Origin of the sequence: Rossellomorea sp. GCM10028870 (genome assembly GCF_042666755.1) — a bacterium.
Classification (GTDB): domain Bacteria; phylum Bacillota; class Bacilli; order Bacillales; family Bacillaceae_B; genus Rossellomorea.
Genome location: NZ_JBHTGN010000005.1, coordinates 115,343 through 156,285 on the forward strand (window position 1 = coordinate 115,343; position 40,943 = coordinate 156,285).

Sequence of the window (40,943 nt, forward strand, 5' to 3'; positions counted from 1 at the left end):
AACATGAGAACGGGAATCGATTTGAAGCACTGGAATTTCAGTGGAATCGAGGCGGGGAGAATGAATGAACTGGCTAAGACCTTTGATATCCCATCCCATTTAAACGCATCGACTCCCATTGAGCTTCAAGGATTCGAGCGAGACGAAGTAAAACTGATGGTGTTGAACCGGGAGACCGGTAAATGTGATCATACCCAATTCAAGCAGTTACCCGAATTTTTAAATAGGGGGGACGTACTGGTTTTAAACAACAGCCGGACCATTCCTGCCTCTCTCAAAGGGAAGCAAGGAAACAGGCAGTTCGAAGTTCGTTTATCCAGAAAAGTAGATGATAACTGTTGGGATGCGCTTATCATAGGAGACTTCCATCAAGCGGGGGAACCGATTTGTTTTTCAGAGGGAGTCCGGGCAAACATGGTGGGTGAGGGAAGTGAAAAACCACTTGTGCAATTGGAATTTAACAGGAGTGGTGTTGAGCTTTTTGATTTTATTTACAGAAACGGAGAGCCGATCCGTTATGAATATATTGATAGTCCTTGGCCACTTGATTGCTATCAAACCGTATATGGATCAGTCCCTGGATCTGTGGAAATGACATCTGCCGGAAGGGCATTTTCTTGGAAGTTGATACAATCCTTGAAGCAGAAGGGAATTGAGGTCGTGTTCATACAGCTTCACGCAGGCTTGAGCTATTACGGAAATGATCGCTGGCCAACACCAAAAAATCATCCGGAAGAATACCATGTAGGTTCAGGGACAGTGGACCAAATCCTCAAGGCAAAAAAGAGTGGGAAGCGGGTCATTGCAGTGGGCACTACAGTCGTTCGTGCCCTTGAGACCATCATGACGCAATATGGACAGTTAAAGCCTTCTGAAGGGATAACAAACTTATATATATCGGGGGATACCCCCCTTCAACTCGTAGATGGCCTCATCACGGGGCTCCATGAACCGGAAGCGAGTCATCTGGATCTCTTAAAGGCTTTTATTTCAGAGGAAAAATTAATGAACGCCTATCAAACTGCTCTGTTAAAAAACTATAAATGGCATGAGTTTGGCGATATGAATGTAATTTTGTAAGGAGAATCGCTATGAGAATTCATCATATGGGAATGAATGTAAAGAGTTTAGGGCGGTCGAAGGAGTTCTATCAATCTTACTTTGGGTTTGAAGAGGAAACGTATTTCGAATGGGGGTGTGAGAAGATACTATTTATGAAAAAGAACGATTGTCGGTTGGAGCTCATCGAAGAGCTTGGGGAGGATAACGGTTCGAAGCGGACATTTCTTCATTTAGCCTTGGCAGTCATCGATCTGGAAACGGAGATTGCTCTATTAAGGGAGAGCGGGTTAGTACCTGTTGAGGGTCCAGTTGTACTTGAAAATGGCTGGAAAGTGGTCTTTTTCTTTGGACCTGACGGGGAAATTATAGAGCTGGTTGAAGGGTAGAGAATTTTTTTGATGAGCTGCGTTGATTTCATGGATTTTCCACCATGATTTCTATTGTTTTATCAATGAAGAATGAGGATTTAAGTGGTTTTAATGTGTTCTCTGCTTTTTTTCGAGGCGCAGCTTAGTGAATCCAGCCGAAATGGGCGATAATCCAGCCGTTTTTCGTGAAAATCCGGCGGGAATGGTCATAAATCCAGCCGTTTTCAATGAAAATCCGGCCGAAATCACAAATAATCCAGCCGATTAACAAAAAATGTAAAAAAGAACAGGCGCAATACCCTGAATGAATTATCCCCACCAACCCCATAGGTTTTATGAAATTTTTTTGTTTCTTATTCTGTGATACATTTATCCGGGTAATAAATGAAATGACTATGGTGTAGGAAGGGATTTTCATGAATAGAGAATTTGTATTACGTTGGTCGTTCTTCTTTACTGGCCTCCTTGTACTTGCGTTTGGCATAAGCTTGACGATCAAAGGGAAAGACCTTGGGATCGGACCTTGGGATGTGTTTCATTATGGGCTCTTTAAGCAGCTTGGATTGACGATTGGCACATGGTCCATCATTGCAGGATTTTTGATCTTATTCGTGACAGGTGTCGGAACAAAGACATTTCCTAAAGTCGGAGCCTTTATAAATATGTTGTTAATCGGTATTTTCATAGATTTATTTAATTATGTACTTCCTGACCCTCAATCGTTATTGGCACAGTCGATTGTGTTTGCGATTGGGATTGTGGTAATCGGGTACGGTATCGGATTATATGTGTCAGCTGACTTGGGGGCAGGACCCCGTGACAGTCTGATGCTGCTCGTAGTTGAGAAGACGGGCTGGAAAGTTCAGTGGGTACGGAATGGAATGGAGATCATTGTGTTTTTCTTCGGCTGGTTACTGGGTGGTCCTGTCGGGATCGGGACGGTCATTATCGCACTGGGACTCGGTTCCATCGTCGGGTTTTCATTACCTCAAAGCAAAAAGCTTCTTCACTTTTTCCTTATGAGACAACTGACAAAAAGAGACAATCCTTTAGCTAGCTGAGGGTTGTTTTTTTTGTTTAAAAAAGGTTTTTTACCCGATATTAAAGAAGTATGAAGAGAGTTATGCAGACGGGAGATGTTTTGATTGGAGAATATGCTGGATGATCAATTTAGTGGGAAGGAACCTGTTAAGAAATGAAAGAGCTGGTAGACTACTGTTATCTCTGTCAGAAGCCTCTTTATTGTTTAGACGGCTTTTTTAACGGTGTGCAAAAGGAGAATGGAAAAAGCAGTTGTTTTGAATGCGAAGAACAAAATCAAAAAGGGGAGAATAAGGATGGGGCATGAGTATTCAGATAAAATCATCACTCTATTAAAAAAGCATCAAAATAGTGAAAATCGAGAAGCCATGGAAGCGTATATGAGGAATCAATTTCAGTTCTTTGGCATTAGGACCCCGGAGCGAACGGCGTTACTGAGGGATTTTCTAAAGGAGAACGGTAAGCCACCGGTTGAGGAATTACCTGCCATTGTTCGTTCCCTTTGGTCTGAACCGCAAAGGGAGTGTCAGTATATCGGTCTTTCCCTTCTGGACAAACAATCCAGAAATTTAACGAAAGACCACCTGCCATTTTTGGAAGAAATCATCACAGATAAATCCTGGTGGGATACCATCGATCATATTGCTCCCAATCATGTAGGGAAAATCTATCAAACGGAAGAAGATGACGCATACTTAGAGAAATGGATTCATTCCGATAATATGTGGTTGAATCGGATCTCTATTTTGCATCAATTGAAATATAAAGGAAAAACAGATCAGGATCGTTTGTTCAGATACATATTATTGCATAATGAATCAAAAGAATTTTTTATTCAGAAGGCGATTGGCTGGGCGCTCCGGGAGTATTCAAAAACGGACCCGGAAGCGGTACAGCAATTCATTGAATCAGAAAAGCTGGCACCGTTAAGTAAGCGGGAAGGAATGAAGCATATCCACAGAAGGGCCGGGGAAGGGAAAACCGTTGAAAAGTAGTGAGTGTATTAAGCATTTGGACATGACACTCATCTAATGTAAGTAAGGGGGATTCCTATTTTTAAATTAGGTATTCACCCCGTCCTCAATCTGGTATAAAGTAAGGACAGATATATGTGAGAGGGGTATTAGGATATGAATTGGAATGATTGCATCGAGAGAACAAACACTCACTCTGTGAAATGGTCGTTTCCTGCCGAGGATGTAATTCCTATGTGCATTGCAGATATGGACTTTCAAGTGTCGCCTGCCATTGTCGAAGCCATGAATCGCAAGGCTCAGCATGGCATATACGGTTATACGACATTTAGTGATCGATACTTTGAGTCTGTCATTTCATGGTGGAAGAGGCGCTTCCAAATGGATATAGAGAAAGAGTGGATCAGCTTTAGCCCAGGAATCATTCCGGGTATCAATGTATTGTTGTCCGTGTTAACGGAGCCTGGAGACGGTGTAATCATTCAGGATCCCGTTTATTATCCTTTTTACAGTACGATCGAGAACCATGGCTGCTCGGTTATGAAAAATACGTTGCTCTATCGTGATGGAGTATACTCGATCGATTTTGACGACTTGGAAGAAAAGGCGCGTCATCCCAGAACGAAACTTCTTATTCTCTGCAGTCCTCATAATCCTGTTGGACGGGTATGGACGAAAGAGGAATTAATGAAAATTGGTTCGATCGCTAAGCGGCATGACCTATGGATCATTTCAGATGAAATGCATGGGGACCTGGTATACAAAGGATATGAACACGTTCCTCTGTTTAAAGGGGATGAAAGCTTAGTAGAACGCAGTATTCTATGTGCGGCTCCAAGTAAAACCTTTAATATTGCGGGACTTCAAACCTCCATCCTTCTCATACCGAACAAAGACCTGAGAGATAAGTATAATGAAAAGCTTACGGGCTATGGACTGATGAGACCGAATGTGTTTGGGATTGAAGGAACGATTGCGGCTTATGAGGAAGGTGAACCTTGGCTTAATGAGCTATTAATGGTGCTTGAAGAGAATAAACAATACGTGCTGAATTATCTGGATCAGCACCTTCCAGAGCTGAAAGCAATCCTCCCGCAAGCCACTCACCTTATTTGGATTGATTGCACGGAATTAGGAATGACAGGTGAAGGGCTGTGTACGTTTTTCTTAGAAAAAGCGAGGGTGAAGTTTGATGAAGGCTTTAAGTTTGGGCAGAGCGGACACTCGTTTGTCAGAATGAATATTGCCTGTCCGAAAGAGCGGATCGACTTGGCATTAAGGAGAATGCACGAGGCGATACTCGAGTACAGGGTCAACCGAAAGGTCATAAAATAAAGAGAGGATGAACAAATGGATGTCATTTGTTCATCCTTTCTTTTTAAAAGAAATAAAGCACGAGAGCACCGATACTCCCTGACAACAGAACGTATAATAACATCGGAACAACAGTTATCCGGATGATCTGACCTTCTTTTCCACTAAGCTGAACAACAGATGCAGCAGCAACTACATTCAGCACACATACCATATTTCCAGCGTTTGCTCCAAGTACCTGTAAGGATAAAACGGTTTGCGGATCTGCTCCGATTTGATCGGCAACACTAAACTGAAAGAGAGAAAACATCATGTTACTAAACGTTGCGCTTCCAGAGATAAACGAGCCGAGTGCACCGATGAGGGGAGCGACAAAAGGCCATCCTTCCCCCACTAAACCCGACACTAAAGTGGCAAGTTCCATTGGCATACTCACTAAATCACTTTCATTGACACCGGAATTAATGAAAATCCTTACCATGGGAACGGCAGCCATTAATGAGATGATACTTCCTTTAATCGTAAATAAAGATTGTCGGAACGTCTCTTTCATTTGTGGCTTGCTCATTTTATGAATCATGAATGTCAGTGCCATGACCAATACAAAGATTGTACCAGGAAGGTAAAGTGGCTCAAACTGAGTGGAAATGCCTGTTCCTAAAATATTGCTCCATCCTACTTTGACGCTTCTTAGCCACCCTTTAACAGGTAGAAGATCCAATCTTGTTAAAACCAACAGGAAAGCGACAAGCAAGTAGGGAATCCAAGCTAACCATATCGGCATTTTCCTCCCAGGAACGGATCCTGGAACAGGAACTTCTTTAGGGTGCGTTTCAAAGTCCCAAACCTCATCTGGTAATAAGAAGCCCCGCTTCGCTGCAGGAACGACGATCAGCAGGCCGACTAGTCCACCGATAATGGAAGGAAACTCTGGTCCTAAGAAAGTGGCTACCAGTAAAGCCGGTAATGTAAACGATAGACCTGCAAAAAGAGAGAACTTCCACAGAGCAAGCCCATCTTTAAAGGAGCGCTTCGGACCGAAAAAACGGGTCAGCATCACGACAAGCAATAGAGGAATGAAGCTTCCTATGAACAAATCGATACTCACAGCTTGACTGGCTACACCGCTTAAATAATCCATCATAGGTTGAGGTCCCACGGTTTGTTCCACTTGCCCTGCAAGGTTTCCTCCCTGTCTCAATCCTTGATCGATCCCTACCATAACGGGAGTACCCACCGCACCGAACGATACGGCACTGCTATCTGCAATAAGAGCGAGAGAAACGGCTGCGAGGGGCGGAAACCCTAACGCAACAAGCAACGGGGCTGCCAGGGCCGCAGGCGTTCCAAATCCAGCGGCACCTTCAATAAAAGAGCCGAATAACCAAGCGATTATTATGACCTGCACACGGCGGTCCGGGGAGATTATAGAAAATCCATTTCGAATGGTTTCCATGGCTCCGCTGTTTTGCAAGGTATTCAAAAGCAAGATCGCTCCAAAAACGATCCAAAGAATAGTGAAAGCAATGATCATTCCTTCAACCGTGGCAGCACTGATCTGTATCAGTGGGATTTTCCAGAATACAATACTTAAAATGACAGTCAGTAAGAAGCTGACAGGCATCGCAACAGAAGCGGGTAACCGCAGAATAACAAGAAATATGAGAACGGCTAATACTGGGGTCAATGAAGTTATGAGTTCAAAAACAGACATTTCCATCACCTGCTTTAAGATTATATGTTTATTCTATTATAAGTTTGTGAAATTATTCACATAATATGTGGATAGTTTATGACAGATGAAGAAAAGATAGTAGATTATTGTTTTGATTAATTGCATGAAGTAGCATATAGAAACACAAACTAAATCGATAAGATATATTTTGTCCATCACAAAAAAACATGTTAAACTAAGAAGCAGAATAATCATTAGCAATCATAAAGAATCAACTGATAGATTTTGTGTTTTTGGAGTGGACATTTGTTTTTAAAACGCTTACATAACGGGAGGATAAGTACATGACAAGTAAAACATTAGATCATTTTCTACAAGAAAATCTTGAGGATTTAAAATCAAGAGGATTATATAATGAGATCGATCCATTGCAAGGTGCAAACGGACCGATGATTACGATTAATGATAAGAAGCTTGTGAACCTTTCTTCTAATAACTATCTGGGGCTCGCTACTGATGAACGCCTTAAGAAGGTAGCGATCGAAGCGGTGAAAGAATACGGTGTAGGTGCTGGAGCTGTCCGTACAATTAATGGTACCCTTGATCTTCATGTGAAACTGGAAGAAAAGCTCGCGAAGTTTAAAGGAACAGAAGCCGCGATTGCATATCAATCAGGATTCAACTGTAATATGGCTGCCATTTCAGCGGTTATGGATAAGAACGACGCCATCCTTTCTGATGAACTGAACCATGCTTCCATTATTGATGGCTGTCGTCTTTCGAAAGCAAAGATCATCCGTTTTGGTCACTCAGACATGGAGGATCTTCGTGCGAAAGCAAAAGAAGCGAAGGAATCTGGTCAATACAACAAAATCATGATCATCACAGACGGAGTATTTTCAATGGATGGAGATGTATGTAAACTTCCTGAAATCGTTGGAATTGCTGAGGAATTTGATATCATGACGTATGTAGATGACGCTCACGGTTCGGGTGTCCTTGGAAAAGGTGCAGGAACGGTTAAGCACTTTGGCCTTTCAGACAAAGTGGACTTCCAAATGGGTACGTTATCGAAAGCAATCGGTGTAGTTGGTGGATACGTGGCAGGAACTCAGAACCTGATCGACTGGTTAAAGGTCCGCTCACGTCCATTCCTATTTTCTACATCCCTTACGCCGGCGGATGTAACGGCTTGTACAGAAGCACTTGACCTGATCATGAACTCCACAGAGCTTCAAGATAATATGTGGGAAAACAGCCGTTATCTGAAAGAAGAGCTGACGAAACTTGGATTTGACATTGTGAACAGTGAGACGCCTATCACTCCGGTTATCATCGGTGAAGAGCAGGCAACCCAGGACTTCAGTAAACGCCTATATGAAGAGGGTGTATATGCCAAATCCATCGTGTTCCCAACAGTACCAAGAGGAACAGGCCGTGTGAGAAACATGCCTTCAGCAGCACATACGAAAGACATGCTCGATCAAGCGATTAAAGCATATGAAAAAGTCGGTAAAGAAATGGGAATTATCTAATCCCGCTTTATGAATAACGTGATAGGGTATGGCTATAAAAGTCAGCCCTATCTGTATGAATATGAAATCATTCTATCACCATAGGGAAATGCAGGAGGAAATACGATGAAAAAGATTTTATTAACGGGTGCATTAGGACAAATTGGTTCTGAACTTACCAATAGACTACGGGAAGTATATGGTTCAGATAACGTTATTGCAACGGATATTCGTGAGACGGATAGTCCGGTTGTAAAGAATGGGCCATTTGAACAACTGGATGTCACGGATGCTCAAAGAATGTTTGATATCGCAAAATCAAATAATGTAGATACCATTATTCACTTGGCTGCTTTATTATCTGCAACAGCAGAAGCAAAACCTCTCCTTGCTTGGAATTTAAACATGGGTGGACTTGTAAATGCCCTGGAAGCAGCAAGAGAATTAGAATGTCAATTCTTCACACCAAGTTCGATTGGGGCATTCGGTCCAACAACACCAAAAGATTCAACTCCACAAGACACCATCATGCGCCCTACTACCATGTATGGAGTAAATAAAGTGTCTGGAGAACTTCTATCTGATTATTACTTCACTAAATTTGGTGTGGATACAAGAGGCCTGCGTTTCCCGGGACTGATTTCATATGAAACATTGCCAGGTGGTGGAACCACTGATTATGCAGTAGAGATCTATTATGAAGCAATCAAGAACAACCAGTATACCTCATACATCGGGGAAGGAACCTACATGGATATGATGTATATGCCCGATGCCCTTAATGCGATTATCGACCTTATGGAAGCGGATGGCTCAAAGCTTGAGCACCGTAACTCCTTTAATGTGTCAGCCATGAGCGTAGCACCTGAGGATATTGCAAAAGCGATCCGCGTCCACCAACCGGACTTTACGTTGGATTATAAGGTAGATCCTGTTCGCCAAGGCATTGCTGAAAGCTGGCCGAACGCCATCGATTCAAGCGCAGCCATGAACGAATGGGGATTCAAAACAGATTACAACTTAGCCAAAATGACAGCCGATATGTTAGAAAAGTTAAAAACGAAGTAAACAGAATGATTCCTGAGAAGCAATAGTTTCTTAGGGGTCTTTTTTTATTCCTTAAAAAGTATTCAACCTCTATCCAACTTAAAATTCTTAAATACGACAAAATATGACAATTGTTAATAGCAAATTGAAATGGAAATGGTATACTAAAAGGAAGCAACAAATCTCTGTTCCCCTCCCTTTTAGTGGAAAAAAATGGTGAAAACCAATATAAGTTATGCTAAAATTCAGAAGTCTAAGGATTTTACATAAGGGGGATTCAGATGAGAGAAAAGTTAAAAGTATTTGGTATACCTATAGGAATCATGCTCCTATTCATAGCTGCTTTGTTCTTTCACCAACTGCTATTAGTGAAAGAGTTACCTCAGCCCAACTGGAGCCGTTCTCTTCCATTCGATTTCACATCTAAAGAGAGACCACAGATTTTTCAAAACAATGGAAAGCTTTACTTGTCGAGCGAAGGGAAGGTCCACTCGTTTACAATCAATGAGGATATGCAAGTATCTGATGAAAAAGTCATGATGACTAAAATTACTAGAGGTTATCCATTTTGGTCCAATGGGAATGATGTGATTTATTATAAAAATGGAGATCTGGTTCTGACTCAAAACAATGAGGATCAAATCCTCTCAGGAGATATTACAGGATTAGGAGCAGCCTCAAATAACGTTTATTATTGGAAGTACAATCAACTTTATGAATATAACATGCAAGAAGGTTCTTCTAATGAAATCTACACTTTTCAGTCTGAAATTTCTGATATTCATATAGGAGACAATGGAAGTGCCATCATTCAGGTAAAACAAGATGATACTCATGACTTCATCCACTATTTGAATGAAAACCGGGAAGTAAGTGAGAAGCCTTTTCTCCTGGTAAATACGGCACCGAATAAAAAGATGGATGGTTTAACATTTAAAGTAGCAGACGATCGGCTCACCTTGCTATATAATGAGAAATCACGCACTCAGGGCACACTGTCCTACAATGTATACAAGGTTCAGGTTCCATTAGAGGAACTGGGATCATCGATTTTAACCGGAAGTAAGATTGAATTTGAAAATAAAGATACCGGGGAAAAGTTGACGAGTCCTGGCGGGGTACAGTTTGTAAGCGTTGAGGGAGAAGATTCTGTGGTGTTCACTTCAGAAGGACAGCGGATTGGTGATAACAATGCGGTGAGCCTGTATTCGGCCCCTTTTCAAAATCAAGAAATCCTAGAAGGCTCTCCAATAAGCACGACAAAGCATGTCACATATTCTCCAGTGCAATTAACAGACGAGGCACTGGTTTGGTTTAATTATGATGGTGGTACATATGAACTATACGGGGCATCTCAGAACGATCAAGTTGTTTCAGAAAGTACGAACTGGTCAAACAGATCAGTGAAAGAAGCATTGAACAACGGCGTTCTCATGATGTTCAGCAGTCTGGTGACGATATTGACATCCTTTTACTGGGTGCTTCCATCACTCTTTTTATTAATATTATTGTATATATTCAGACCAAATGTGTTTGAAAAAGACGGGATTAGCTGGGCCGAGTATGCATCGATCATTATTTTTATGCTGATGCCGATCAGCTATACAGGCAATGCGATGAACGCTTATTTTTACCAGGTGGCTCCGGAATACTTTGTGTTTCCCGGAAGTGGCTACGTACTATTATTGGTGATTAGTGCGATCACCTGGGTAATCTGGAAATTAGGTCGTGATCCTGATTGGGGATCCTTTGCAGGTGCCTTTTACTTTATGGGAATCTATATATTATTTTATATTACTTCGATCGGTCCATATATATTTAACTTATTTTAACGAACAAAAGTATGAGTGAGACGGGTGACGGGATGAGAGAGAAAGAGAATCGCATAATGACACACACATTCTATAACAAAATAATGATCCTCATGGCTCTATTTGTCTTTCAGCTCACCGTTGTACTCATTCTGGATGAGCCATGGAATGTAATCGCAGCCCTTCTATCAGCCATTGTGGGGGGAACGGTTCTGGCTCTCTTATTAAGAGAAGGGAGATCGTTTCTGGCAGAGCATCAAAAATTACTGGAAGAAGAAAATCAGCTCTCTACTCTTCTTCATTCCCTGCCGGATTTTGTGTGCTTTAAGGATGGAGAAGGCCGTTGGTTAAAGGTCAATCAATTTGGTCGTAGGTTGTATAATCTTGAGGGAATCGATTATGTAGGAAAGACAGACCGTGATCTGGGGAAACTCGTCCCATTCTTTAAAGACGCCTTCGACTATTGTATTGACTCCGATGAACAATCGTGGAAAGCGGAAAAAGTAACGAGATGTGAAGAGGGATTCTACCTTCCGAACGGTGAATTCAAGACTTTTGATGTCATAAAAGTCCCATTATTTCATTCGAATCACACCAGAAAGGGATTAGTCATCATTGGCAGGGATATTTCACAGCAGAAAATAGCAGAAGAAATGCTATTAAGAAAAGAAAAGCTTTCTGTGGTCGGAGAACTTGCGGCAGGAATCGCCCATGAAATCCGAAATCCCCTAACAAGCATCAAAGGCTTCATTCAACTGCTGGAAGAGAATAAGCATGTACCGGACCATTATCTTACCGTCATGTCTTCCGAGATGGATCGAATCAATCAAATCGTCGGTGAGTTACTCATTTTATCCAAACCTCAAATGAGGGAATACCGACTCTTTGATATGAGTGAAGTTCTTCATTATGTGATCAAGGTAATGGGGCATGAAGCGATCCTTAAAGGAATATCATTAAATGTCCAAGTACCGTCATCTCCGATTTATGTATTTGGAGATAAGAATCAATGTGTACAGGTGTTTATTAATATTATTAAAAATGCGATCGAATCGATGGATGAAGGAGAAATCCATGTCGATTGGAACGTTCTGAACGATATGATCACCATTGCTATACAAGACCAAGGGGTTGGGATACCCCCTGATCGTCTAAAGAGACTGGGAGAGCCGTTCTTCACCTTGAAAGAAAAAGGGATGGGGCTCGGGCTGACCATTAGTCAAAGGATCATTGAAGACCATAAAGGGTCTATACTCATTGAATCAGAAATGAATAAAGGAACAAGAGTAGAAGTAACCTTGCCGGTGAAAAATAAGTGAAATCAAAGGCTGCCTCATATTGGTGCAGCCTTTTACTATGCAAACAGGAGGAAACCAAGTGACGAGGACATTGCAAGCTGTCATTTTTGATATGGATGGAGTCATCACAGACACCATGCCTTTTTATTTTCAAGCCAATCAAGAGCTGATGCGTCCCTATGGGATTCAATATACTGAGGAGCAAAATAATAAACTAAAGGGAATAGGTAGAAAAGAAACGTTCCAACATTTGTTGAAGGAAGGAAATGTTCAAGTTTCAGAGAAACAAATCACCGAACTGGCCAATAAGCGTAATGAGATTTATCGATCACTGATTTCAGAACTTACACACCAGCACGTTTTACCCGGTGTAATAGAATTTTTAGAAGAATTGATGAGAGAAAACGTACCTGTCGCACTTGCTTCTTCAAGTCGAAATGGACCCTATGTACTGGAGAAAGTAGGGTTACAGGAGTATTTTCCTGTCGTTATTGACCCGTCTTCTTTAAAAAAAGGAAAACCGGATCCAAAAATTTTCTTGAAGGCGGCATATGCTCTTGGGGTACCGGAAGAAAACTGTGTGGGCATTGAAGATGGCGAAGCAGGGCTGCAGGCTCTTCTGAATACGAAAATGTTTACAGTCGGAGTAGGGGCAGATGACTATATGAAACATGCTCATTGGACTATCTCTTCGACTAGTGAGCTCAGCCTGGAGCAGTTAAGGGAGCGGATGAAAAAGGATTAATGAATAGGAATGTACATGAATAGGATGAAAGGAGCGTTCATACGGGCTTGCTTGATTAGACATAGTTATTGGCTCTTATTCAGAGAAATAAAGGAGATGTGAAGTAATGTCGAAACCAACCGTCCTCCATTCCTTTCATCCATTAGGTCAGCTAGAACAATTCCGGAAGGATCCACTAGTGTTTTTAGAAAAGATGGCAAGGAAACACGAAGAGAAAGTTCAACTCCGTTTTGCCAATCGAACCGTTCATTTACTGATGTGCCCTGCATTGGTGAAAGAGGCACTCGTCACCCAGTCAGACTCCTTTCATAAATCAAAGCAATTCCGAGAACTGTCCCTATTGATTGGAGAAGGACTTGTGACGAGTGAGTCTCCGCTACATACAAAACAGAGAAAAACGATCCAACCTTATTTTACCCCGCGTCATATTCAGCAGTATATGACTGAAATGATCGAGTCTGCTTCTTCCATGATGGAAGGCTGGGAGATAAACTGTTCCCGGGACATCTCCAAGGATATGATGGAGGTTACCCTGGCGGTCATTACGAAAACCATGTTTAATATGGATGTAAAGGAAGGCCATCAGAAAGTTGGTGTGCACCTTGAAACCATTATGGAGACTGCTACAAAACGAATACGATCCTTCCTTAAGCCACCGCTATCTTGGCCGACTGCTGAGGTGAAGCAATATAAGACATCCATTCAAGAATTAAAGCGGGTGGTGGAGGAGATCATCCATCAAAAAGAGTATCATCGAGATGGGAAAAAGGATTTACTTCACGCCTTACTTCATGCCCGGGATGAGGAAGGCAACAGTATGTCCAGAAACCAGCTTATGGACGAAGTAATGACCATCTTTGTGGCTGGCCATGAAACGACAGCGAATCTCCTTTCCTGGTTCTTCCATGCGCTTGAGTGCGATAAGAAGGTGAAAGAACAAGTTTATGAAGAAGTCGATAGAGTGGTAGGAACCGATGAATTAAGTAGTGGGCATCTCTCGCACCTCCATTATACGCGGCAAGCACTTCAGGAAACACTACGCTTGTATCCTCCCGTTTGGATGTTTGGAAGAATCGCGGTTAAAGATGTTATGATTGGTCCTCACCATATCAAAGAAGGTGAGAATGTCCTTGTTTCACCATATCTGATGCATAGGAATGAGAAGTATTTCCCCGATCCTTCAACATTTGATCCTGAGAGATTTCTAGAGGCCAGATTGAAAAAGATTACGCCCTATGCCTACTTTCCTTTTGGGGGAGGACCCAGAGTCTGTATAGGCAATCACTTTGCCTTACAAGAGGCATTGATCATTGCTGCCTTATACGTGCAACGCTTTTCGTTTGAAATGTCCGTCAATCAGAAGGTGGAGTGTCATCCTCTCATTACGTTAAGGCCCAAAGGCGGAATAACTATGAAGATAGGAAAAAGGGTATAACCGCTTGTAAGTAAAGTCTGTTTTGTAAAGGTTTTAGTAATACTTCTATCAATGCATATTAAGAATGTGGAAGCACCGAGTGGATTGTAGCGGAAGGCAATTGACTCCTGCGGGAAATAGAGGAAAGGTCGAGACCCCGCAGGGCAAAGCCCGAGGAGGCTTGACTTCCTCCCCGCGGAAAGGAACGGTCAACGATTTTTTAACACTTACACTCATTTTATGCAAAGCAAATGGGTGAAAACCAGCGGTAAGCGAGTGACTGAAAAGTTTAATAGTAACAAAGGAAATAAAAAACCCAGGTTCAAATCTGAACCTGGGTTTCATTCATCCATCAAAAAATCATATGAGCAATCGCAACAATGACAAGTAAAGTCAAGAATGTACGCTGTAAGAAGATGATCACTAAGTCTTTGAAATCAACCGGAATCTTAGAACCTAGTAATAATCCACCCACTTCAGACATGTAAATCAATTGTGTAACAGATAAACAAGCAATCACAAAGCGTGTTAAATCACTCTCAATTCCAGATCCGAAGATGGCTGGAAGGAACATGTCTGCAAAGCCGACAAGAATCGATTGAGACGCTTCTGCTGCTTCTGGAATTTGTAAAAGCTCCAGTAATGGAATAAGCGGCATACCGATGTATTCAAAGAACTTCGTGTTTTCCGCTACAATAAGCGCCGTTGTACCGATTGCCATAACAATTGGTGCAACACCCATCCACATATCCAACACATTCTTCATGCCGTCAGTGAAAAATTTAGAAGTACTTTTGTTGTTTTTTGCTTGAACAAGGGCTTGCTCGTATCCATAACCAACGCGGCTATAGCCTTCTGGAATGACCTCCATCGTGTTCTTGCCTTCTTGTCCATTATAGTATGTGTCAGGCTTACGGGATAGAGGCGGGATTCGTGGCAGTACAATTGCTGCAATAATTCCTGAAAGAGCTACTGTAAGGTAGAAAGGAATGAAATAATCCCCAAGACCAACCTCTGAAATGACGACTAAACTAAAGGTAATGGATACAACGGAGAAGGTCGTACCAATGATTGCTGCTTCCTTCTTGGTGTAGTACCCTTCCTCATACTGTTTGCTTGTCAGTAGCACCCCGATGGTTCCATCTCCCAACCAGGAAGCTAAACAATCGATGGAGGAACGTCCTGGCAGACCGAATACGGGCCGCATCACTCTCGTTAAGAGAGCACCGAATAATTCAAGTAAACCGAAATTTAATAATAAAGGTAGAAAAAGTCCGGCAAATAAAAATACAGAGAAAAGAATGGTAAGAAGTCCATCCGGGTTTAAAAGGAGTCCACCCGTTGCGTCAGACCATACCCATTCAGGTCCTAATTTGAATAGCGTCATGATTGCAAACACAGCTCCAAGGACTCTGACAAAAACCCATACAGGTCTCACATCGAATAGGCTCGTGAAAAACGGTGATTTTTCAATAAAGGCTGGATGTAAGAGCTTTGTGATCAACGTTCCTAATACGGTAAGGATGATTAGTCCCGTCATGATCGCAGGTATATAACTACCAATCCAGTCCTGTAATAGCCCTGAAAGAACCGCGATTGGTATCGTGATTCCGTCTTCCTGTGGAATCGGCACCATAAAAAGAAAAATTCCCAATAGGGAAGGAATGATAAATCGTAAATGACTTGTTAATGTAAAGCGATGTTGATTCATAAATTCACCTCAGATGTAGTTATAACGGAAAATGAAACATTATTCATTTTAATGCATACATATAAATTTGTCCATAGGAAGTTCTCAGTAGGGAGATTATGCATTACCTAGCTGTTTTTCCCAAAAGGTGTGAATGTGAAACATGAAATGCCGAATGTTCGATCTTGTAAATAATGTATACGAAAAAGAAAGCGCTATCTTTCAGTACCTCTCTATTTTACTAAAATTTTTAAAAATTTCAATTATAAGCTGAAAAACATTTCACTTATTTATTTTCATAGAGTTAAATATAGGATTTTAGAATTAAAATAAATGCTCTTTTCACAATGATTGTTGTTTTTTAACATATTCTCTACTAACCTTAAATAAGGTTGTTTGCTAAAATTCTTGTTTTACTGATTTCCATTAAGGATACATGCTCAGAGAGTTGATTGGAGCGGAAGGAGGCTCGACTCCTGCGGGAATAGCTGGACAGGTGAGACCCCGGAGGCACAGCCGAGGAGGCTCACCGCCAGCCCCGCGGAAAGCGAGCCTCCTGTAGCGGAAATCAACTATTACTTTCTAATCTATAATAGTAAAAAATTATACGAAAAAAGACAAAATAAATAATTAAAAATCTCGATAAAGAGGTTTATATGTTGGTTAAGAGGGTATTAGGAATTCATACCTTTGTTAGTCAGGAGTTGTAATCAATGACATCTTTAACAAAACTTACGGAAGAACAATTGGCTAATGTCTACCAATTAGCACAAGAAGAAGGATTAGAAGAAGAATTTATTGAGATGTTAGAAGGGGAGCTAGAAAGAAGAGAAAATGTTCGATAGAATGGAAGCCAATATAGAACATAATGAACGGTCATAGATAACGGCTGGTCTCTAAGGGGATCAGCTTTTTATTTTCATCAGAAGAAAACACCTTAAACTGTCTCACCAGAGGCGAAACGGTTCAAGGCGCTTTTGACTTTTATATTATAAGAATAATAGTCCCAATGAAATGACGACTCCACTAATGACAAGGATGATAACACAATATCCCATAATATCCTTTGCCTTTAATCCCGCAATTGCCAGAGCAGGCAATGCCCAGAATGGCTGGATCAGATTTGTCCAGGCGTCCCCCCATGCCACTGCCATAGCAGTCTTTGCGACAGAAGCATCAAGGGTTTGAGCGGCATCAAGCATAATGGGAGCCTGGACGGCCCATTGTCCTCCTCCTGAAGGGACAAAGAAGTTCACAATCCCGGCGCTGAGGAAAGCGAAGAAGTAAAAGGTCATATCATTTGAAATCGATACAAAGGCCTCAGACATCACGACAGCAAGACCTGATGCCGTCATCATCCCCATGATTCCCGCGTAGAAAGGGAATTGAATGACAATCCCGCTTGCGCCCTTGATCGCTTCTTGAACAGCCGCAAGGAACCGCTTAGGGGTCCCGTGAAAGAGAATGCCCAGGAATAAGAATAGAAAATTGACAATATCTAAATTAAGGGCGAAACCATTTTGAATAAAGTATGAGAACAGGAATGCAATCCCGAGAACGGCGACAATAATCGATAAAACCATACTGTTTTCCAGACGCTCAGCAGGTGTTAACGCCTCTTTTTCCAGAGTGGCAGCTGTCTCATTAAAGAGCTCGGGATCTACGGTTACGGTCTCTTCTTTTGACGGCATCAGCATTCGGTTGATGATGGGAAGAACAATGAATAGTGTTAAGACAATCAGGACATTGAACGTAGCGAATATCGTCTCACTCGTAGAGATGACACCGATCATATCCTGGAAAGGATGATCTGCAGTCGCGATGGATAACGGAATGGAACCTGAGAAACCTGCATGCCAGACAACAAATCCAGAATAGGCACTGGCAATGAGCAATCGGTAATCGACACCTTTCACCCGTTTGGCAAGCTCTTTCGCAAATAATGCCCCAATGACCAGCCCAAAGCCCCAGTTGATCCAGCTTGCAATCATAGAAACGATGGTAACGATGACAATCGCGGAACCGGGTGACTTCGCAAATGACGCCAGGAAACCAAGGAACCGTTTAAAAAGTGGACTGCTTGCCAGTACATACCCTGTAACAAGCACGAGAACCATCTGCATCGAAAAGGCAAGCAGGCTCCAAAAACCATTGCCCCAATACTGAACCATCTCAAGGCTCGAGCTACCAGTGAAAATAAGACCAAACCCAAATACAACCAATGTTAAAATGACAACAAATAAAAATGGATCAGGCAGATAGCGTTGCATAATCTTGTTCGATAATGATATAAGTGCTTTCATCTCATAATCCCCCTTATTTAATACACACCCTTTCTATTCTTCTATAATTGCGCGTGAAAACCCTTTCAATTAAGTGAATTAACAGAAAATTAACTCGCGTGTATTAATTTTGTTAAGAGTAAGGTACATCAGTACAAGAGGATAAATAATTCATGATACAATGGCTAAATTAAGAATACTCAACCATAGAAAGGTGTCTGCTTATGATTACATGTATTGCAACAGATATGGATGGAACCCTTTTAAATGAAAATCAAGAGATCAGTGAAGCAAACAAACAGGCCATACTGGATGCTCAGCAAAGAGGAGTTGAAGTGATTGTTGCCACAGGAAGATCGTATGAAGAAGCCAGATATGTCATAAAGGAAGCTGGCATCTCATGCGATATTATTTGTGCCAACGGTGCCGAGGTTCGAAATAAAAAAGGTGAAATCGTTTATCAGGCCGGTATTGAATCAGCACGGGCGAAAGAAATCGCCGCTGCACTAAACGAGACGGGCATTTACTTTGAAATATACACTGATCAAGGAACGTATACTGAAAACTATGAAATGGGGATCGAGCTGATTGTCGACATTTTTACAACAGCCAATCCAAATGTGTCGGAAAAACAAGTGAGACAGGCAGCAAAAGAACGATTTGAAAAAGGTCATATTAAATTGGTCGATGATTATGGGATCCTTTTCGAAGATTCTTCTCAACTTGTTTACAAATTTCTTGTTTTCTCTTTTGATGAAAAGCAATTAACAGAAGCGAACGAAAAATTACATGAAATAGCTGGCATCGCGATCAGCTCATCTGGTAAAGAAAATATTGAAGTGAATAGTCTGGAAGCTCAAAAAGGAGTCGCTCTGCAAAAACTTCTGGATGACAAAGGGCTTTCAGTCAAAAATGCAATGGCCATGGGCGATAACCTTAATGATCTATCCATGATGAGAGTAGTTGGAAGACCAGTTGCCATGGGAAATGCCCTTGATCAGGTAAAAGAATTCTGTTCGTTTATCACCGCAACCAACCGTGAGGACGGTGTCGCAAAAGCGATTCAAGAGGCTCTTCAACAGACAGCTAAGTAATGAGAACATCTTACTTTGTCCATAATGGTTAAAAAGTGAATAAGGGAGCTAAAAAATTGAGAAACCAAAAAAATCGCAGTTGGTTCTTATTCGTCATTGGTCTTACCTTACTACTTAATGCCTGCTCAATGGGACAGCCAGATGGACAGCAGGAAAAAAGTGAATCCGTCAGCAAACCGAGTGTCGAAAGCAACGTGATCGCCCAGGACCTCTCCATTCCCTGGTCGATAAATAAGCTCGGTGATGATTTCTACCTCACCCAGAGAACGGGTGATATTGTTGAAATACGTGATGGAAAAAAAACGGTCGTGAAAACCAATCTTTCAAAACCGTTATCGAAGCGACCTGAAGCGGGATTACTGGGATTTGTGCTTCACCCGGACTTCAAGACTAATCAACAGGCTTATGCCTACTACACATACGATGAATCTGGAGACCCTTACAACCGGGTAGTGGTATTGCAACGAACGGAAAACGGGTGGAGCGAGGAAAAAGTGCTACTGGACCGAATTCCAAGCGGTCAATACCACCATGGGGGAAGACTTGAAATCGGTCCGGATAACAAGCTCTACATTACGGCAGGGGATGCCACCCAACAGGATAAGGCCCAGGATCTCTCCTTTCTTGGCGGAAAAATTCTTCGGATGAATTTGGATGGGGGAATACCGGACGACAATCCATTTAAGGATTCATACGTTTACAGTTACGGCCATCGCAATCCTCAGGGACTTGCCTGGAACGAAGCCGGGGAGCTATATGCAACGGAGCACGGACCAAATGGATATGATGAAGTGAATCGTATCGAAGCTGGTAACAACTATGGCTGGCCAAAGATTACAGGGGATGAAAAAGAGGATTCATTGATTTCGCCTCTCGCTCACTCCGGCGAACCTTCATGGGCCCCGTCAGGAGCTGCCTTTTGGAATGAGGATTTAGTGTTTGCATCTCTCGCTGGTCAAAGTGTGAAGAGATTTGACCCCGAAACCCGGAAGGTATCGGACTTGCTTACAGGTTTCGGCAGGATTCGCGATGTATTTGTGGAAGGGGATACCCTTTACTTTGTCTCAAATAACACAGATGGCCGCGGAATTCCCCGTGAAAATGATGATAAATTGTATGAAGTGAATTTGAATTCACTTAAAATTGAGGAATAGAGGTTTGGAACCTTCTTTAGCATTGAGCTGGGGAAGGTTTTTTCCTTTCAAAAAAATAACACGCTCTTCAGCGTGTTTATGAATTCTTATTCTCATCATTGTCTTTAAATTTTAGAATAGCGATCACAAACATCCCAAAGCTGAGCATCAGAGATAAAACTTCAAATGTATTCATGTATACATCGCCTCCTTACTTAAAGGCTTCCCGGACTAAGGATTGTCCTATACGCTTTGAAAAAATAAAAAAACATGAAACCTCTAAGATAAGTGTTTCATGTTTGATAATATACTCAGGATATGACTGATACAGCATCAACGTATAGAAAAAAAGGTTGAGCATCGCGGCTCAACCTTTTACATGTGCTTCATTCACATTAAGCAAGATGATACTTAATGAAAGTAAAATCAACGTTACCCAATAATTGTTATTCATTAATAGGAGAGTAATTCCCGAGCAGCTAAGCAATACAGCGATGGACCCCCAAACAAATTTGATCAATTTACATATCCTCCAGCTTCAACTATTTCTCGTTTTTACTAAACGCTTTAGATAGGGAGTGGATGGCCAATTCCAGCTGCTCCAATTTCTTCTCCAGTTTCACCAATAAAAAGAGTGTGACGGCAATGGGAAATCCGAAATTTCCTAGTAATTGAACAAATACGGAATAATCCATTGTAACTCCTCCTTAGGTGCAAGCCGGCCTAAGCCAGCCTGCGTTTTGTTACGGTTTGAGATTAAGTGCTTTTGCTATTCCAGCTGCAGTGGCATTGGCCAACCCAGTAAGAAAGATTGGATCTTTTAAGAGATTCGTATCATTCACGCTGTCGATAAACAGGTTTTCCAGTAATATCGCGGGCATAGCGGTTTCTCTTAATACCGCGAAATTCGCTTCCTTTTGTCCACGATCTCTTAATCCGTATTTTGAGTAAAAATTCATTAATTCCCCGTGGAGGACATCTTGTCTTCTTCCCGTTTCAGAGGCTGCTGAACCTGGATAAATAAAGCTTTCAAACCCTGTACCACCGCCGGCATTATGGTGAAGGGATACAAAGTAAGAGGCGCCTAATCCATTTGCAAAATCCGCCCGCTCTGATAATCCTGCGTATACATCCGTTTCTCTTGTTAAACGAACATCCACCACAAAGTTGTCTTCTAAAACTTTCTGAACCTTTAATCCGATATCCAGCGTGAGATTTTTCTCCTGCAGTCCGTTTCCAACAGCGCCTGGGTCTGTTCCCCCGTGACCTGGATCAAGTACAATGATTGGCATAATTTTATTTCCTCCCTTCCTTAAGCCCAGTAAAACGATTGAGAACCATAAGGATACTCGATACGGCTATCAACATGAACAAATGTTGTATATTTAATGATCCCGCTAAATCCGCATGTTTTGGCAATTTCAGCTACTTGAGCAGGCGTTTTCCCTGAAGGATCAACATCGGCTGCGATTCCGTAAGTGTGCATACTATTTGAGGCACCGCCGACATTTCGGTTATGAGTGATGCTTCTGAATCCAGAATTGATCACAACAGGCGGATTCCCAAGTTTTTTACGAAGAGCTTCAAGCTTGTACATTAATCGTCGTACATTCTCCTTAACTTGAGTAGAGCCGACATTTCCTCCCGAGAAGCCGCTTCCGTCCTTCGAATAGAATTCACTGAAAGCAAAGTTGACCGTCGAGCCGTCGCTTGCTTCAAGGGCGTTCAATTTGCTATGTGTTTGCGTTCCTGCGATTCCGTCAGCTGAAAGACCGTATGCACTTTGGAATCGTTTAACAGCAGCTTCCGTTCCCGGTCCGAATGCTCCATCCACCGACACATAAGTTTGGGAAGGGGAACCTGCTGCCCATCCTGCAACTCGAATCTGAAGTTCCTTTACATCGCTGCCTGAATCACCTTGTCGTAATGTTCTTGTCCAATTCATTCATCATCGCTCCCTTTGTATGTTTGAGGCAAAAAGGGATGAAGAGAAAGAAAGACCATCCCAATCTCTCTCACTCTGTTTTGTTTGCCTTACACTCTATAAAGAAGAATAGGGGGGCGAAATGACAACCTGCAGCCGGAAGTTTTTGAGGAAACTCGATTCAGCATAGAAAAAGGACAAGCACCCACAGGTTTTGTGAGTGTTTGTCCTTTTTTATTGTTTATTTAAATCAAATAATCCTGGTACATTCTCTAATGAATAATCCCTGACATAACGTATCACTTTGATCTTTAACTCTTGTTCAAGATCGTCTCTATTTTCTACTCTGGTTAAATACAATGATTTCTTTATTTTCGGTTCGAAGGTTTGTATGACGTTCGTTTCATATGCTGTGTTACATTGAGCTTCTTTTACCAGGTCATATAATATTCCCATGCTTTATGATTCTCCTTTTTCTAAAATTGTTTTTAAGGTGCTTAATGCTTTTCGATGAGTTTTTGATACAGCCTGTTGAGATATGCCAAGAATTCGTGATATTTCAGTATCATTGAATTCCTGTACATAAGCTAAGTCGAGAATTAGCTTTTGTTTGTCTGTTAACGCTTCATATGCCTGAAGCAATTCTTCATTCTCAAGGCACTCTGTTAAGGTCGAATAGTTTGCAAAAGGGGGTATTTCTGATGCAGGATCGGGCACAAGATCAATAAAAGATCCGCCTTCATGATCGACTTTGTTATCAAGGGTCAAAGGATGACGTTCACTATATTTCCTAACATGTTTGTCAAAGTTCACACTGTGAAAATAGAGGGATGAACTGACGTATGAGGTAAACCGAATATCAAAGTAATGGGCCTTAAAGGCTTCGTTTAAACGTTCTTCCTTACGCGCGCTCGGGTGACATAAAAAATCTTCTATTAATTTCTGATTTTCCGTTTGACTGATAAAGGAATCAACAGCTTTATTATGTTTGAGATGAGGATAATGACGATAAAATTTCCTAATTAACGAATCCATTTTTTCACCACCAACAGAACGTATGTTCGATTTTGAAGTAAAAAAAAGAGGAGAAAGATCTCTCAGCTTTTACTTTATAAAGAAGCGGTAGGGTTCAATTCCACAACCTTCTTCTCAATTATCGTTCCATAGTACTATTTATTAAACCATAATTTACTGAATGGTGTAAGTGATGAATGCACTAATTTTTACTTTTTATCCACTTATTAACTTACTAAAGGAACACCGTTCGTGCTTGAACGGTGTTCTGTAAGGGTTTATCAACGCATCACGCTTCCTCCTGAAATCTTCACCGACTCTCCAACAATATTCACGGCGGCATCACTTAATAGATACACAATCGTATTCGCGACCTCGGTCGGTGAGGTCAACCGTCCAGAGGGGATACTGTCTTTCGCGATCTCTAATTGCTCCTCATAGCTTCTGCCTTCTCGTTCGCCTTTTGATTTGATGGCGTTTCGTCCCATTTCGGTATCTACATAACCGGGGCAAATGGCATTCACTCGTATATTGTTTTCAATTGCTTCATGGGCAAATGCCTGGGTAAACCCGGTGACCGCAAATTTGGATGCACTATACGCACTATTGCCGTGAGTTCCTCTCAGTCCTGAAAGGGAGGAGATGTTGACGATGGATCCACTCCCTCTATCCTTCATTTGTTTATATACTGCCTGTGAGAGTTGGACCAATGAGAAATAGTTCAACTCCATGATCTCTCGTGCAACTTCTTCTGATAACTTCTCTACCATATCACCGCCGCCTATTCCAGCAGAATTAACGAGACCGGTGATGGGGCCATGTTCTTCAATAGCGGATGATAGCAGCTGTTCCAGGTCCTGAGCGTTTGTAAGGTCTGCCTTATACATGAAGACCCTGTTTGGATCCTGACACTCATCTTTTAGTTGATTCAGCTTTTCTTCATTTCTGCCTGTGATGGTTACCTTGGCTCCGACCTGCACTGCCACTTTCGCCGTTTCGAATCCGATGCCGCCTGTTGCACCAGTGATGAGAATATGTTGTTCTTTCAATGTACTCTCGTGGAAAAGAAAACTCATTTTTCTACCTCCTTGTGCTGATAGTAGGTTTTACCCGTTTAGGTCAGGGGGGAAACGAACGGAGGGGTAAGTCATTCAGGGAGAATTGAAAATAAACTCCTCCAAATAGGTAGGAGACGGCTTAAATTAAGCTTTCGAGTGGCAACTTCAGTTCTGTTTCCGGCTTTCTAAACTAAAAAAGAGCTCCAAATTGAATATTTGGAGCTCTTCCCACACTTTTATCCCTTCCCAATCCCATTCACAATCATCTGCACTGTCATCTCGATTTCCTTCTCATCATCCCAATCTTCTTCGGGAAGGAGGAGATACCGGACCAGGAGCAATCCGAAGATACTGGTGGCTGAAAACCGAACAACCGCCGGAGAAGGCAAGTCTATTATTTGTCCTTTTTCCTTGTAATAATCGACGAGTCGGACGAATTTCCCGAACACTTTTTCAGCGATATGCTCTTTGAATTGTTCTTTTAATTCCGGATGAAAAGGGATTTCCTGTATTAAAATCTTAAAAGCGGTCATGTTCTCTTTTAAAAACTCCTGTCGGTTAAGAATCATGGCTTTAAGGAAATCCTCATACCGATCATACTTCGCATCTAACACTTTATTAATATCCCGGATCACAAACGGAGCAATCAGTTTGGCCATCGTAGGAGATACGATGGAAAGAAGCAGGTCCTTCTTCGTCTTATAATGCCTGAAGATGGTTCCTTCTGCGACGCCGGCTTTTTTGGCGATTTGGCTGGTAGAGGTGGAGGCATAGCCTTTTTCAGCGAACATTTCAATAGCTGCTTCTACTATTTTCTGTTGTTTCTCCGTCAGTGTTTCCTCTTGGTCAAATAGATGCTTGAATAGATTATTATCTTCTAACATGCTTGAACCCCTAACTTGTCGTTTCTCACCCTATATTTTACGGTATTTTCGTAGGGCTGCAACATTAAGAACAATAAAGAGTAAAGAAAATCCAATAAGCACGGATAGGTTAAAGAGCAGGTTTTCAAAGGCAAAACCTCTTATCATCACATCCCTTAATGCATCCGCTGCGTAATAAAGAGGGGTGATCGGTCCAATCCAGCTTAGCCATCCAGAAATCGTATCCAAGTTAAATAATCCTGAAAAGAAAATTTGCGGTAAGACCACTATTGGAATAAACTGCATCATCTGTAATTCATTCTTGGCAAAAGCAGATAACACTATTCCTAATGTAAGAGCTGTAAAAGATAGGGAGACAATGATAATCAACAGATTGAAAAAGCTTCCTTTCATCATCATGTCCAACACATAAATCGAATACCAGGAAATCAATGATGCTTGAAGAAGGGTGACGATGCCGAATCCAATCACGTAGCTTGCGACCATCTCCCAAATCTTGATCGGTGAAGCAAGCAATCTTTCAAGTGTCCCGGTCGTTCTTTCTCTCAAGAATGATACCCCGCTGATTAAAAACACAAAGAAGAAGACGAAAAATCCAAGAAGTACAGGGCCAAAGGAGTCAAACATCTCCATATCCTTGCTTCCGTACACATACTCCATTTGATCTGATAGTTTTTGAGAGTTGGCGGGAAACAAAGTTTGAACTTTCTTCATCACAGCCCCGTTGACAGTGGGGTCACTGCCTTCAATGACGATGGAAGGACTGGTTGGATCATCGAATGAAATATAGCCATCCAACTTGCCATTTTTAATATCTCTTAACGCTTTATCCGTACCTGGATATGTTTCAAAATCACTCGTATCGACCTTTGCTTCAAGCTGTTGTGGCAAATCCACAATCGCCACCTTGGCATCGTAATCATCAGAGTTAAATACGAGGGACAACATACTCAGAATCAATAAAGGAGCTAGAAACATCAAGGCCAATGTTCGTTTGTCCCTGAGCAGCTGTTGAAGAATCCGAATGACAAACCCTCTAATCCTCAATGGTAACACCTCCATTTTTCAAAAATACATCTTCAATCGAAGTCACCCCATAGGTTCCTTTAATGGCATCCGGCGTATCACTTGAAATGATTTCTCCATGCTGTAATAGACCTAACCGGTCGCATCTTTCTGCTTCATCCATCACATGGGTTGTAATGATAAGGGTTCTGCCTTCTTCCTTAAGACGTTGAAAGCTATCCCATATTTCCTTTCTTAAAACGGGATCAATCCCTACGGTCGGTTCATCCAAAAATAAAACCTCGGGATCATGTAAGAGGGCAATGGCAAGGGACAGTCTTCTTTTCATGCCTCCTGAATACTGATGAACAGGTTTATGAAGGTGATCCAGAAGGTCGACGGTCGTCATCACTTTCTCCATTTGTTCGTTTCGTTTCTTTTTCTTTAATCCATAGAGAGAAGCCATGAAAGATAAATTTTCTTTCGCTGTCAGCTCATCATATAGGGCATCTGATTGAGCCATATATCCGATGGTTGGGTACAGCTCTTTTGCTTTCAGCTTGTTCCCTTTGAAGGTTACACTCCCTGTCGATGGGGTTTCGAGTCCGATCATAAGTTTGATCAACGTCGTTTTGCCCGAGCCAGAGGGGCCCAATAATCCATAGATATCTCCTCTTGGGATGTTAAGAGATACATTTCTTAACACTTCTTGAGAGCCGAATGACTTGGACAGCCCGTTCAATTGGATGATGGAATTCAATTGAATCACACCTTTCAGAAGTTAGTGAGTGGTTACTCACTTTTAATATAAGGTATGCAGAGTGACTTGTAAAGTGAGTAATCACTCATTAATTAGTTGTATTTATTGTATTCACCAAATTACCCATTAGAAGAGCACAATAAAAAAAGAGCTCGAGCAAAGCCCAAACTCTTTTCATAATCATTATTCTACTTTGTCATTTCCCCACTGGTAACTCCAAAATCGTTCCACTGTCACCCATTTTAGGGCTTCGGGGTCATTTTGTTGAATGCCTTTTTCCAAATCCTTCAGCATCCACGCTGTTTGAGAAATGTGAGCCTTCATGGCACCGATTTTTTGATCTTTAACAGGTGTGATATCAACAAGGATATCAGGCTGACCTAATTCTACTTCGCAATCCTTTGAGAAAGCAAGGCAGTGAAGCTTCGGTCTTGATTCTTTTGGCAAGCGTCGAACGGCACGGACCACGGCTCTTGCTGTTGCTTCATGATCGGGATGAACAGAGTAGTCCGGGTAGAACGTGATGATGAGTGAAGGGTTTAATTCTTCAATTAACTCTGTCACCATGTTTGAAAGTTTCTCATCATTTTCGAATTCAAGGGTCTTATCCCGGTATCCCATCATGCGTAAATCCTGGATTCCCATCACATCGGCCGCTTTTTGTAATTCTTTTTTACGAATCTGTGGAAGCGATTCTCTTGTTGCGAAAGGTGGGTTTCCTAAGTTTCTTCCCATTTCCCCTAACGTGAGGCAGGCATAGGTGACGGGCGTTCCATTTTTTACGTGAGTGGAAATGGTTCCTGATACACCAAATGCTTCATCATCGGGATGTGGAAAGATGACAAGTACTTGTCTTTCTTTTTCCATGTTGACCTCTCCTTTTATAGTTGGTTCATATCGTTTAGTTAAAAGGTGTCGGGCTGATTTCAAGGGCAACGGCAAGTTTTCCATCGGCACCGTGTCCTGCAAGTAACAGGCGACCCTGTTCATCAAATTCATAATGAGTCAGTCCTTCAGCATAAATCCAGCCGATCTCAATTTTCAATCCGACACGGTAAGGTCCGTCCCCAATGATTTTTCCGTGCTCATAGTTGACTTTCGCGTTTCTTATATAGGCTCCGGCAGAAAAGAAACCTTCATTAAAGTGAGAAGCATAGGCTCCGTTGGTAGTTTCTAAATGTATATAAACGTCCTGACGGGCAAGTTGGGTAATGATCCCGTGCACATCAGCAATCTTGATCGGTTCCATCTTTTTTCCTCCTTAGATACAGAAAAGACTCTTAACCATTATGTACTATCTTACTAAAATTCATGAGTGATTGCGAAAAGTATGATTGAGGAGGAGAGAGTGGAATTCGACAGGAGAGGTCCGTCCCTCAAAAAAAGTGCCAGGCACAAAATGGTTCTTTCGTGCCTGGCACCGGTCCAAGATTATTTTTCGAATCGGTTGTAAGCTCCGTGCATGACAGGACCTACGTATTCGTTCAGTTTGAAACCATGTTTGATGGCTGCTGTAACGAATGTTTTCGCGTTTTGTACCGCTTCTTTCACGTCTTGTCCATTTGCAAGGTTTGACGTGATGGCTGCTGCGAATGTACAGCCAGCACCGTGGTTGTACGTCGTTTCTACTTTTTCTTCTTCTAGCAGAGTGAATTCGTTTCCGTCATAGAATAAATCAAGAGCTTTATCGTGTTGTAATTGCTTTCCACCCTTGATGACAACATTTTTCGCCCCAAGATCGTGGATTTTCTTTGCGGCTTCCTTCATTTCATCAATGGTCTTGATCGGACCAGACCCGGCAAGCTGACCTGCTTCGAATAGGTTAGGAGTTACCACAGTGGCACGCTTGAGCAAATGCTCTCTCATGGCATCCGTTGTTTCAGGGTTTAATACTTCATCTTCACCCTTACATACCATTACTGGGTCGATGACGACTTTATCCAACCCGAATGCATCTATTTTCTTCGCTGCAAGCTCAATGATTTCAACTGTACCGAGCATGCCTGTTTTCATGGCATCGATTCCGACAGAAAGAACCGTTTCCAGTTGTGCTTCCAATGTATCAATGGATAGTGGATGAACCTGGTGATGCCAATGGTTGTTCGGATCCATTGTAACAACCGTTGTAAGAGCAGTCATGCCATACACGCCATGCTCCTGGAATGTTTTAAGATCGGCTTGGATCCCGGCTCCACCGCTTGTATCGGATCCAGCGATCGTAAGGGTTTTTTTTAATGTCATGGTTGCATTCCTCCTAAGAAAGTAACTCGTTATAATTGTAAAAGTAAAAGTCTGACTAAAGAATATAATAACGTGCGGGTAAATACAAATTCTTTTGGCTATTACAAAAAAAGACGCCGGGAATGATTTCCTCGGGCGTCTTTTGGAATTGAATGAATCGTTAATACTTAGAATGGTTTCGCATTATTATTTGTTGCTTCTTTGGAAGCGACGATGACAAGTTTACCTTTATCCAGTTCTTCTTCATAGGCATCCGCTTCTGCCTGGTTCATCCCCACGGACTTCATTTTCGACCGTAATTCATCTCCGCGGCTGTTGAATAGATTACCCATGGACTCAATGATTCCTTGTTCTTTTATACCAGTGGATTCCGTATGGGTTGCCTCGGTGATGTGTTCAGAACGATGTTTGTCGTGTGCAAACACATAGATTTCATCTTTAGAGTAACCTTCACTTGTAAACATTTCTATTTCTCTTTTCGCTTCTACCACATTTTCAGCAGTTTGAACTTTATACATGATCATACCCTCCATTTAATTTTAATGTCTTGTCCCTTCTTTTCCCGGTTGTAGGAAATTAAAACTTCCATAATATAGAAATGGTTTTGGGAGAATAATTGTTTCCAAGATTCTACATTATTTCCTATAATAGAAGAGAGGAAGGTGAAGCATTTGACAAATCAATACAAGAAAATACAAGAAATTGAAGCGATTTTAGCAGATTTGAAAACGAGTGAGAGAGAAACCAGTGCCTCTTTGGCGTATGAGAATAGAAGCAGTAGACGTTTTTCGGCTTGGAAATTAGCAACATCCGTTCTGTCCTTTTGGAAAAATAGAGTGTTGTTGATTCTCCTTCTTTTCATCCTATTAGTAGGAGGAGTATCCATCGGGGTCTATTCATGGCTATCCGGATCCACCTTTACAGAAGAGAAGGGGGCTTTTGTAGAGAGGATTCAAGAAATGAGTTCATTGGCGACGGCTCAAGGATTTGTAAAGGCTGTAATCGAACAGGAGGATAATCAATTATTTGGGAAAGACATCAATACAGATCTACCCGGGACAAAACGGAAGCTTCTGATGGTGGTCCCTGGAACCGTCCTGGCAGGGGTTGATTTACAGGGAATCGATGAAGACAATATAGTAGTTGATGAAGAGAAGAAAGAAATTCAATTAACCCTGCCACGTGCTGAGATTCTGCAGGACCCTTCCATTGATACTGAGAACATTAAGACCTTCTCCGTAGAAGGGATTTTCAGAAATGATGTGGACTGGAACGAAGGGTTTGCCCTTGCGGAAGTGGCCAAGGACCAAATCAGTCAGGAAGCGGTTGAGCAGGGGTTGCTTCAAGCCGCGGAGAAAAATGCTGAGAAATCATTGAAGGGTTTCTTTGAACAATTAGGCTATGACGTTACGATTCAATTTCAGGACTAGAAAGGATGTCTAACAGTGACGACGATTTTTCAAAACGATTGGGCAGACATTCTGGAAGATGAACTTCAGATGGAATATTATCAGACCTTGAGAGAATGGCTTAAAGGGGAATATGAAGCGAACACAACTTATCCTTCTATGCATGATATCTTCAATGCTTTTCATTACACAGCGTACGAAGACGTGAAAGTTGTATTGCTTGGACAAGATCCTTATCATGGACCGGATCAGGCAGAAGGCTTAAGCTTTTCTGTCAAAAAAGGAGTCAAGGTTCCTCCGTCATTACGAAATATGTACAAAGAACTTCAGGATGATATCGGATGCCCGATCCCTGCCCATGGCTCCCTGGTGAAATGGGCAGAGCAAGGCGTCCTGCTGTTAAATACGGTATTAACCGTGCAAGATGGGAAGGCCCACTCCCACCGGGGAAAAGGGTGGGAACAATTCACAGATCATGTCATCTCGATCCTGAATGAACGAGAGAAGCCGATGGTGTTTATTTTATGGGGGAAACCTGCTCAGGCGAAGCAGTCGTTCATTGATTCTTCCAAGCACTATATCGTCACGGCTCCTCATCCGAGCCCGTTATCCGCACACCGGGGTTTCTTTGGAAGTAAACCATATTCAAAAACAAATGAGTTTTTACGGGAACAAGGGATAAAAGAGATTGACTGGTGTATCGAATAACCGGATGTTTCACGTGAAACAATGGATGGCCCCTCGTATATGGAGGGGTTTATTTTGTAGGGGGGCGCCAAATGAAAAACGAGAAGCATATAAATTGCTTTCAATGTCATTATTTCTATACCACCTGGGAGCAGGCTCATCCCCGGGGTTGTAAAGGCTACGGGTTCAAAACGAAATCCATGCCTTCACTGGTGGTTTTTCAATCCTCGGGGAGTCCTTGTCTGAAATTCAGGCCTAAACAGAGATGATGACGAGAAGATATTTGCGAAATCTTTCATTTAGAATTAGGATAATGATGTAGGTCATCTCTAGGAAGTACATACTCTAAGTAAAACGATAAATCATGTACGGGAAGACTTGTGGAAGGAGTCATCAATTGTGAATATCCCGCATCAATCATTAATAAAGAAAATAGAAAACGAACTCGGAAAAGCAAAATCAGCCGAAAAGTCACAGCAAATTCGTGAACATGTGTATTCAATAAAGGCTCTATGCGAGGTTTTGTTGGAGGAAAACCACGGGGCATCTACTGCAGCACCTTCGTTTCAACTTCAACAAACATTGCCATATTTACAGGAATCACAACCGAGTCAGAAGCCTGTCACCATCCAGAAAGAAGAGCCTCTGGAAACGGATGATGGAGCGAATGGAAATTCTTTATTCGATTTTTAATCACTAAGTGAAGAAGGAGCAGGACCATTATGAAAACATTTATTATCATTGGAGCAATCAACGCCTTTTTATCTGTCGCTTTAGGAGCTTTCGGTGCCCACGCCTTGGAAGGGAAGATCTCTCAGAAGTATATCGACACATGGAACACTGGAGTCCTGTATCAAATGTTCCACGCCATCGGAATCATCATCGTCGGGGTCCTCATGGGAAATGTGACACCTACATCCTTACTATCATGGTCCGGATGGCTGATGCTGATTGGAACGATTTTATTCTCAGGAAGCCTTTATGTACTGAGCCTATCTGGAATTAAGGTACTTGGAGCGATCACTCCTCTTGGTGGGGTGAGCTTCCTAGTTGCATGGGTGCTTCTGATTATGTTTGCAGCGAAAACATTATAAAATGAAAATACCCTGTAAGGAAAATGATTTCCTTACAGGGTATTTTTTTATCGTTGGGAATAGCCTTGCATAGAGCCGCCTGCTCCAAACGGATATTCATATTCAATTTCTTCATCAAATGTAATGTAGTCTAGATAAATCATTGGGATGAGGTACCTGGTCCCGGTTTGTGGATCACTCAGGATAAGATGATCACGGCCTGCCGCTTCGATGATTCCCTTGAAAATCTTTGCGTTCCACTCCTTGTTATTTTCAAACGTGGTATATACAGTCGCTACTTTTCCTTTGTTCAACCTGAGAATATTCTCGATATACGACTCTTCAATCGGAAGCATTCCAGGAACATTTTGAGAAGGTGCCGGAGCGCTCGTCGGTGGAGGTATTTGATAACCTCCACCACTTTGCTGCTGAGGAAAATACTGGCCCTGACCTTGCCCTCCACCGTAATACTGACCATATGGATTATATGCTGATTGATTATACCCTTGCATATACGGGTTTGATTGTTGATTCGCCAAACCGAATACCTCCTTTTAATAAAGTTAATATACTTTTGGACAATCGCCTCTGGTGGGTTGATAGAAGCAGTGGGATTTGAATCGTCCTGAGTTTGCCTGGTTATACCATTGACCAGGACAGTCGCCTGCAGGTTTGAAAAACCATAGGGAGAATTGAGCAGGGTGATATCTGCCTCCTTTAATGGTCTTTCTTGCTAAATCGATTTCCTTTTGTCGTGCCCGTTGATAGAAGTAGCCTTTTTGAGTGGCCTCGAATCCACCTGGACTTTGAAACACCATGTCTTGAAGAGAAGCTAATTTCTTGAAGTCAAGGCAATCGGATCGTACTCGGTTCACCCCGACATTCCCTACCATCAGCATGCCAAGCTGTCCTTCTCCTTCGGCTTCAGCCCTCATCAGTCGAGCCAGGAGCTTTACCTCCTTCTCGTTATAAGGAATAACAGCCATATTCCCACCTCGCTTTAGGAGATGCTATATGTCTCACTATTTCATGTCTATGTGGGGGGGGAACAATATATTCGTTTGTTTTTTTGAATGAGGGAGAGGCCATTTTTATTCAGATGAGTGGTTGTGTGAAAAATGGACCGTTCCTGTCCGTTCCAGGCACACTGATTGAAGAGCCCTGGCACAACCAAACTTATTGAACCACAATGTTTCCGAAAAGCGCCTTTTTCATAAAAAAACGACAAGCCGCAAGAGCTTGTCGTTTAGAGTGTATTTAGTTCACGTGAAGGAATTTCGCAATCGCTTCTTCTTTTAATAGATTACCTACGTAGAAGGTACCGAATTCGCCGTAGCGCGCACTTACTTCATCAAAACGCATTTCGTACACAAGCTTTTTGAATTGAAGCACGTCATCAGCAAATAAGGTAACACCCCACTCATAATCATCAAAACCGACAGAACCAGTAATGATCTGTTTTACTTTTCCTGCGTATTGACGACCGATCATGCCATGACTTCTCATCATGTCACGACGCTCTTCCATAGGAAGCATATACCAGTTATCATTCCCCTGGCGACGCTTGTCCATTGGGTAGAAGCAAATATGGTTCGCTTTCGGAAGGATCGGGTAGATACGTTCCTGTACATATGGATTCTCATAAGGATCGCCTTCAGAAGGCATGTAGTTACCAAGTTCCACAACGGAAACATAAGAGAATGTCGGAATCGTAAATTCAGCGATTTTCAGCTTGTTGAATTCATTTTCCAGCTCATTCAGTTCTTCCATCGTAGGACGAAGGATCATGAACATGAAGTCTGCTTTTTGACCAACGATGGTGTAAAGAGCGTGACTTCCTTCTTTTGCATCCTGCGTGCTGTTTAACTTATCTAAGAAACGGTGGAATTCAGCAATCGCTGAGGCTCTTTCTTCACTCGGAAGCATCTTCCAGGTAGTCCAATCCATCGCGCGAAAATCATGCAGGGAATACCAACCATCTAATGTTTGTGCCGGTTCTGCCAACGTAATCACTCCTTAAAGTACTTTTTCCAACTTTACTATATCATAGTTTGACCTTAGAGTAAGAATACAAAACCCAATGTCGATAAAATGGCACAAATAGTGGATAGGCAAGGGATATGTGGAACACACTATCTTAGTGGATTATTACATAGGCTTAGGGGTGTAGAGAAAAGGGTAGAAGGAAATAGGAATTATTAGAAAACAAAGACTTTTCCTATGAAACCGATAACATTTCCCCTTTTCCTTGAATTCCTATATGAGAAGAGTATTCTAAGATTGGATATGTATAAATCAAGGAGGTCCCTCTATTGAGCAACTTATTTACAACACTAACAGATAAAGTAAAAGGCAAAGAGTTAAAAATTGTTTTCCCTGAAGGTACAGATGAACGTATTCTGGCAGCAGCCTCCCGTTTAGCGAGTGACGGCATCTTGACACCGATCGTAGTCGGTAACGTGGATGAAGTCAATGCAAAAGCCGAGCAGCTTGGTGTGAAGCTTGACGGTTGTGACGTTGTAGACCCGGCATCATTCCCTGGAATGGACGAGCTTGTGAAGGCATTCGTAGAGCGCCGTAAAGGAAAAGCATCAGAAGAAGATGCGAAAAGAATCCTATTAGACGGAAACTATTTCGGAACGATGCTTGTATACACGGGCAAAGCTCACGGTCTTGTAAGTGGGGCAGCTCACTCGACAGCTGATACGGTTCGTCCGGCTCTTCAAATCATCAAAACAAAAGAAGGCGTCCGCAAAACGTCCGGTGTCTTCATCATGGTACGTGAAGAAGAGAAGTATGTATTCGCTGACTGTGCGATCAACATTTCACCTGACAGCCAGGATCTGGCTGAAATCGCGATCGAAAGTGCGAAAACAGCTGAAATGTTTGACATCGACCCACGAGTAGCAATGCTAAGCTTCTCCACAAAAGGTTCGGCTAAATCACCTGAAACGGAAAAAGTGGTTGAAGCCGTTTCCGTTGCAAAAGAAAAAGCACCGGAACTGACTGTCGACGGTGAATTCCAATTCGACGCTGCATTCGTCCCATCTGTAGCAGAGAAAAAAGCACCGGGTGCAGACATCCAAGGTAACGCGAATGTCTTTGTATTCCCGAGCCTTGAAGCAGGAAACATCGGGTACAAAATCGCCCAGCGTCTAGGAAACTTCGAAGCAGTCGGCCCAATCCTTCAAGGACTGAACGCACCTGTGAACGATCTTTCACGCGGCTGTAACGAAGAAGATGTGTATAAGCTTGCGTTGATTACGGCTGCTCAGGCGCTGTAATTTAATAGATGTTGTGAAGAAAGCCGGATCCTTTTGGGGTTCGGCTTTTTTTCGTTTGGGTGTGCTGGATTGGTTCCTGGCACCAGGAGAGACTTACCGTTTGGCTTGTTAAATATCACTCATTTTTTAACAGGCAAATATATCGGAATATTCATCTGTGAAAATGACCGTAGTTTTTAACAGGTAATCAACCTCAAACGAAAAGCGACCCCCCTTGGATTGTCCACCCCTTTTTAGCAACCCCGCCATTATATGATATAATGAGCTCGCATGTTGTGAGTGAAGGAGAAGCGTTATGGATAAGGAAAAAGCATATGCACTGCTTCGTCAAGATAGATGGAGAGTGATCGATCAATCAAGCTTGGGACCGATGTTCGGGGCACTGCAGTCGTTTGCCATGGATGATACGTTGTGCACGGCGATCGGAGCAGCTCAGTCAGACCCGACGGCACGCTCATGGGTTCACCATCATACGGTCGTACTGGGCATTCAGGATACAAAGCTGCCGTTTCTTTCTGATGCCTTGAAGGTGTTGGAAGAAGAAGGCTATCAATATATCGTAAGAAACTCCGGAGGCCTTGCCGTTGTATTGGATGAAGGAGTATTGAATCTATCATTGGTTTTCCCCGATTCAGAAAAAGGGATCGATATTAATCGTGGCTACGATGCCATGTGGTTACTTGTGAAGGATATGTTCAAGGACTTTGATGTGAAGATCGAGGCGAAGGAAATCACGCAGTCCTACTGTCCTGGAAGTTATGATTTAAGTATCAATGATCAAAAATTTGCGGGCATTTCTCAGCGCAGAATCCGAAATGGAGTAGCTGTACAGGTGTACCTTTGCGTCAATGGAAGCGGTTCTGAACGGGCGAGGCTGATTCAGCGTTTTTATGAGACCGGCTTGAAGGATGGAACGACGAAGTTTACGTTTCCTGTTATTGCTCCTGAAGTGATGGCTTCTTTATCGGAACTGCTTGGAGTCGAGTTATCGATTCAAGACGTGATGCTCAGGTTCCTTCAGTCTTTAAAAGAGTTCAGCGGTGAATTTTATAGCAGTGCACTTCAAGGGGAAGAGTACGGAATGTATGAAATGTATTATCAGAGGGTCGTTGATCGGAATGAGAAGTTTTTGGGATAGAAGGGATGGCTGGACTTCGGTTGGAATGGGGTCCGGCTTTTTATGTTGGTGTCAGAATTGTCCACCCAACCCAAAAACCAGCACGCCCATAGACGCACTGGTTGGGAATCACGCTTATTCAGCTACTTTTTCTAAGTTTCCGTTACGGTCCATTTTGAATCGTGGCGCTTTGGCATCGTCTTCATCGAAAAGGACAAGCTTTCTTGCACGGTTCATGATTTGCATAAGTGTTTCGTAATCTTCCTGCATGGTGACGGAATTGTTTTCAAGAGCTTTGACTTTCTTTTCAAGCTCGCTGTTTTCTTTTCTGAGTTCGGCGATTTCTTGCTTTAATCTCTGATTCTCAATTTTTACATAGTCGGAATTCATGTTGGTTTGAGCCAGGTTTTGCAGGAACGCAATGACTTTCTCTAGTGTCACTTCACCTTTTAGTCCTGAAGGCTTTACCACATGGTTAGCTGCAGGTGCCTGCTGCGGAACGTAGGCTTGTTCTTCGCTTACTTCCACTTCAAAGTTCGGCGCTTCTTCGGACTCTTTCCCCAGTTGTTCCGTTTCTGGTACGTAGTTCTCGTATTGCTCGAATTCCATTTCTTCCTCAGCTTCAGACATTGATAGAGACATAGCGTCTAAATCTTCGAATGAAGGAGTAGGTGGCTGATATAAAAGCTTCTTCTTGCCGCCCTGATCTTTACCGAGGATGCGGTGGCGCTGCTTGCGTTGTTTTTTTGCTAGTTGAAGAGCTTTCTCGTATTGGTGACGCACCACTGCGTTCCAGCGGAAACCACATGCGGCAGATGTGCGGTTCAGTTTGTCTCCCACTTCTTCAAAGGCATTTAATTGTGTACTGCCTTCTCTTACATGACGAAGGACCGTTTCTGCTAATAATAGATCATTTTCTTCCGTCCAGGCATCCTGTCTTGTTTTCATCATCATTTCATCTCAACTCCCATAGTTTTCTTAAATGATTCGTTGGTTAAAGGATGGACAGTTTTATAGGTTTTTATACGAATATGTTAAATTTATTTTTTGTCTGCTAGTTTCGTTGTATAAGTGAGGATTCCCACAAGCTGGAAACGATGTTCTCTTGCAAAACATTGCAGAAAACTGTATTCTATAAATCGATGTTTACGACGAATGAAATCCATTTCAATAGATAGAAAGGGTTGTTGACAGATGGCAAACGAATTCCGTGTTTGCGATGATTGTCAGGCCGTTAACCTAAAAACCTTAATTCCCAAATTAAAAGAAATTGACCCGGAGGCACCGATCGATATTGCGTGTCAATCCTATTGTGGTCCAGGACGCAAGAAGACATTCGCCTTTGTGAATAATCGTCCTGTAGCGGCGTTGACTGAAGAAGAGCTAATGGAGAAAGTGATCAAGAAAATAAAGAAATAAAGGAAAACTTCCAGTGAGGGAGTTTTTTCTTTTCTATGGATAAAAATAAATAAAGGTTTGCGCCTCTTTGGAAAAGGAAACTAGTTAAGGGGTAGAGAATTATTATTTAGAGGTTTTGTCAAGCGTCCAACTTTTTTTGAAGGATTTGGAACGCTTGCGGTTGATCATTCAAAGGCCAAATACCTATTTTTTTCGACAAAATTCGAGATGAATACGAAGAAAAGAGTCGCTATAATAGAAATATGCTAGTTTAGGAAGAGGGTAGAAGATGGAGTATGCCAAGCAGAAATTACATGAAGAAAAAGTATTTAAAGACCCTGTTCATCGGTATGTTCATGTAAGGGATCGCGTGATTTGGGATTTGATTGGAACGAAAGAGTTTCAACGACTTCGCAGGATCAGGCAGCTGGGGACCACCTACCTGACCTTTCATGGTGCGGAACATAGCCGGTTCAATCATTCTCTTGGAGTGTATGAGATCATCCGCCGAATCGTGGACGATGTATTTGCCGGCAGGCCGGAGTGGAACCAGGATGAACGATTATTGTCTCTATGCGCTGCGTTATTACATGATCTTGGGCATGGACCGTTTTCTCATTCCTTTGAAAAAGTGTTTCACCTGGATCACGAGCATTTCACTCAAGCCATCATTTTAGGAGATACAGAGGTGAATGCGGTTCTCAGAAAAGTGGGACCGGATTTTCCGAAGCATGTAGCGGAAGTGATTGCGAAGACGTATGAGAACAAACTGGTAGTCAGCCTGATTTCAAGTCAGATCGATGCGGACCGAATGGATTATTTGCAGCGTGACGCTTATTTTACCGGAGTCAGCTACGGTCATTTCGATATGGAGAGAATTCTTCGTGTCATGAGACCCCGTGAAGACCAAGTGGTGATCAAACAAAGCGGAATGCATGCAGTGGAAGACTATATTATGAGCCGCTATCAGATGTACTGGCAGGTATATTTCCATCCGGTTACCCGGAGTGCAGAAGTGATTTTAACGAAGATTCTACATAGAGCGAAGGAGCTCCATGAAGAGTTTTATTCCTTTAAGCAAAGCCCGATCCATTTTTACTCCCTGTTTGAAGAAGAGGTTTCCCTTGAGGATTATTTAAAACTGGATGAAGCGGTCATTATGTATTATTTTCAAATTTGGCAGGAAGAAGAGGATCCGATTTTACGGGACTTATGTGAACGGTTCATGAACCGTAATTTATTTAAGTACGTGGAATTTGATCCGGCGAAGGAATATAAGAAGCACAGTGAGCTTGAAACCCTGTTTAAAAAAGCGGGGATCGATCCTGACTATTATTTAGTGGTAGACTCATCTTCAGACCTTCCATACGATTTCTACAGACCGGGCGAGGAAGAAGAACGGCTTCCGATTCATTTATTAATGAGAAATGATGACCTGCGCGAGTTATCGAGGCAGTCGGATATCGTCGATTCCATTTCCGGAAAACGCCGAACCGATCATAAATTATATTATCCGGTGGATTTACTATATGACGAATCAACGAAGAAAAATATTAAGAGACAAATACGTACGATCCTAGAACTGACATAAACGACGCGACACAATGAGGATCTACAAACGCAATACTAGGAGTAGGAGATGACGTACATTGTTGAAAGATCATGCAAAACTAATGAGTGCCTTCTTAGCCTCGGGTGAAGTGGTGGGAAGAAAAAAGCTTCAAAAGATGATCTTCATCGCGAAGAAGCTTGAATTCCCGTTTCAGGAAAAATTTCAGTTCCATTTTTATGGTCCGTATTCGGAAGAGCTTACGCTTCGGGTGGAAGAGCTCTGCAATATGGGATTCATCTCCGAGGTGAAGGAGAAAAAGGGCGGGTATTATCAATACCGCTACACCGTCACCAAAGAGGGAGAAGACTTCCTGCAAATATATGAAAAAGAAATGCCCTGCTTAGGAGATTGCCTGACCGATATGAACATTCAATCAGCACGCTTTCTTGAACTAGTTTCGACAGTCTTATATTTTGATAACCTTCCAAAAGAAGAAGTCGTGGAGAAAGTATTCACACTTAAGAGTAAGCAGAAATATACAACAGAAGAAATTGACGAAGCGTTCGCATACATCGAAGGATTAAAAATGAAAAAAATCGTCCAATAGTGGACGTTTTAATATGAATGATGGGGATCACTCTTTGGAGTGATCCCCTTTTTGGCAGGATCAGGTAAAATTTGGATAGGGTATCAAGCCGCCTCCGCTTTTCTATTGTACAGCTCCGGCGGCTAGTCCCTCGAGGTCATAAGCTAAATTGGCCAAAAAGGCAAAGAGCGCCTTTCCGGCAGGTTCGCCTTATGCTTGTCGCCTCTGGGCAAAGCCCTTCCGCTTTTCTACATGTCCAGCTCCAGGGGCTTGGGGCTCGAGGTCATAAGCCAAGTAACCCAAAAAGGCAAAGAACGCCTTTCCGGGTTACTCGTCTTATGCTTGTCGCCCCAGAGCGAGCCCCTTCCGCTTTTCTACATGTCCAGCTCCAGGGGCTTGGGGCTCGAGGTCATAAGCCAAGTAACCCAAAAAGGCAAAGAACGCCTTTCCGGGTTACTCGTCTTATGCTTGTCGCCCCAGAGCGAGCCC

Annotated in this window: 47 protein-coding genes (1 of these 47 cut by a window edge); 25 read left to right on the forward strand and 22 right to left on the reverse strand. The window is 42.3% G+C overall.

From position 1 onward, the window contains the following. The 7 genes from ACFQWC_RS19030 to ACFQWC_RS19060 all read left to right on the forward strand — a co-directional run. Positions 1-68 carry the 3' portion of an SDR family NAD(P)-dependent oxidoreductase gene (locus ACFQWC_RS19030; protein WP_377108835.1) on the forward strand. Its footprint begins 667 nt before the window's first position, so only the last 68 of its 735 coding nucleotides appear in the window; the start codon falls outside the window, past its left edge; the stop codon is at positions 66-68. Then, positions 22-1,080: an S-adenosylmethionine:tRNA ribosyltransferase-isomerase gene (locus tag ACFQWC_RS19035; protein ID WP_299745289.1), complete on the forward strand. Its 1,059-nt coding sequence runs from the start codon at positions 22-24 to the stop codon at positions 1,078-1,080. The genes ACFQWC_RS19030 and ACFQWC_RS19035 overlap by 47 nt, the downstream gene beginning before the upstream one ends. Before the next feature lie 11 nt (positions 1,081-1,091). Beyond that, positions 1,092-1,448 carry a VOC family protein gene (locus ACFQWC_RS19040; RefSeq protein ID WP_299745286.1) on the forward strand — a complete coding sequence of 119 codons (357 nt, stop codon included), beginning with the start codon at positions 1,092-1,094 and terminating at the stop codon, positions 1,446-1,448. Positions 1,449-1,575: 127 nt separating this feature from the next. Next, positions 1,576-1,698 (forward strand): hypothetical protein, encoded by a 123-nt coding sequence (locus ACFQWC_RS19045; protein WP_341357197.1) that lies wholly within the window; start codon positions 1,576-1,578, stop codon positions 1,696-1,698. Between the two features lie 148 nt (positions 1,699-1,846). After that, positions 1,847-2,491 carry a YczE/YyaS/YitT family protein gene (locus ACFQWC_RS19050; RefSeq protein WP_341357196.1) on the forward strand — a complete coding sequence of 215 codons (645 nt, stop codon included), beginning with the start codon at positions 1,847-1,849 and terminating at the stop codon, positions 2,489-2,491. A 276-nt stretch (positions 2,492-2,767) separates the two neighbouring features. Further along, entirely contained in the window at positions 2,768-3,466 is a 699-nt protein-coding gene (locus tag ACFQWC_RS19055) for a DNA alkylation repair protein (protein ID WP_377108836.1), read from the forward strand. Positions 3,467-3,601: 135 nt separating this feature from the next. Further along, entirely contained in the window at positions 3,602-4,780 is a 1,179-nt protein-coding gene (locus ACFQWC_RS19060) for a MalY/PatB family protein (protein WP_299745275.1), read from the forward strand. A gap of 43 nt (positions 4,781-4,823) precedes the next feature. Here the strand turns inward: ACFQWC_RS19060 and ACFQWC_RS19065 are convergent, their stop codons facing one another. Then, on the reverse strand, positions 4,824-6,473 hold the full coding sequence (locus ACFQWC_RS19065; protein ID WP_299745272.1) for an L-lactate permease: 1,650 nt from the start codon (positions 6,471-6,473) through the stop codon (positions 4,824-4,826). Positions 6,474-6,778: 305 nt separating this feature from the next. Here ACFQWC_RS19065 and ACFQWC_RS19070 point away from each other — a divergent pair, with 305 nt between their 5' ends. The 6 genes from ACFQWC_RS19070 (at position 6,779) to ACFQWC_RS19095 (ending at position 14,284) form a co-directional block, all read left to right on the forward strand. Further along, entirely contained in the window at positions 6,779-7,969 is a 1,191-nt protein-coding gene (locus tag ACFQWC_RS19070; RefSeq protein ID WP_377108837.1) for a glycine C-acetyltransferase, read from the forward strand. A gap of 105 nt (positions 7,970-8,074) precedes the next feature. Then, positions 8,075-9,016: an L-threonine 3-dehydrogenase gene (locus ACFQWC_RS19075; protein WP_299745266.1), complete on the forward strand. Its 942-nt coding sequence runs from the start codon at positions 8,075-8,077 to the stop codon at positions 9,014-9,016. Between the two features lie 260 nt (positions 9,017-9,276). Continuing rightward, entirely contained in the window at positions 9,277-10,827 is a 1,551-nt protein-coding gene (locus tag ACFQWC_RS19080) for a hypothetical protein (protein WP_377108838.1), read from the forward strand. 56 nt (positions 10,828-10,883) lie between these two features. Continuing rightward, positions 10,884-12,125, forward strand: coding sequence for an ATP-binding protein (locus ACFQWC_RS19085; protein ID WP_377108839.1), 1,242 nt, complete (start codon positions 10,884-10,886; stop codon positions 12,123-12,125). Between the two features lie 58 nt (positions 12,126-12,183). Next, on the forward strand, positions 12,184-12,849 hold the full coding sequence (gene pgmB / locus ACFQWC_RS19090) for a beta-phosphoglucomutase (RefSeq protein WP_377108840.1): 666 nt from the start codon (positions 12,184-12,186) through the stop codon (positions 12,847-12,849). A 106-nt stretch (positions 12,850-12,955) separates the two neighbouring features. After that, positions 12,956-14,284, forward strand: a complete 1,329-nt coding sequence (locus tag ACFQWC_RS19095) for a cytochrome P450 (RefSeq protein ID WP_377108841.1) — start codon at positions 12,956-12,958, stop codon at positions 14,282-14,284. A 331-nt stretch (positions 14,285-14,615) separates the two neighbouring features. On the opposite strand, the gene ACFQWC_RS19100 is transcribed toward ACFQWC_RS19095, so the two are convergent. Continuing rightward, on the reverse strand, positions 14,616-15,974 hold the full coding sequence (locus ACFQWC_RS19100) for a YjiH family protein (protein WP_377108842.1): 1,359 nt from the start codon (positions 15,972-15,974) through the stop codon (positions 14,616-14,618). 692 nt (positions 15,975-16,666) lie between these two features. On the opposite strand from ACFQWC_RS19100, the gene sda reads away from it, so the two are divergent. After that, positions 16,667-16,798, forward strand: coding sequence for a sporulation histidine kinase inhibitor Sda (gene sda / locus ACFQWC_RS19105; protein WP_082051344.1), 132 nt, complete (start codon positions 16,667-16,669; stop codon positions 16,796-16,798). 144 nt (positions 16,799-16,942) lie between these two features. On the opposite strand, the gene ACFQWC_RS19110 is transcribed toward sda, so the two are convergent. Further along, positions 16,943-18,256 (reverse strand): short-chain fatty acid transporter, encoded by a 1,314-nt coding sequence (locus tag ACFQWC_RS19110; protein WP_377108843.1) that lies wholly within the window; start codon positions 18,254-18,256, stop codon positions 16,943-16,945. 203 nt (positions 18,257-18,459) lie between these two features. Between ACFQWC_RS19110 and ACFQWC_RS19115 the strand changes: the two genes are divergently transcribed. Both ACFQWC_RS19115 and ACFQWC_RS19120 read left to right on the forward strand, forming a co-directional pair. Further along, positions 18,460-19,329, forward strand: a complete 870-nt coding sequence (locus tag ACFQWC_RS19115; protein ID WP_377108844.1) for a Cof-type HAD-IIB family hydrolase — start codon at positions 18,460-18,462, stop codon at positions 19,327-19,329. A 128-nt stretch (positions 19,330-19,457) separates the two neighbouring features. Continuing rightward, complete coding sequence (locus tag ACFQWC_RS19120; RefSeq protein WP_377108971.1) at positions 19,458-20,483, forward strand: PQQ-dependent sugar dehydrogenase; 1,026 nt, start codon at positions 19,458-19,460, stop codon at positions 20,481-20,483. Between the two features lie 76 nt (positions 20,484-20,559). Here the strand turns inward: ACFQWC_RS19120 and ACFQWC_RS19125 are convergent, their stop codons facing one another. The 15 genes from ACFQWC_RS19125 to ACFQWC_RS19195 form a co-directional block, all read right to left on the reverse strand. Then, positions 20,560-20,658, reverse strand: a complete 99-nt coding sequence (locus ACFQWC_RS19125; protein WP_366141312.1) for a putative holin-like toxin — start codon at positions 20,656-20,658, stop codon at positions 20,560-20,562. A 171-nt stretch (positions 20,659-20,829) separates the two neighbouring features. Next, positions 20,830-20,982, reverse strand: coding sequence for a hypothetical protein (locus tag ACFQWC_RS19130; protein WP_299745244.1), 153 nt, complete (start codon positions 20,980-20,982; stop codon positions 20,830-20,832). A 22-nt stretch (positions 20,983-21,004) separates the two neighbouring features. Beyond that, positions 21,005-21,157 carry a YvrJ family protein gene (locus ACFQWC_RS19135; protein WP_299745241.1) on the reverse strand — a complete coding sequence of 51 codons (153 nt, stop codon included), beginning with the start codon at positions 21,155-21,157 and terminating at the stop codon, positions 21,005-21,007. Between the two features lie 48 nt (positions 21,158-21,205). Further along, positions 21,206-21,754, reverse strand: coding sequence for an N-acetylmuramoyl-L-alanine amidase family protein (locus tag ACFQWC_RS19140; protein ID WP_299745238.1), 549 nt, complete (start codon positions 21,752-21,754; stop codon positions 21,206-21,208). Positions 21,755-21,774: 20 nt separating this feature from the next. Further along, positions 21,775-22,407 (reverse strand): D-Ala-D-Ala carboxypeptidase family metallohydrolase, encoded by a 633-nt coding sequence (locus tag ACFQWC_RS19145; protein WP_377108845.1) that lies wholly within the window; start codon positions 22,405-22,407, stop codon positions 21,775-21,777. Between the two features lie 213 nt (positions 22,408-22,620). Continuing rightward, positions 22,621-22,842, reverse strand: a complete 222-nt coding sequence (locus ACFQWC_RS19150) for a hypothetical protein (protein ID WP_299745233.1) — start codon at positions 22,840-22,842, stop codon at positions 22,621-22,623. 3 nt (positions 22,843-22,845) lie between these two features. Then, on the reverse strand, positions 22,846-23,421 hold the full coding sequence (locus ACFQWC_RS19155) for a sigma-70 family RNA polymerase sigma factor (protein ID WP_299745230.1): 576 nt from the start codon (positions 23,419-23,421) through the stop codon (positions 22,846-22,848). A gap of 260 nt (positions 23,422-23,681) precedes the next feature. Beyond that, complete coding sequence (locus tag ACFQWC_RS19160) at positions 23,682-24,476, reverse strand: SDR family NAD(P)-dependent oxidoreductase (protein WP_299745227.1); 795 nt, start codon at positions 24,474-24,476, stop codon at positions 23,682-23,684. 218 nt (positions 24,477-24,694) lie between these two features. Then, positions 24,695-25,342 carry a TetR/AcrR family transcriptional regulator gene (locus tag ACFQWC_RS19165; RefSeq protein WP_299745224.1) on the reverse strand — a complete coding sequence of 216 codons (648 nt, stop codon included), beginning with the start codon at positions 25,340-25,342 and terminating at the stop codon, positions 24,695-24,697. A 30-nt stretch (positions 25,343-25,372) separates the two neighbouring features. Further along, on the reverse strand, positions 25,373-26,389 hold the full coding sequence (locus ACFQWC_RS19170; RefSeq protein WP_377108846.1) for an ABC transporter permease: 1,017 nt from the start codon (positions 26,387-26,389) through the stop codon (positions 25,373-25,375). After that, positions 26,379-27,107, reverse strand: a complete 729-nt coding sequence (locus ACFQWC_RS19175) for an ABC transporter ATP-binding protein (protein ID WP_299745218.1) — start codon at positions 27,105-27,107, stop codon at positions 26,379-26,381. The genes ACFQWC_RS19170 and ACFQWC_RS19175 overlap by 11 nt, the downstream gene beginning before the upstream one ends. A 183-nt stretch (positions 27,108-27,290) precedes the next feature. Next, the gene (gene bshB2 / locus ACFQWC_RS19180; RefSeq protein ID WP_299745215.1) at positions 27,291-27,974 is read right to left on the reverse strand and encodes a bacillithiol biosynthesis deacetylase BshB2; all 684 of its coding nucleotides are present in this window, start codon (positions 27,972-27,974) and stop codon (positions 27,291-27,293) included. A gap of 34 nt (positions 27,975-28,008) precedes the next feature. Beyond that, positions 28,009-28,356, reverse strand: a complete 348-nt coding sequence (locus tag ACFQWC_RS19185; protein ID WP_299745212.1) for a YojF family protein — start codon at positions 28,354-28,356, stop codon at positions 28,009-28,011. Between the two features lie 182 nt (positions 28,357-28,538). Then, the gene (pdxK, locus tag ACFQWC_RS19190) at positions 28,539-29,348 is read right to left on the reverse strand and encodes a pyridoxine/pyridoxal/pyridoxamine kinase (RefSeq protein ID WP_299745210.1); all 810 of its coding nucleotides are present in this window, start codon (positions 29,346-29,348) and stop codon (positions 28,539-28,541) included. Positions 29,349-29,515: 167 nt separating this feature from the next. Further along, on the reverse strand, positions 29,516-29,866 hold the full coding sequence (locus ACFQWC_RS19195; protein WP_044340173.1) for a YflT domain-containing protein: 351 nt from the start codon (positions 29,864-29,866) through the stop codon (positions 29,516-29,518). Positions 29,867-30,019: 153 nt separating this feature from the next. Between ACFQWC_RS19195 and ACFQWC_RS19200 the strand changes: the two genes are divergently transcribed. The 4 genes from ACFQWC_RS19200 to ACFQWC_RS19215 all read left to right on the forward strand — a co-directional run bounded on the left by ACFQWC_RS19200 (position 30,020) and on the right by ACFQWC_RS19215 (position 32,538). Next, positions 30,020-30,778 carry a DUF4230 domain-containing protein gene (locus ACFQWC_RS19200; RefSeq protein WP_377108847.1) on the forward strand — a complete coding sequence of 253 codons (759 nt, stop codon included), beginning with the start codon at positions 30,020-30,022 and terminating at the stop codon, positions 30,776-30,778. A 15-nt stretch (positions 30,779-30,793) separates the two neighbouring features. Next, entirely contained in the window at positions 30,794-31,465 is a 672-nt protein-coding gene (locus ACFQWC_RS19205; RefSeq protein ID WP_377108848.1) for a uracil-DNA glycosylase, read from the forward strand. A 378-nt stretch (positions 31,466-31,843) separates the two neighbouring features. Then, positions 31,844-32,137 carry a YwdI family protein gene (locus tag ACFQWC_RS19210; RefSeq protein ID WP_299745184.1) on the forward strand — a complete coding sequence of 98 codons (294 nt, stop codon included), beginning with the start codon at positions 31,844-31,846 and terminating at the stop codon, positions 32,135-32,137. Positions 32,138-32,166: 29 nt separating this feature from the next. Then, complete coding sequence (locus ACFQWC_RS19215; protein ID WP_044340168.1) at positions 32,167-32,538, forward strand: DUF423 domain-containing protein; 372 nt, start codon at positions 32,167-32,169, stop codon at positions 32,536-32,538. Positions 32,539-32,585: 47 nt separating this feature from the next. Here ACFQWC_RS19215 and gerQ read toward each other — a convergent pair whose 3' ends face one another. The 3 genes from gerQ to hemQ all read right to left on the reverse strand — a co-directional run bounded on the left by gerQ (position 32,586) and on the right by hemQ (position 34,521). Continuing rightward, on the reverse strand, positions 32,586-33,029 hold the full coding sequence (gene gerQ / locus ACFQWC_RS19220) for a spore coat protein GerQ (protein WP_377108972.1): 444 nt from the start codon (positions 33,027-33,029) through the stop codon (positions 32,586-32,588). A 51-nt stretch (positions 33,030-33,080) separates the two neighbouring features. After that, positions 33,081-33,503: a cell wall hydrolase gene (locus tag ACFQWC_RS19225; RefSeq protein WP_299745178.1), complete on the reverse strand. Its 423-nt coding sequence runs from the start codon at positions 33,501-33,503 to the stop codon at positions 33,081-33,083. A gap of 271 nt (positions 33,504-33,774) precedes the next feature. Beyond that, positions 33,775-34,521 (reverse strand): hydrogen peroxide-dependent heme synthase, encoded by a 747-nt coding sequence (gene hemQ, locus ACFQWC_RS19230; RefSeq protein WP_299745175.1) that lies wholly within the window; start codon positions 34,519-34,521, stop codon positions 33,775-33,777. Between the two features lie 308 nt (positions 34,522-34,829). On the opposite strand from hemQ, the gene pta reads away from it, so the two are divergent. Both pta and lipL read left to right on the forward strand, forming a co-directional pair. Continuing rightward, complete coding sequence (pta, locus tag ACFQWC_RS19235) at positions 34,830-35,801, forward strand: phosphate acetyltransferase (protein ID WP_299745172.1); 972 nt, start codon at positions 34,830-34,832, stop codon at positions 35,799-35,801. A gap of 295 nt (positions 35,802-36,096) precedes the next feature. Continuing rightward, positions 36,097-36,939 carry an octanoyl-[GcvH]:protein N-octanoyltransferase gene (lipL, locus tag ACFQWC_RS19240; RefSeq protein ID WP_377108849.1) on the forward strand — a complete coding sequence of 281 codons (843 nt, stop codon included), beginning with the start codon at positions 36,097-36,099 and terminating at the stop codon, positions 36,937-36,939. Positions 36,940-37,053: 114 nt separating this feature from the next. Here lipL and ACFQWC_RS19245 read toward each other — a convergent pair whose 3' ends face one another. Beyond that, complete coding sequence (locus tag ACFQWC_RS19245; protein WP_299745617.1) at positions 37,054-37,866, reverse strand: RsfA family transcriptional regulator; 813 nt, start codon at positions 37,864-37,866, stop codon at positions 37,054-37,056. Positions 37,867-38,112: 246 nt separating this feature from the next. Here ACFQWC_RS19245 and ACFQWC_RS19250 point away from each other — a divergent pair, with 246 nt between their 5' ends. The 3 genes from ACFQWC_RS19250 to ACFQWC_RS19260 all read left to right on the forward strand — a co-directional run bounded on the left by ACFQWC_RS19250 (position 38,113) and on the right by ACFQWC_RS19260 (position 40,475). Continuing rightward, on the forward strand, positions 38,113-38,337 hold the full coding sequence (locus tag ACFQWC_RS19250; RefSeq protein WP_044340592.1) for a YuzB family protein: 225 nt from the start codon (positions 38,113-38,115) through the stop codon (positions 38,335-38,337). Positions 38,338-38,605: 268 nt separating this feature from the next. Beyond that, positions 38,606-39,907 (forward strand): HD domain-containing protein, encoded by a 1,302-nt coding sequence (locus ACFQWC_RS19255; protein WP_341357186.1) that lies wholly within the window; start codon positions 38,606-38,608, stop codon positions 39,905-39,907. Between the two features lie 58 nt (positions 39,908-39,965). Then, positions 39,966-40,475 (forward strand): YwgA family protein, encoded by a 510-nt coding sequence (locus tag ACFQWC_RS19260; RefSeq protein ID WP_299745162.1) that lies wholly within the window; start codon positions 39,966-39,968, stop codon positions 40,473-40,475. Positions 40,476-40,943 lie beyond the last annotated feature (468 nt).

Bases quoted from the DNA above. Each gene is read 5' to 3' on its own strand.
- ACFQWC_RS19135 (WP_299745241.1), bottom strand. From the start codon at position 21,157: ATGGATTATTCCGTATTTGTTCAATTACTAGGAAATTTCGGATTTCCC.
- ACFQWC_RS19080 (WP_377108838.1), top strand. From the start codon at position 9,277: ATGAGAGAAAAGTTAAAAGTATTTGGTATACCTATAGGAATCATGCTC.
- ACFQWC_RS19060 (WP_299745275.1), top strand. From the start codon at position 3,602: ATGAATTGGAATGATTGCATCGAGAGAACAAACACTCACTCTGTGAAA.
- pdxK (WP_299745210.1), bottom strand. From the start codon at position 29,348: ATGACATTAAAAAAAACCCTTACGATCGCTGGATCCGATACAAGCGGT.
- ACFQWC_RS19140 (WP_299745238.1), bottom strand. From the start codon at position 21,754: ATGCCAATCATTGTACTTGATCCAGGTCACGGGGGAACAGACCCAGGC.
- ACFQWC_RS19075 (WP_299745266.1), top strand. From the start codon at position 8,075: ATGAAAAAGATTTTATTAACGGGTGCATTAGGACAAATTGGTTCTGAA.
- ACFQWC_RS19250 (WP_044340592.1), top strand. From the start codon at position 38,113: ATGGCAAACGAATTCCGTGTTTGCGATGATTGTCAGGCCGTTAACCTA.
- ACFQWC_RS19225 (WP_299745178.1), bottom strand. From the start codon at position 33,503: ATGGCTGTTATTCCTTATAACGAGAAGGAGGTAAAGCTCCTGGCTCGA.
- lipL (WP_377108849.1), top strand. From the start codon at position 36,097: ATGGATAAGGAAAAAGCATATGCACTGCTTCGTCAAGATAGATGGAGA.
- ACFQWC_RS19245 (WP_299745617.1), bottom strand. From the start codon at position 37,866: ATGAAAACAAGACAGGATGCCTGGACGGAAGAAAATGATCTATTATTA.
- ACFQWC_RS19215 (WP_044340168.1), top strand. From the start codon at position 32,167: ATGAAAACATTTATTATCATTGGAGCAATCAACGCCTTTTTATCTGTC.
- ACFQWC_RS19065 (WP_299745272.1), bottom strand. From the start codon at position 6,473: ATGTCTGTTTTTGAACTCATAACTTCATTGACCCCAGTATTAGCCGTT.
- ACFQWC_RS19195 (WP_044340173.1), bottom strand. From the start codon at position 29,866: ATGTATAAAGTTCAAACTGCTGAAAATGTGGTAGAAGCGAAAAGAGAA.
- ACFQWC_RS19040 (WP_299745286.1), top strand. From the start codon at position 1,092: ATGAGAATTCATCATATGGGAATGAATGTAAAGAGTTTAGGGCGGTCG.
- ACFQWC_RS19125 (WP_366141312.1), bottom strand. From the start codon at position 20,658: ATGAATACATTTGAAGTTTTATCTCTGATGCTCAGCTTTGGGATGTTT.
- ACFQWC_RS19150 (WP_299745233.1), bottom strand. From the start codon at position 22,842: ATGGGAATATTATATGACCTGGTAAAAGAAGCTCAATGTAACACAGCA.
- ACFQWC_RS19055 (WP_377108836.1), top strand. From the start codon at position 2,768: ATGGGGCATGAGTATTCAGATAAAATCATCACTCTATTAAAAAAGCAT.
- gerQ (WP_377108972.1), bottom strand. From the start codon at position 33,029: ATGCAAGGGTATAATCAATCAGCATATAATCCATATGGTCAGTATTAC.
- ACFQWC_RS19110 (WP_377108843.1), bottom strand. From the start codon at position 18,256: ATGAAAGCACTTATATCATTATCGAACAAGATTATGCAACGCTATCTG.
- sda (WP_082051344.1), top strand. From the start codon at position 16,667: ATGACATCTTTAACAAAACTTACGGAAGAACAATTGGCTAATGTCTAC.
- ACFQWC_RS19185 (WP_299745212.1), bottom strand. From the start codon at position 28,356: ATGGAACCGATCAAGATTGCTGATGTGCACGGGATCATTACCCAACTT.
- ACFQWC_RS19085 (WP_377108839.1), top strand. From the start codon at position 10,884: ATGACACACACATTCTATAACAAAATAATGATCCTCATGGCTCTATTT.
- ACFQWC_RS19255 (WP_341357186.1), top strand. From the start codon at position 38,606: ATGGAGTATGCCAAGCAGAAATTACATGAAGAAAAAGTATTTAAAGAC.
- ACFQWC_RS19145 (WP_377108845.1), bottom strand. From the start codon at position 22,407: ATGAATTGGACAAGAACATTACGACAAGGTGATTCAGGCAGCGATGTA.
- ACFQWC_RS19165 (WP_299745224.1), bottom strand. From the start codon at position 25,342: ATGTTAGAAGATAATAATCTATTCAAGCATCTATTTGACCAAGAGGAA.
- ACFQWC_RS19120 (WP_377108971.1), top strand. From the start codon at position 19,458: ATGGGACAGCCAGATGGACAGCAGGAAAAAAGTGAATCCGTCAGCAAA.
- ACFQWC_RS19115 (WP_377108844.1), top strand. From the start codon at position 18,460: ATGATTACATGTATTGCAACAGATATGGATGGAACCCTTTTAAATGAA.
- ACFQWC_RS19155 (WP_299745230.1), bottom strand. From the start codon at position 23,421: ATGGATTCGTTAATTAGGAAATTTTATCGTCATTATCCTCATCTCAAA.
- ACFQWC_RS19070 (WP_377108837.1), top strand. From the start codon at position 6,779: ATGACAAGTAAAACATTAGATCATTTTCTACAAGAAAATCTTGAGGAT.
- ACFQWC_RS19050 (WP_341357196.1), top strand. From the start codon at position 1,847: ATGAATAGAGAATTTGTATTACGTTGGTCGTTCTTCTTTACTGGCCTC.
- bshB2 (WP_299745215.1), bottom strand. From the start codon at position 27,974: ATGGAAAAAGAAAGACAAGTACTTGTCATCTTTCCACATCCCGATGAT.
- ACFQWC_RS19095 (WP_377108841.1), top strand. From the start codon at position 12,956: ATGTCGAAACCAACCGTCCTCCATTCCTTTCATCCATTAGGTCAGCTA.
- ACFQWC_RS19160 (WP_299745227.1), bottom strand. From the start codon at position 24,476: ATGAGTTTTCTTTTCCACGAGAGTACATTGAAAGAACAACATATTCTC.
- ACFQWC_RS19100 (WP_377108842.1), bottom strand. From the start codon at position 15,974: ATGAATCAACATCGCTTTACATTAACAAGTCATTTACGATTTATCATT.